Source organism: Klenkia terrae (assembly GCF_037083865.1).
Classification (GTDB): domain Bacteria; phylum Actinomycetota; class Actinomycetes; order Mycobacteriales; family Geodermatophilaceae; genus Klenkia; species Klenkia terrae.
Genome location: NZ_JBAPLV010000019.1, coordinates 56,634 through 99,487, shown reverse-complemented (window position 1 = coordinate 99,487; position 42,854 = coordinate 56,634). Strand labels below are relative to the sequence as shown.

Sequence of the window (42,854 nt, the reverse complement as noted above, 5' to 3'; positions counted from 1 at the left end):
CGACCACCCGCCTCACGCCTCCACGCCGGCGTCACCAACGTCATGACGAGCAACACCTAGAGCAGCGTCCCGGAGCAGGACGACGAGCAGTCGACCGTCCACACCGAGGCCGGGATGGAGCTGAAGAACGCCGTACCGACCAGGCGCTGCCCGCCCGGCCCGGTGACGATCACCGGCCCCGACGGGGTCGGCGAGGGGACGGCGACCGTCGGGGTTGCCGGCGCGGACGTGCTGGTCGGCGCCGCGGTGGTCGGCGCAGCCGTGCCCGCGACGTAGGTGAGTGCGCCGGTCAGCTGGGATCTCTTCCCGTCCGACGTGGACAGCAGCAGGGTGTAGCTGCCGGCCACCCGCGCAGGCGCGGTGAACACGACCTGCGTCGCGCTGGAGGAGACCACCGTCGCCGTCGTGGTGGAGCCGACGAGCACGGTCGGCCGGGACGGGAACGTGCCGACCACGGTGACCTGCGCGCCACCGGCCACGTCCACGTGGTCGGGGCTGACCGAGGTGACCAGGAAGTCCCCGACACCCGGGTAGACGGTGCCGCCGCTGGGCGGGGCGGTCCCCACCGCGGTCGGGGCCGCGGTCGTGGTCGGTCGGGGAGACGTGCTCGTCGGACCCGCGCCCGGGGTGCTGCTGGTCGGGCCAGCACCGGTGGTCGGCGTCGTGGTCGACGTCGGCCCGGCGCTGGTGGGTGCAGTGGCCGTCGGGACGGCCGGGCGGGTGGTGCTGGGTGCCGCCGTCGGGGCGGCGGTCGGACCTGCGGTCGATGTCGGTCCGGCAGCCGTGGTCGGTGCGGACCCGCTGCCCGGTGTGGTGGGCGCGGCCGGTGTGCTGCTCGGGCCGGCCGTGCCCGAGGGCGCGGGCGATCCGGTCGCGCCGGGTCCAGAGGTGGGGGAGCTGCCGCCGGGCGACGTCCCGGTCGGCGGCGCGGCCGTCGTGGGGGCCGGGCCGCCGGTCGTCGGGGCGCTGGTCGGGCTTGCGGTCGGGGTCGGGGTCGGTGCCGTCGCCACCGTGAGCGGGGCGGCCGAGGCGCGGCCGAACGGGTCACCGTCGAGCAGCAGCTGCACGGTGAGCACGTAGCGGCCCTCGAGCAGGGTCGTGGTCGGGGAGAGGACCAGGGCGCCCGACGCCGGGCCGCGGGCGCCCAGCGGGAATGCCGCCGTCCCGGTGTCGTCGGTGGCCACGGTCGAGCCGCCGACGGTCAGCGGCTGCCCGGCGACGGCGTAGACCTGGCCGTCCACCCGCATCCCCAGACCCAGCACGGCGGTGTAGTCGCCGGTCGGCAGGTTCGAGCTGGTGGTCAGGGCGGGGCGCACCGGGCCCGGTGCGCCGGTCATCGAGCTGTAGGTCCAGCGCACCTGGGTGGTGCCGAGCGCGGCCAGCCCGTTCGTCGTGAGCCGGCCACCGGAGACCGACCGGCCGACGAACCCCGGGATCGGGTCGACGTCGGCCAGCAGCGCCTGCTTGATGTCCTGCGCGGTGGCCGTGGGCATGAGGCTGCGGTACTGCGCGATGACGGCGGCCACCTCCGGGGCGGAGAACGACGTGCCCGACGCCAGCCGGTACCCGCCGTCGGGCCAGGGCAGGAAGACCAGCGTGCCCGGTGCCATGAGGTCCACCGAGGTCGCACCCCAGGCCGAGAACGCGGACAGCGTGTCGGCCGCGGTCGAGCTGCCCACCGACACGATCGCCGGGTCGGGGAGCGACGCCGGGTACATGGGCGTGGCGTCGCGGTCGACCGCGTCGTTGCCCGCCGCGGCCACGACCAGGACGTCGTTCGCCCCGGCGTAGGCCACCGCCGACTGCAGGGCCGGCAGCAGCGTGGGCCCGCCCCACGAGGCGTTGATGACCGTGGCGCCGTGGTCCACGGCGTACCGGATGGCCTGCGCGCCCAGGTTGACGTCCACCGTCGATCCGCTCCCGATGACCAGCGGCATGATGCTGGCCCCCGGGGCCACGCCGGCCGAGCCGATCCCGTTGCCTGCCCGCGCCGCGGCGACACCGCTGACCGCCACGCCGTGCGAGCCGCTCTCGGTCGCGTCGGTGATCGGCGCGTTGCGGGTGAAGTCCCAGCCGTTGCAGTCCCCGGCCAGTCCGTTGCCGTCGGTGTCGACCGATCCGCAGGCCTCCAGCGGGTTGCTCCACAGGGCACCGGACATGTCCGGGTGGTCGAGGTCGTAGCCGGAGTCGAGCACGGCCACCACCTCGCCGGTGCCGGTGGTCGCGGCCCACCCGGCGGTGGCGTCGACGTCGGCGTCCCGCGTCCCGGTCTGGTTGTAGAAGTTCGTGCCGGTGTTCTCCAGGTTGTAGCCGTAGTCCGACCAGTAGGGGTCGGTCGGGTCGGCCATCAGCTCGGCGGACACCGACGGCTCGACCGAGGTCACACCGGGGATCGCGGCCAGACCGGTCGGGTCGGCCGAGGTGGTGGCGACCAGCACCCCGCCGTCGAACAGCGGCTGGGCGTTCACCACACCGGGCGTGGCCTCGGCGGCGGGGACGAGCGCGACCGGGTCGGCAGTGCCCAGCACCCAGCGGCTGAGGCCGTCACCGGGTCCGTAGCCCTCGGCGACGGCCACCTCGGGGGCGGCCAGCGCGTCGACGGCGGCCGCGACGACGAAGCCGACCACCACGGTGGCCGCCATCCCGGCGGCCAGGATCCTGCGGTCGGCACCCCACGCACTGCCCACGACGGACGGCTCCCTCCGGCGTGCCCGGTGCACACCTCGGGGATCCATCGGCCGCCGGGCCGCGATCTGGAGGGGGTGTCACCCGTGCGGGGCGGTGTGCTCCTCCAGGAAGGCGAAGATCCGCGGCCAGGCCTGCTCGGCCGCCGACGCGGTGTACCGGGTGCCCGGCAGCGGCACGAAGCCCAGCAGCCGGTGGTCACCGGTCAGGAAGGAGTGCGCCGCCCCCGGGTAGGTGTGCACCTCGTTGGCCACCCCGGCGGCGGTCAACCGGGCCTGCAGCGCCGGGCCGGCGCCGGGCAGCGACCGGTCCCGCTCCCCGTAGCTGGCGATCACCGGCGGGCACCGCGTGAGGTCGACGTCGTCGGCCGGGGGCTGCCCGTAGTTGGCGCTGACCGCGGCGAGCCCGTCCGGCGCGAGCGTGCCCAGCAGCAGGGCGAACTGCCCACCCATGCAGAACCCGATCGCCGTCGTCCGGTCGGCCGCGACGTCGTCGCGCGCAGCGAGCCACCGCTGGACGGCGACCAGGTCGTCGATGACCGGGCCCGGGCGGCGGGCGACCATCTCCTTGGCGGTGCGCAGCAGGCAGGCCATCCGGCTCCCGGCGCTGACCAGGTCGGGGACGACGGCGACCCACCCCCGGTCGGCGAACATCGTGGCGACCGCGGTGATCTCCGGGGTCACGCCGAAGACCTCGTGGACCACGAGCACGCCGGGCCAGCCACCCGCCGGCGCCTCGCTGTCGGGCAGCACGACGGTGGCCCGCATCGAGCGGTCGCCGGGCAGCGGGACGGCGGCGTCGGTGGTGCTGGACATGAGAGTCCTCTCATCGGTGTCTCACGGGTGCCGCCCCAGCGTGCGGCACGCTGGGGCGGTGCGCACCCGGCCTGCCCTGCTCGTGGTCCTCGTGACCGCGCTGGGCGCGGTGCTGCTCGGGGTGGGCTGGCTGGCGCTGCAGCCCTCGGCCACCGGCATCGGGCGGGTCCCCGCCCCGATCTCCGTGCCGGCGCCGACCGCGGTGCCCTCGCCCACCGCCCCGGTCACCAGCTCGCCGACCGGGACTGCGGGGCCGACCGACGTCGTCCCCCCGCCGCCGCTGGACGATGACGACGATGACGACGACGACCCGGACGACGGTGTCGACGACGGTGAGGACTGACCGCGGCAGCCGGGGTCGGCGACGGTGGTCGCCCCGTGCTGCGCGCACCCGCATCATCGGCTGGGTCCTGCTGCTGGTCCTGCTGTCCCTCGCCGCGGTCACCTTCGTCACCTGGCGGCTGCTGGTCGCCCAGACCGACGCCCGGATGGCCGAGTCCCTGCGCGCCGAGGTGACCGAGTTCCGCGCCCTGGTCGACAACGGGCTGGACCCCGGCACCGGCCAGGGGTTCGCCTCCGTCGCCGACGTCCTGCAGGCGGTGATCACCTACAACCAGGCCCGGCCCAACGAGAAGTTCCTCGGCTACGTCGACGGCACCTACCGGTTCCAGAGCCGGATCGAGGCCCCGGTCCGCCTGGCCGAGGACCCGGCGTTCACCGCGCTGGTCAGCTCGGCGACCACCACGACCTCGGGCACCTACGCCTCCGGGGCCGGGGAGGTGCTGTACCTCGCGGTGCCGGTCAGCCTGGCCGACGACCCGGCCACCGGCGTGGTCGTGGCCGCCTTCTTCGCCGACGAGGAGCGGCAGCCCGCCGACGACACCGCGCGCCTCATGCTGCTGGTCGGCGGGTTGACCTCGCTGGCCGCCGCCGGGGGCGCGTGGGTCGTCGCCGGGCGGATCCTGCGCCCGGTGCGCGACGTCGCCGCGACCGCCCAGGGCATCACCGAGACCGACCTGTCCGGCCGGATCGAGGTGGCCGAGGGCCCCGGCGACGAGCTGGCCGACCTGGCCCGGTCGGTGAACGCGATGCTCGACCGGGTCGAGGGCGGGGTCGCCGCCCAGCGCCGGTTCCTGGACGACGCCGGCCACGAGCTGCGGACGCCGATCACCATCGTCCGCGGCCACCTCGAGGTGCTCGACCCGACCGACCCGGCCGACGTCCGGGAGACCGTCGCGCTGGTCGACGACGAGCTCGAGCGGATGAACCGCATCGTCTCCGACCTGCTGCTGCTGGCGCGGGCCGAGCAGCCGGCCTTCGTCCGCCCGCAGCCGGTCGACATCGCCGCCCTCACCGCCGAGGTGGTCTCCAAGGTGCGTCGGCTCGGCGACCGGGAGTGGGTGCTGGAGTCCGCGGCCGAGCTGGACGCCGTCCTGGACCCGCAGCGGGTGACCCAGGCCGTCGTCGCGCTGGCCGACAACGCCTGCCACGTGACCGAGCCCGGCGACCGGATCGGCATCGGCAGCCGTCGGACCGGCGACGAGCTGCGGTTCTGGGTCGCCGACACCGGCCCCGGGGTGTCCGACGCCGACCGCGAGCGGATCTTCGCCCGGTTCGGCCGGGGGTCGGCCGGCGCCCGGCGGACCGACGGCGCCGGGCTGGGCCTCGCCGTCGTCACCGCCATCGCGGCCGCGCACGGTGGGCGGGTGGCGCTGGACTCGGTGCCCGGCCAGGGCGCCACCTTCAGCCTGGTGCTGCCCGCCCGGCCGGCCCCGCCCGCCGACACCCCGGACGGCACGGTGGACGACGCCCTGGCCACCGCCGACGACCCACGAGCTGGAGGAGAGACCCCGTGAGCCGGATCCTGGTCGCCGAGGACGAACCGCGCATCGCCTCGTTCGTGGAGAAGGGCCTGAAGGCCAACGGGTTCACCGTCACCGTGGTCGGCGACGGGCTGTCCGCGCTGGACGCCGCCCGCAGCGGGGACCACGACCTGGTGGTGCTGGACATCGGGCTGCCGGTGCTGGACGGCTTCGCGGTGCTGCGCGCGCTGCGGTCGGAGGGCAGCGCCGTCCCGGTCGTCGTCCTCACCGCCCGGGACTCGGTCACCGACACCGTCGCCGGGCTCGAGGGCGGTGCCGACGACTACATGCCCAAGCCGTTCCGGTTCGAGGAGCTGCTCGCCCGGGTGCGGCTGCGGCTGGCCCCGGACCGGCAGGGCGGCGAGCTGACCGTGCTCACCGTCGGCGACCTCGCGCTGGACCTGCGCACCCGGCGGGCGCACGTCGGTGGTCGCACGGTGGACCTGTCGGCGCGGGAGTTCGCGCTGGCCGAGACCTTCCTGCGGCACCCTGGCCAGGTGCTGGCCCGCGAGCAGCTGCTGTCCCACGTGTGGGGCTACGACTTCGACCCGGGCAGCAACGTGGTCGACGTCTACGTCCGGTACCTGCGCAAGAAGCTGGGTGCTGCCCGCATCGAGACCGTCCGCGGGATGGGCTACCGGTTGGTCTGAGCCGGTCGCCCATCCCCACGGCTGGGTCAGGCGTCGGGGGTGTCGTCGGCGTCGTCCGGGGTGTCGTCGTCGGGGGTCGCGGTGTCCGGGGTGTTGTCGTCGGGCGTCGCGGTGTCCGGGGTCGCGGTGTCGGGGGTGACGTCGCCGGGGGTGTCGTCGGCGGGGACGTCGGAGACCGAGGTCGGCTGGGTGGCCGGCGCGTCGTCGTCGGCCACGGCGACGCCGGCACCGGCGATGCCCAGGCCGGTCAGGGCGACGCCGAAGGTGATGGTCTTCCAGGTGGCGGGGCGGTTCACGGGGGTCCTCCTCGATCGGTGGTCATGCTGACGGGGACCACTCTGCGCAGCCGCCGTGAGGCCACCGGGAGAGCTCGATGAGCCCTCTCTCACGCCCCGTCGAGCAGCTGCTCGACCAGCGCCAGCCGGGCCTCGGTCGCCCGCGGCCACCCCCGCTGCTGCACCCGGAACGGCCCGGTGGCCAGGCCCAGCACGACCGCCGTGACCCGCGGCGCCAGCTCCGCCGGCCCCCACGGCAGGGCCGCGGCGAGCTCGGCGCGGTACCCGTGCGCCCCGGCGACCGCCATGTGCCCCAGCAGGGTGGCCCAGTCGTCGATGCGGTGCCCGGCCCCGGCACCGTCGACGTCCAGCAGGCCGGTGACCTCGCCCCGGTCCACCAGCAGCTGGGCCTCGTAGAGGTCCCCGTGCACCGGCACCAGCGGGTGCGTGCCCGGGTCGGCGTCGGCGAGCCGACCGGCCACCCGGTCCCACCGGTGCCGCAGGTGCGGCAGCACCAGCGCCAGCACCGCCGCGTGCCCGCCGGCCCGCTCCAGCGGCCCGCGCACCCGGGGCAGCGCGAGGAGCTCGCCGGGCAGCCGGTCGAGCAGGGCGGTCAGCGTCGCCGCCGCCGGGCGGGCGGTCGGGTCGGCGAGCAGCGCGCGGGCCGGGGTGCCCGGCAGTGCCGGCAGGACCAAGACGCCGTCGTCGGTGGCGGTCAGCACCGGGGGAGCGGGCACCGCGCCGGCGAGCACCCGGTGCCGGGCCAGCAGGCCGGCGACCTCGGCCGGCCGGACCACCTTGAGGAACCAGCGCCGGTCCGGGGCGGTCACCTCGACCACGGCCCGGCGGCCGGGCCGGTACGCCCGCACCCGCAGGACGGCGTCGGCCGCGCCGAGCCACCGGCCCACCGCGGCGGTCGAGGTGGCCCTCGCCAGTGCCGGCAGGGCGGGGTCGTGCGGCCAGCGCCACAGGCCGACCCGGGTCTCGGCGCCGTCGACGTCGCCGGCCAGCACCGCGGCGCCGGGCGGGATCCGGCTGCCGGTGGTGGCGGCGAGGGTGTCCCGGGCGGGACGGCCGGCGACCTCGAGCGCCGCGGCGTACTGCACCGTCGCGCTGCCGTCGGTGCGTAGCGAGACCGACGTCGCCCGCAGCCCGCGCAGCGCCGCCCCGGTCGGTGCCAGGGCCGCCGTCCACAGGTCCACGGCCGCCTCGCCCAGCAGCAGCTGCAGCGTCCCCGGCCAGGCGGAGGTGAGGTCCGGGCCGGCGGCGGGGGCGAGCAGCGAGGAGGTCACCGGCCGACCCTGCGGCCCGTCGGTGGCACCGCGGTGAGCGCGGGATGAGGAGGTCCTCATCCCGCGCCGGCGGTCAGTGCCGCATCGCGGCCAGGAAGCCGGTCATCTCCGAGCTGAGCTGCTCGGCCAGCCGGGACAGCCCGGTCTGGTCGGTGACCCCGCCGAGGGAGTGCGAGCCGTCGACGGCGGCGGCGATCCCCTCCACCAGCCCGGTCATCGCCAGCACGGTGTCCCCGACCGAGCTCATCACCGCCGCGACGTCCCCGCAGGAGGCCTGGATGGCCGCGACCTGCTCGGTGACCTGCTCGGTGGCCCGGCCGGTCTGGTCGGCGAGGTCCTTGACCTCGCTGGCGACCACCGCGAAGCCGCGCCCGGCCTCGCCGGCCCGGGCGGCCTCGATGGTGGCGTTGAGCGCCAGCAGCCGGGTCTGCCCGGCCACCGTCTCGATCAGCGCGATGACCTGCTGGATCTCCTGGGACGAGCGGGTCAGCGAGTCGATGGTGGTGCGCGCGGCGCCCACCTCGGTGCTGGCGGCCCCGGCGGCCCCGGTCAGCCCGGCGGCGGTCGCCGACAGCTCGGTGGCCGCGGTCGCCACGCCCTCCGAGGTCGACAGCACCACGGACTCGAACTCGTCGGCCAGCTCCAGGCGGGCGACGGCGGCGGCGTCCACCCGGCCGGCGGAGTCGCGCATGGCGTCGCGGGCGGCGTTGATGGTGGCGGCGCTGCGCTTGAAGGAGCCGGGCAGGCCGGTGAGCAGGACCTTGCGGTGGAACCGGCCCTCGGACGCCGAGGTCAGGGAGGCGCTGGCCTCGCGGACGAAGGCGTCGGAGACGTCCAGGACCCGGTTGACGCCGTCGCCCAGGGCGACGAGGGCGGGGATGTCGGCGGACCCGGGCACCGGGCGGCTGCGGGCCTCGAGGTCACCGCGGGCGGCCGCGGCGCAGTCCTCGGTGAGCTGGGCGACGAAGGCGCGGTAGACGGCGAGCTCGGCGGCGTCGTCGCGGCCGCGGGAGGGGCGGTGCAGGGCCATGTCAGTTCTCCTGGGCGGCGATGATGGACCAGATCATGTCCTCGTAGCCGGCGGCCTTCTCGGCCACCAGCCGGTCCAGGAGCTGGGCGGAGGCGGTGACGGCGGCCTTGGCGGTGGAGTGCCGGCGCTCCTCGGCGAGCAGGGCCGCGTAGAGGGGGCGGATCTGGGCCAGGGCGCCGGGGGAGGGCCGGCGGCGGTTGGAGTGGTAGCCGACGATCGTGCCGCGCTCGTCGACCGAGGGCGTGACGTGGGCGAGCACCCAGTAGTGGGCGCCGTCGGCGGCCAGGTTGTTGATGTAGGCGAAGAGCTCGTGGCCGCGGCTGATGGTGTCCCAGAGCAGGTGGAACACCGCGCGGGGCATCTCGGGGTGCCGGATGAGGTTGTGCGGCTGCCCGATGACCTCGTCCAGGGAGTACGCGCCGACGCGCAGGAAGACGTCGTTGGCGTAGGTGATGACGCCGCGGCGGTCGGTCTTGGAGACGATGAGCTCGTCGGCCCCGAAGCTGCGCTCGACCCCGGTGGGTCGTACGGCGGTCCTGGCCCTGGCGGTCGCCTCGGTCGTGGTCATGCAGGCTCCGTCCGGTGGGGGTGTCGCCCCCTCATCGGACAGTTGTGTTCCGGCTTGAGCCGAAACCCGGGTCAGCCGCGGGGTTCGAGCACCACCGGGGACTCCACGCCGGCCGCCTCGACCGCGGGGGACCCGGTCGGCGTCGTGGACGTCTGCAGACCCGGCACCTCGTCGTCGACCTGGCGGTCGGCGCAGACCAGCCATCCGGTCACGAACAGCCCGGCCACCCCGGCGTAGACCAGCACGAACATGCCGGTGTAGCCGCCGGTCAGCCCGCGCAGCAGCCCGACCAGCACCGGGCCGGCCGCGGCGATCGCGTAGCCCCAGCCCTGCACCACGGTCGACAGCGCGTTCACCGTCTCCGGCGTGCGCGCCCGCAGGCCGAGCAGCGACAGCACCATCGCGAAGGTGCCCATCCCGATGCCGAGCATCGACATCCACAGCCAGGTCAGGGTCAGCGGCGACAGCAGCAGCCCGGTCCAGCCGACCAGGTAGCAGGCCATGAAGCCGACCAGCATCGGCCGCTGCCAGGACTGCCGCACCGCACCCGACGGCACCAGCGCGTTCAGCGGGATCACGATCAGCGCGTTCACCCCGACCAGCACGCCGGCGGCAGCCGCGGACATGCCCTCGTCGCGCAGGTACTGCGCCGTCCACCCGACGATCACGTAGGCCTGCATCGCCTGCAGGCCGAAGAACACGGCCAGCTGCCAGGCCAGCGAAGACCGCACCAGCAGGCGCAGCCGGACGCCGCGCGGTGCCCCGCCCACCGACGTCCGGCGCGGCACCAGCAACCACGGGACGACGGCCAGGACGGCGAACACCGCCCACACGCCCAGCGCCCACCGCCAGCCGTCGACCCCCACCGAGGCGGCGATCGGCGCGGTCGAGACGCTGGCCACCGCACCGCCGACGGCCATGGTGGTGCTGTAGGCGCCGACCAGCAGCCCGGTCCGGGTGGGGAACCAGTGCTTGACGATGCCCGGCAGCAGCACGTTGCCCAGCGCACCGCCGACCATGGTGGCCACGGTGCCCAGCAGGAACAGCCAGAACGACGGCGCCGCGGCCCGGCCGACCACGCCCAGCGCCATCACCAGCAGGGCGGCGGCCAGCACGTGCCCGTCGCGGAACCGGGCGGCCAGCGGGGGACCGGCGAACCCGATGACCGCGAAGCACAGCAGCGGCATCGTGGTGATCAGGCCGGCGGCGCCCGAGGAGATGCCGAGGCCGTCCTCGATCTCCTGCAGCACCGGCCCGACGCCGTTGACCGCCGTCCGCAGGTTGAACCCGGTCAGCACGATCGCCACGGCGACGAGCACCAGCCCCCGTCGGGAGGATCCGGCGGGGGCTGGTGCTGCGGTGCTCACGAGGGTCCAGTCTCCTCGACGCCCGCGGTGCGCGGGCGGCGGGTCAGCTGCGCGAGAAGGCGGCGTCGAACGCGGCCGACGGCGGGTCGAAGGCCAGCTTCCGGACGAACTCCAGGGCCTCGGGGGCACCGACCAGGCGGTCCATGCCGGCGTCCTCCCACTCCACGGAGATCGGGCCGTCGTAGCCGATGGTGTTCAGCATCCGGAAGCACGCCTCCCAGGGGACGTCGCCGTGCCCGGTGGAGACGAAGTCCCAGCCGCGGCGCGGGTCGGCCCAGGGCAGGTGCGAGCCCATCCGGCCGTTGCGGCCGTTGCCGACCTGCTTCTTCGCGTCCTTGCAGTCCACGTGGTAGATCCGGTCCTTGAAGTCCCAGAGGAACCCGACCGGGTCCAGGTCCTGCCACACGAAGTGGCTGGGGTCCCAGTTGAGGCCGAAGGCCTCCCGGTGGCCGATGGCCTCCATGGTGGCGACCGTCGTCCAGTAGTCGTAGGCGATCTCCGAGGGGTGCACCTCGTGGGCGAACCGGACGCCGGCGGCGTCGAACTCGTCGAGGATCGGGTTCCACCGGTCGGCGAAGTCGCGGTAGCCGGCCTCGACCATCGACTCGGGCACCGGCGGGAACATGGCCACGGTCTTCCAGATCGAGGACCCGGTGAACCCGACGACCGTCTTGACGCCGAGGGCCTGCGCCGCGCGGGCGGTGGCCTTCATCTCCTCGGCGGCCCGGCGGCGGACACCCTCGGGGTCGCCGTCGCCCCACACGCGGGGGTCGACCATGTTGGCGTGCCGCTCGTCGATCGGGTCGTCGCAGACGGCCTGGCCGTTGAGGTGGTTGCTGATCGCGAAGACCTGCAGGCCGTGCTGCTCCAGCAGGTCCTTCTTCGCGCGCAGGTAGCCGTCGTCCTCGGTGGCCCGGACGACGTCGAGGTGGTCGCCCCAGCAGGCGATCTCCAGGCCGTCGTAGCCCCACCCGGAGGCGAGCTCGCAGACCTCGGCGAAGGGCAGGTCGGCCCACTGGCCGGTGAACAGGGTGACGGGGCGGGGCATCAGGAACTCCTCGGGTCAAGGACGACGGGGGTCCAGGTGGACCGGTCGGCGGCGCTGCGCTGCACGGCGTCCAGCACATGCTGCACGGCCAGCCCGTCGGCGAAGGACGGCGTGGGCTGCTCGCCCGCGGCGAGTGCGCCGACCAGGTCGACCACCTGGTGGGTGAAGGCGTGCTCGTAGCCCAGCCCGTGGCCGGCCGGCCACCAGCCGGCGACGTAGGGGTGGTCGGGCTCGGTGACCACGATCCGGCGGAAGCCGGCGGTGGCCGCCGGGTCGGCGCCGTCGAAGAAGTGCAGGACGTTCATGTCCTCGAAGTCGAACGCCAGGCTGCCCAGGGAGCCGTTGATCTCCAAGCGGATGGCGTTCTTGCGGCCCAGGGCGAAGCGGGTGGCCTCGAAGGTGGCCAGCCCGCCGCCGGAGAAGCGGGCGAGGAACACGGCGGCGTCGTCGACGGTGACCGTGCCGGTGCCCTCTCCGGCGGTGCCCGACAGCGACCCGGCCGCGGCCGGCAACGGGCGCTCCTTCACGAACGTCTCCAGCGCCGCGCTGACCCCGGTGACGGTCTCGCCGGTGATGTGCTGGGTCAGGTCGACCACGTGCGCGCCGATGTCGCCCAGCGCCCCGGAGCCGGCCTTGTCGGCCTCCAGCCGCCACGACATCGGTGCCTCGGGGTCGGCGATCCAGTCCTGCAGGTAGGCGGCCCGGACGTGCCGGACCTGGCCGATCCGGCCCTCGGCCACGAGCTGGCGGGCCAGCGCGATGGCCGGGACCCGGCGGTAGGTGAACCCGACCATCGCCCGGACGCCGTGCGCGGCGGCGCGGTCGGCCGCGGCGGTCATGGCCTCGGCCTCGGCGACCGAGTTGGCCAGCGGCTTCTCGCACAGCACGTGCTTGCCGGCCTCGAGCGCGGCGATGGCGATCTCGGCGTGGGTGTCGCCGGGGGTGCAGATGTCGACCAGGTCGACGTCGTGCCGCTCGAGGACCGCGCGCCAGTCGGTGGCGGTCTCGGCCCAGCCGAGCTGCTCCGCCGCGGCGGCGGTCCGCTCGGCGTCGCGGCCGACCAGGACGGCGAGCTCGGGGCGCAGCGGGAGGTCGAAGAAGCGGGGCGCGGTGCGCCAGGCGTGCGAGTGGGCCTTGCCCATGAAGGCGTGCCCGATCATCGCGACGCGGAGGGGGGTGCTCATGCCGGTCCTTCCGTGGGGAGCCGGGGTGCGCGGGCGGGCCGCGCACCCCGGCGGGGGATCAGGACTCGAACGCGCTGTCGATGTACTGGTCGACGTTGTCCGCGGTCACGACCGGGGCCGACAGGGTGATCTGGCGGGGCACCTCGACGTCGATGAGGTCCGAGAGCGCCTTGCCCTGGGCGATCAGGCGGGCCAGCCGGACGCCGTCCGCGGCCTGGCTGGCCGGGTAGATGACGGTGGCCTGCAGGACCGAGTCGCCGGCCTGGATGCTGCGCATGGCGTTGGCCGAGCCGGCGCCGCCGACCATGAAGAACTCGTCGCGGCCGGCGTTGGTGATGGCGGCCAGGACGCCGATGCCCTGGTCGTCGTCGTGGTTCCAGATGGCGTCGATCTGCGGGGCGGCCTGCAGCAGGTTCGCCGTGACCTCCTCGCCGGACTCCACGGTGAACTCCGCGGCGACCCGGTTGTCGACGTCCAGGCCGCAGTCGGCGAGGGCGTCGGAGAAGCCCTGGCTGCGCTCCTGGGTCAGGGGCAGGGAGTCGATGCCGGCGACCTCGGCCACGACGGCGTCGGGCTTGTCCTCGAGCTGCGAGCAGATGTAGGCACCGGCGGAGACGCCCATGCCGTAGTTGTCGCCCAGGATCGTCACGCGGGCGGCGTCCGGGTCGTCGAACTCGCGGTCGACGTTGATGACCGGGATGCCGGCCTCCATGGCCTCCAGCGCGATCGGGGTGAGCGCGGCACCGTCGAAGGGCAGCAGCACGATCGCGTCGACGCCGTCGTTGATGAAGGTCTCGACCTGGGCGATCTGGGCGGACACGTCGTTGGTGCCCTCGGCGACGACCAGCTCGACGTCGTCGTAGCCGTCGGCCTCGGCCCGGGCGGCTGCGGTGATCTGGGCCATCCAGCCGTGGTCGGCGGCCGGGGCGGAGAAGCCGATGGTGACGGTGTCACCGGCGTCGTCGTTGGAGCTGGCGGCGTTGTTGCCGCCCCCGCCGGAGCTGGAGGCCTCGGGGGTGTTGCCGGTGCAGCCGGCGACCATGACACCGGCGCCGAGCAGGGCGACGGTGCTGGTCAGCAGGCGACGGTGCCGTGCGGACATGTGTTTCTCCTTGAGGGGGGTGGGTGGTGCCGTGGGAGGGGTCAGGAAGCGGGGACGCCGGGGCTGGCGCCGGCGGGGGCGCCCTCCGCAGCGGTGGGCGGCAGGGCCTTGGGCGAGCGGCGCTGCCGACGGCCGGCGGCGACCCGCTGCTGGAGCAGGACGGCGGCCACGATGATCACGCCCTTGGCCACGGCCTGGGCGGAGCTGGACAGGTTGTTCAGCGTGAAGACGTTGCTGAGCGTGGTGAAGATCAGCACGCCCAGGACGGTGCCGACGATCGTGCCGCGGCCACCGATCAGCAGCGTGCCGCCGATGACGACGGCGGCGATCGCGTCCAGCTCCAGCAGCGTGCCGTGGGTGGAGCTGCCGGTCGTCGTCCGGGCCATGAGCATGACCGCGGCCAGGCCGCAGGTCACCCCGGACAGCACGTAGAGGGCGACCGTGTGCCGCTGCACCCGGATGCCGGCCAGGCGGGCGGCCTCGGCGTTGCCGCCAACGGCGAAGGTGCGCCGGCCGAAGGTGGTGCGGTTGAGCAGCACCCAGCCGGCGAGGGCGACCAGGGCGAACATCCAGACCAGCGTCGGGACGCCGAGCGGGCTGCTGGAGAAGAACCGGAGGAAGTCCTGGTCCTGGACGATCTGGGTGCGCCGGTTGGCGATGATCTCGGCCAGGCCGCGGGCGGCGGCGAGCATGGCCAGGGTGGCGATGAAGGCCACCAGTTTCCCGTAGGCGATCACCACCCCGTTGACCAGCCCGGCGATCGCACCGACCAGGACGGCGGCGCCGGCCATGAGGATCCAGTGCGTGTCGGCGGCCAGCGCCTGGGTGGCCAGCGTGGTGGCCCAGATCGAGGCCAGCGCGACCAGGGCGCCGACGGACAGGTCGATCCCGCCGCCGATGATCACGAAGGTCATCCCGATGCTGACCACGCCGACGACGGCGGCCAGCCGGAGGATGGTCAGCACGTTGTCGGTGCTGGCGAACCGGTCGCCGGCGGTGATGATCCCGACGATGCACAGCAGGGCGAACGCGACGACCAGGCCGAGGTTGCGCCCGACCGGGCCGGCCAGGAGGCCGGCGCCCGACGACGTCGGGGTGCTGGGTGCCGGCGCGTCCGACGCGGTGGTCGTGCTGCCGGTGGTGGTCTGCTCGCTCATGCCACGTGCCCCTCGATGGTGTGGGTGGCCCCGGTGGGGAGCCCCTGCATGACCAGGTCCAGGACCCGGTGCTCGTCCAGTGCGGTGGCCGGCTCGTCGGCCAGCACGCGGCCGTCGGCCAGCACGAGGACCCGGTCGGCCAGACCGAGCACCTCGGGGATCTCGCTGCTGACCAGGACGACGGCCACGCCGCGGTCGGCCAGCGCGCGGATCAGCGCGTAGATCTCCGACCGGGCGCCGACGTCGACGCCGCGGGTGGGCTCGTCCAGCAGCAGCACCCGGCAGTCGCGCAGCAGCCAACGGGCCAGCACTACCTTCTGCTGGTTGCCGCCGGACAGCGTGCGGACCTCGCGGTCGACGTCGACCGGGCGCAGGTCCAGCGCGTCGGTCTGCTCGCGGGCGGCGGCCCGCTCGGCCCGGCCGGACAGGAAGCCGGCGCGGGCGAAGCGGGACAGGCTGGACACGGTGATGTTGCGGTAGATCGGCTCGCCGAGCAGCAGCGCCTGGCTCTTGCGCTCCTCCGGGGCCAGCCCGACCCCCGCGCCGACCGCCGCGGCCACGTCGCCGGGGCGCAGCCGCTTGCCGCCGACCCGGACCTGGCCGGTGCTGGGGCGCCGCGCGCCGTAGACGGCCTCCAGCACCTCGGAGCGGCCCGAGCCCACCAGCCCGGCCAGGCCCAGGATCTCCCCGGGCGCGACGGTGAAGGACACGTCGTCGACGTGGCCGGGCACGGTCAGGTGCTCGACCTCCAGCAGCGGCGCCGCGGTGGCCGCGGCGCGCTCGGTGCGCTGGGGGAAGACGTACTCGATGGTGCGGCCGGTCATCAGGGAGATGACCTCGCGGGTCGAGGTCTCCCGGGCGGGCAGGCCGGTGGCCACCGTCGCGCCGTCCTTGATGACGGTGATCCGGTCGCCGATCTGCCGGATCTCCTCCAGCCGGTGGGAGATGTAGACGACGGCCACCCCGTCGGCGGTGAGGTCGCGGACGACGGTGAACAGCCGCTCGACCTCCTCGTTGTCCAGCACCGCGGAGGGCTCGTCCATGACGATCAGCCGGGCGTCCTGGGACAGCGCGCGGGCCATGCTCACCATCTGCTGGCTGGCCGCCGAGAGCGTGCCGACCTCGGCGCCGGGCCGGATCTCGGGGTGGCCGAGCCGGGTGAGCAGCGCGGCCGTGGCCCGGTGGTCGGCGGCCGGTCGGCTGAGGCCGAACCGGGAGCGCTCCCGGCCGAGGAAGACGTTGTCGGCGACGGAGAGGCCGGCGACCAGGTCCAGCTCCTGGTAGATGGTCGCGATCCCGCGGCTCATCGCCGCCTGCGGGTCGGTGAGCCGGATCGGCTCGCCCTCCCACCGGATGGTCCCCTCGTCGGGCTGGTGCGCGCCGGCCAGCACCTTGATCAGCGTGGACTTCCCCGCGCCGTTCTGGCCGAGCAGGCAGTGCACCTCGCCCGCGCGGACGTCGAGGTCGACGCCGTCGAGGGCCCGTACCCCGGGGAAGGTCTTGACGATCCCCTGCATCTCGAGCAGCACGCCGCTCACTCCCACCGCCTCCACTTATGCTCAGCAATGAGCATTAGTCCGTTGCAGCGTCAACCTATGGTCTGGCTGAGCGTGTGTGACCCAGGTCCCGGTGAACCGTTACCGAAACGAGATGGGCTGCCGGTTTCGGCCGCCGGTCAGCTGGTGATGGCCTGCCGGACGGACTCGTCGTCCAGGTAGCCCTCGATGGCCATCAGTGCCGCGCCGACCCGCCCGGAGAGCTCCGGGGCGTCGCTGACCGAGATGTCCAGGGTGCGGGCGGCCAGCGGCATCGCGCGGGCGTAGACGGACTCCCGGATGCCCGACAGCAGCGGCAGGCCGGCCTGGGCCACCCCGCCGGTGACCACGATCCGGTGCGGGTTGAAGAAGTTGACCAGCGCGGCCAGCACGGTGCCGATCGTCCGGCCGGCGTCTCGCACCAGCTCCAGCGCCGGGCCGTCCCCGCGGACGGCGAGGGCGACGACGTCCCGGGTGCTGGCGACCGGCAGGCCGGCGTCGAGGGCGTCGCGCAGCAGCGAGGCCCCGCTGGCCAGCGCCTCCAGGCAGTTGGTGTTGCCGCAGCGGCACAGCACGCTGCGGCCGTCGGCTGCGTGGACGTGGATGTGCCCGATGTCCCCGGCGCTGCCCTGCGCGCCCCGGTAGACGCGCCCGGCCACGATCACGCCGCAGCCGACCCCGGTGCCGACCTTGACCACGAGGGCGTCCTGGTCGGAGCCCTCGACACCCAGCTCGCCCAGGGCCATCACGTTGACGTCGTTGTCGACGAAGACCGGGGCCGCCCAGCGGGCGAACGCCTCGGGGATCGGGTGGTCGTGCCAGCCCGGCATGATCGGCGGGTGCGAGGGCCGGCCGGTCGAGAACTCGACCGGGCCGGGCACCCCGACCCCGACCGCGCGCACGTCGGCGTCGCGCAGCCCGGCCTCGGCGAGCACCTGGCGGCCCAGCCGGCTCGCCTCGCCGAGCACGGCCGCGGGTCCCTCGGAGATGTCGATCGGGTGCCCGGCCGTCGCCAGCACGCGTGCCGACAGGTCGGTGACGGCGACGTCGACGCTGGTGACCCCGAGGTCCACCGCGAGCACGCAGCCGGCCTCGCTGTTGAACTGCAGCAGCGTCGGCGGCCGTCCGCCGGTGCTCCAGCCGCGGCCGCCCTCGGCCAGCAGGTTGGCGCCGATCAGCTGGTCGACCCGGCCGCTGATGGTGTTGCGGGAGGCGCCGGTCAGGGCCACCAGCTCGGCCCGGCTGCGCGCGCGACCCGTGCGCACGTGGTGCAGCAGCGCCGCCGGGGAGGCGGACACGGCCGGGGTCGCGGTCACGGCTGACATGGTGGCACGTCCGGCCCGCGGCGTGTCGCCGCAGGTCAGCGGCGTGCGCGCCGGCGGAGGTCAGGCCGCGGTGTCGGCCAACCGGTGCGGCACCGTGCGGGGCACCCGTCGCCAGACCGCCTTCTGCAGGGCCAGCGTGGCCAGTGCGGCGACCAGGATGCCGACCAGGTTGATGCCCAGCTGGGCCGCGGCCTCGCCGAGTTCCCGACCGCCGCCCAGCGCCAGCGACAGCGCGATGTCCCCGGCTGCCGGGACCGTGGTCACCGAGATGAAGACCCCGACCAGGGCGCCGGACTTGGCCGAGGTCAGCGACAGCACGCCGGCGATGCCGGCCAGCACCGCCACGACCAGGGACCAGCGGTCGGGCTGGGTGATGAAGCCGGTCGCCGGCCGGGCCGCGTCCAGCAGCTCGGGTCCGTACCAGCCCAGCGCCCGGCCCAGCACGGCCACCGCCGTGGTGACCGCGATCGCGACGGCGAAACCGACGACCAGGGCGATCACCGCCCGGCGGGCGATCGAGCGCCGGCCGTGCACGACCGCGACCGCCAGCGCGGCGATGGGGGCGAACTCGGGCCCCAGCACCATGGCGCCGATGACCAGGACGGCCGAGTCGTTGACGATGGCCACCGCGGCCAGCAGCGTGGCGATGGTCAGGAAGGCCACGTAGGCGACCGACAGCGAGGAGTCGGCGTCCGTCGTGCGGACGACCTGCTCCCAGACCACCGCGTCCGCGCCGTCCCCCGGCGCCCGGTCCTCGGCCTCCTGGGCCGGCCGGGAGACCGCGGCGTCGACGGACTCGATCGCGATGCCGCCGTCCCGGTCGATGCCCAGCTCGCGCAGCGCGGAGATGACGCCGTCGGCGGACTCCCGGGCGACGTCGACCAGGAACACGTCGCCGGGCGGGCTCACCGAGCAGCCGGGCAGCAGCGCCAGGTGGGCGGTGCCCGGGTCGTCGGCGAGCAGCGTGCGGACGGCCTCGGTCCGGTCGGCCGGGGAGGTGATCCGCAGGTGGAGCAGCACGGGTGATGTGTACCTTGCCGGGCTGCCCGTCGTCGTCAGCCCGTGCCGCTGACCTGGATCGTGACCGCGGCGACCTGGATGGTGGAGCCGTCGGCCGCGAGCCGTTGCAGGGCGAGCTCGTGCGCGCCGTCGCCGGCGGGGACGGCCAGGGCGAGGTCGGGGGACAGGCACTGGGCCAGCCGCAGCGCGGGGCCGGCCGGGGTCTCGGTGTAGTCCACCGTCGACCCGGCGTCGCCGCGGACCGGTTCGCCGTCGACGGTCAGCACGAAGTCGGTGTCATCGGGACCGGTGAGCCGGACGTACATGGTCTGGCCGCGGACGACCTGGCTGGAGGAGACCCCGATCGCCGGGGTGCTGCAGTTCGCCGTCAGCGGCACCTCGTCGGCGCCGCGGGAGCTGGTGAACGCCAGCACCGCCAGGGCGACCACCGCCACCGCCAGCCACGCCCAGTGGTTCCCGCGCCGGATGGTGGGCCGGTCACCGGCCAGCGCCCGCTCGTCGCCGATGTCGCGGGCGTAGTGGTTCGCCGAGCGCCGGTTGCCCGCCGCCAGCTCGGGGTCCTCGCGCCCCCGCACCCCGCCGAAGATGAAGCTCACGGCGTCCAGTGTCCCTGGTGACGGGATGGAACGGCCTGGCCCCAGGGGCCCGCGGCACGCGGAGCGTGTCGTGGGGTGGGGCCAGGTCCTTCGTCGGCTGCGGGGTGTTGCTGGGTGCGGTTACTCGGCGGGTGCGGCGCCCGGGCCGGACTGGCCCTGCTGGGTCTCGCCGTGCTCGGTGCCCTGCGGGGCGGTGCCCCGGTCCTCCGGGCCCTCGGAGCCCGGCGTCGGGCCCGACGCGGTGCCGGCTGCGGCGGCCCCGACCGGGGCCATCGCGCGGAGCAGGATCTGGCTGACGTCGAGGACCTCGACGTGCTCGGCCGCCTCGCCCTTCTCCTTCTTGGTGTTCACCGCGTCGCTGAGCATCGTGATGCAGAACGGGCAGGCGGTGGAGATGACGTCGGGCTCGAGCTCGAGCGCCTCCTCGGTGCGGTTCATGTTGATCCGCGTCCCGATCTTCTCCTCCATCCACATCCGCGCACCGCCGGCGCCGCAGCAGAACCCGCGGTCCTTGCAGCGGTGCATCTCCTGGGTGCGCAGGCCCTGGACGCTGTCCAGGATCTCCCGCGGCGGGGTGTAGACCTTGTTGTGCCGGCCCAGGAAGCACGGGTCGTGGTAGGTCACCTTGCGGTCGATCGGGGTGACCGGCACCAGCCGGCCCTCCTCCACGAGCTGGCCCAGCAGCTGGGTGTGGTGCACGACGTCGTAGTCGCCGCCCAGCTGCGGGTACTCCTTGTTGATCGAGTTGAAGCAGTGCGGGCAGGTCGCCACGATCTTGCGGCGGCCGGTCTCGCGGCCCTCGAAGACGGTGTTCAGCGTCTCGACGTTCTCCGCGGCCAGCTGCTGGAAGACGAACTCGTTGCCCATCCGGCGGGCCGGGTCACCGGTGCAGGTCTCGCCCGAGCCCAGCACGGCGAACTCGACGCCCGCGGTGTGCAGCAGCTCGGCGACGGCCTTGGTGACCTTCTTGGCCCGGTCGTCGATGGCCCCGGCGCAGCCGACCCAGAACAGGTACTCGACGTCGTCGTCGATCGCGCCCTCGACCTGGCGGACCGGGAAGGGCATGTCCTTCATCCACTCGTCACGGGTGGACGGGCTGACGCCCCACGGGTTGCCGCGGTTCTCCAGGTTGCGCAGCATCACGCCGGCCTCGGAGGGGAAGCTGGACTCGATCAGCGTCTGGTAGCGGCGCATGTCCATGATGTGGTCGACGTGCTCGATGTCGACCGGGCACTGCTCCACGCAGGCCCCGCAGCTGGTGCAGCTCCACAGCACGTCGGGGTCGATGACCCCGCCCTCCTCGAGGGTGCCGACCAGCGGGCGCTCGGCCTGGGCGTCGTTGGTGCCCTCGATGCGGGCGAAGCCGGAGTACCAGGTCTGCTCCGCCGACGGCGCCTCGGGCGTCATCACCGACTCGCCACCCGCGGAGTCGCCCTTGCCGTCACCCACCTCGCGGGCGCCGACCAGGTACGGCGCCTTCGCGTACAGGTGGTCCCGCAGGTCCATGATCACCATCTTCGGCGACAGGGGCTTGCCGGTGTTCCAGGCCGGGCACTGGCTCTGGCACCGCCCGCACTCGGTGCAGGTGGTGAAGTCCAGCATCCCCTTCCAGGTGAAGTCCTCTATCTTGCCGCGGCCGAAGGTCGCGTCCTCGTCCGGGTCCTCGAAGTCGATCGGCACGCCGCCCGAGGTCATCGGCTGCAGGGCGCCCAGCGCGACCCCGCCGTCGTCCTCGCGCTTGAAGTAGATGTTGAAGAAGGCGCTGAACCGGTGCCAGGCCACGCCCATCGTCAGGTTGCGCGCGATCACGATCAGCCAGACCAGGCTGACCACGATCTTCACGAACGCGATGACGCTGACCAGGTCGGGGCTGTCGGGGAACAGGTTCGACAGCGCCGAGCTGACCGGGTGCGACCAGCCGGGGGCGTCGTCCAGGCCCGAGGCGATCTTGGCGGCCCGGATCGACAGGATGCAGATGCCGATGACCAGGACGACGGCCTCGACGAAGTAGCCGCGGCCCTCGTTGGACCCGGTGAAGCGGCCGTTGCGGCCGGTGCGGCGCGGGTGGTCCTTCTGCCGGATGACGATCAGCACCAGGATGCCGATGACCGTGCCGGCGCCGATGACGTCGACGAAGAGGTTCCAGACGCCCCAGGTGCCGATCAGCGGCAGGTGGAAGCTGGGGGAGAAGACCTCGCCGAAGGCCTCGACCAGGGTGAGGAACAGGCCGTAGAAGCCCACCATCACGAACCAGTGCGCGGCGCCGATGGTCGACCACTTGAGCATCCGGGTGTGCCCCAGGGACTCCACGGCCAGGTTCTTCAACCGGGGGCCGACGGGGCCGAACCGGGTGCCGTCGGGCTGGCCGGTCTTGATGACGGCCAGCATCTTCCGCACCGCCTGGGTCGCCAGCACGACGGCGACGACGAGCAGCAGCACGCACAGCGTGCCCAGGACGATCTGCAACGGGCCCACGGAACTCCCTCTCCCCGAGCGTCGGGACGACGACGGTGACTGGCGCGGACGATAGCCCAGCGCACCGACAGGCTACTGGCGAGTAACCGACACCGGGGGCGCGCCCGTCCGCGGGTCGGCGTTGCCGCGCCCGGGCGGGCGTGACAACCTCTGGCGACCGCCCGACCTGCGTCGATCACCCGGCGCAGGGGGGTGGCGACAGGGAGGCGGCGCGTGCAGGGGCAGGTGCGGCGCCGCGTCTACCTCGCGATCTGCCTGCTCGGCCTGCTGGGCTGCGCCTGGCAGATCGCCCGCCCCGGGGGTCAGCAGCTCGAGCGGACGGTGTCCTTCCCGCTGCTGGCGCTGTTCCTGCTCGGCGCCGGGGCGCTGCTGGTGTGGTGGCCGTCCCGGGTGCGGTGGGTGGAGGTCGGCGGGTTCGTCGTCCTCGCGGTGGTCTGGCTGACCACGATGGCCCTGCAGCTGGCCGCGGCCCCCGACGACGCCGCCGCGTGGGCCTCGCTGTTCCCGGGTGTCTTCGCCAACCTGTGCCTGCTCGTGGTGCTGGCCCACCTGTGGTTCGACGTGCGCTGGGCGGTGGTCGCCTCGCTGGCCGGCCCGGCGATCGCGCTGGTCGTCGGCACGGTGCGGTTCCTGCCCGTCGAGCCCGGGATGCGGAACTACGCGCTGGACCTCGCCGGCGCGCTGGGCTACGTCGTGGTGCTGGCGATGCTGGCCTTCCTCATGGCCCGCAGCAAGGAGGCCCTGGCGCTGAGCCGGGCCGAGGCCGCCCGGCTGCGGGAGCTCGCGCACACCGACGTCCTGACCGGGCTGCCGAACCGGCGCAGCCTGATCGACGCGCTGCACACCGCGGTGCAGGACCGCCGCGCCGGCGGCAGCACCGCCGTCGTCCTGTTCGACCTGGACCACTTCAAGGCCGTCAACGACCGGTACGGCCACGACGTCGGCGACCTGGTGCTGCAGGAGGTGGCCGACGTCGTGCTGTCCTCGCTGCGCCCGGACGCCGTGTTCGGCCGCTGGGGCGGCGAGGAGTTCCTCGTCGTGGTCCCGCGGGCCGACCTGGAGGCCGGGGTGGCGGTCGCCGAGCGGCTGCGCCGGGACATCGCCGCCCGCGGCTTCCCGGGCGGGCTGGCCATGACGGCGAGCTTCGGGGTCAGCGTGCTCAGCGACGCCGACTCGGTCGACGCGGTGCTGCTGCGCGCCGACCGGCTGCTCTACGTGGCCAAGGAGGCCGGGCGGGACCTCGTGGTCACCCGCCTGCCGCGCCCCTGACCGCGCGGGTCGCCCAGCCGTGCCGCTGTGGCGCAGGTCTCCGGCGACCCCCGGGAACACCACCCCGGGGTCTGCCGTTACGGTGGGCAGGAAAGTTGAGCGGCCAGGGCGCAAGGCCCGGTGGTCGCGAGACGACCAGCCAGCACCAGACCTGACCACCGCACGAGAAGGGCCAACTCCCCCATGGCACGAGCTGTCGGCATCGACCTCGGCACCACGAACTCCGTCGTCACCGTCCTGGAGGGTGGCGAGCCCACGGTCATCGCCAACTCCGAGGGCTCCCGCACCACCCCGTCGGTCGTCGCCTTCGCCAAGAACGGCGAGGTGCTGGTCGGCCAGTCCGCGAAGAACCAGGCCGTCACCAACGTCGACCGCACCATCCGCTCGGTCAAGCGGCACATGGGCACCGACTGGAAGACCGCCGACATCGACGGCAAGAACTACACGCCGCAGGAGATCAGCGCGCGCGTGCTGCAGAAGCTCAAGCGCGACGCCGAGACCTACCTGGGCGAGCCGGTCACCGAGGCCGTCATCACCGTCCCGGCCTACTTCGAGGACGCCCAGCGCCAGGCCACCAAGGAGGCCGGCGAGATCGCCGGCCTGACCGTCCTGCGCGTGGTCAACGAGCCCACCGCGGCCGCGCTGGCCTACGGCCTGGACAAGGGCGAGACCGAGCAGACCATCCTGGTCTTCGACCTCGGCGGCGGCACGTTCGACGTCAGCCTGCTCGAGATCGGCGACGGCGTCATCGAGGTCAAGGCCACCGCCGGTGACAACCAGCTCGGTGGCGACGACTGGGACCAGGCCGTCATGGACCACCTGGTCAAGCAGTTCAACGCCGCCAACGGCATCGACCTGTCCAAGGACAAGCTGGCGATGCAGCGTCTGCGCGAGGCGGCCGAGAAGGCCAAGATCGAGCTGTCCGGCGCGCAGTCGTCGACGGTCAACCTGCCCTACATCACCGCCGGGGCCGACGGCCCGCTGCACCTGGACGTGACGATCACCCGCGCGGAGTTCCAGCGGATGACCCAGTCGCTGCTGGACCGCACCAAGGCGCCGTTCAACCAGGTGGTCCGCGACGCCGGCATCCCGGTGGCCTCGATCGACCACGTCGTGCTCGTCGGTGGCTCCACCCGGATGCCCGCCGTCTCCGACCTGGTGCGCGAGCTGACCGGCGGCAAGGAGCCCAACAAGGGCGTCAACCCCGACGAGGTCGTCGCCATCGGTGCCGCGCTGCAGGCCGGCGTGCTCCGCGGCGAGGTCAAGGACGTCCTGCTGCTCGACGTCACCCCGCTGTCCCTGGGCATCGAGACCAAGGGCGGGATCATGACCAAGCTCATCGAGCGCAACACCACGATCCCGACCAAGCGCTCGGAGATCTTCACGACGGCCGACGACAACCAGCCCAGCGTGCAGATCCAGGTGTTCCAGGGCGAGCGCGAGATGGCCGCCTACAACAAGAAGCTCGGCATGTTCGAGCTGACCGGTCTGCCCCCGGCGCCCCGCGGCGTCCCGCAGATCGAGGTGGCCTTCGACATCGACGCCAACGGCATCGTGCACGTCCACGCCAAGGACCTGGGCACGGGCAAGGAGCAGTCGATGACGATCACCGGCGGGTCGGCCCTGCCCAAGGACGACATCGCCCGGATGATGGCCGACGCCGAGGCGCACGCCGAGGAGGACAAGAAGCGCCGCGACGAGGCCGAGACCCGCAACCTGGCCGAGTCCCTGCAGTACCAGACCGAGAAGTTCCTGGCCGAGAACGGCGACAAGATCCCCGAGGACAAGAAGGACGAGCTGGGCTCCGCCCTGACCGACCTGCGCTCCGCCCTCGGTGGCTCGGACATCGCCGCGATCAAGACCGCGCAGGAGAACGTCGCGCGGATCTCCCAGGAGGTCGGCGGGGCCCTGTACGCCCAGCAGGCCGAGAACGCCGCCGGTGCCGAGGGTCAGCCCGGTGCCGACGCCGGTGCCCCCGGCGCCGCGGCCGGCAACGACGACGACGTCGTCGACGCCGAGATCGTGGACGAGGACACCGACAAGAAGTGAGCGACCGACCGCAGGACGAGGAGACCCCGCGCGTCGTGATCAACGACAAGCGTCGGATCGACCCGACCAGCGGCCAGGTCAGGGTGCCGACCGGCGGGTCCGTGGAGGACCCGTCGGCCGGCGCCCAGCCAGGGTCGACAGTCACCCCAGGGGAGCAGATGAGCGAGCAGACCGGTCCGGCCCCCGAGGTCGACCAGCCCGATGCCGTGACCGCCGAGGTCTTCGATGCAGCAGACGCACCTGCCGACGGGCCGGCCGACGAGGCCGCCCGCCAGCTGGCCGAGCGCACCGAGGACCTGCAGCGGGTGACGGCGGAGTACGCCAACTACCGGCGGCGGGTCGACCGCGACCGCGTCGCGGTGGTGGACCAGGCCGCCGAGCGGTTCGCCGGCCAGCTGATCCCGGTGGTCGACGACATCGAGCGGGCCCGCGAGCACGGTGACCTGACCGGTGCGTTCAAGGTCGTCGCCGACCGCGTGCTGGGGCTGCTCGACGGCCTGGGCGTGACCACGTTCGGGACGCCGGGCGACCCGTTCGACCCCGCCCTGCACGAGGCGGTGCTGCACGACTCGTCGGCCGACGTCGCCGTGCCCACCGCCACCACCGTGCTGCGGCCGGGCTTCCGGCGCGGCGACCGCGTGCTGCGCACCGCGATGGTCGGGGTCACCGACCCCGAGCAGCCCGCAGCGCCCGCGCCGGACGCGGCGGGGGAGACCCCCGCGGGCTGACCGGCACCACCGCGGCCGGGGCGACGGACCGTCGCCCCGGCCGCACCCGCACTCACCCGTCCGGTCACCGGACGCACACCGAGCAGGAGGGGGGCGCCCGATGAGCACCCGGGACTTCATCGAGAAGGACTACTACGCCGCACTGGGCGTCGCCAAGGACGCCGACGCGGCCGCCATCAAGAAGGCCTACCGCGCGCTGGCCCGGGACCTGCACCCGGACAAGAACCCGGACAACGCCGCGGCCGAGGCCAAGTTCAAGGAGGCCTCCGAGGCCTACGGCGTGCTCTCGGACCCGCAGAAGCGCACCGAGTACGACGAGGCCCGCCGGCTGTTCGGCAGCGGCGGGTTCCGGCCCGGCGGCGCCGGCGGCGGCTTCCCGTCCGCCGGCGGCTACCCCAGCGGCGGCGCCGGCCAGCCCTTCGACCTCGGTGACCTGTTCGGCGCCGCCGGTCAGGGCGGGGCCGGCACCCGCGCCGGCGGCGGCGGTCTGGGCGACCTGTTCGGCGGGCTCTTCGGCGGCGGCGCCGCCCCGGGCGGGACCCGGAGCCGGCAGCAGGCCGCGTCGGGCCCGGCCCGCGGCCAGGACGTCGAGACCGAGGCGACGCTGGCCTTCGACGAGGCCGTGCTCGGCGTGACCGTGCCGCTGCGCATGCAGAGCCCCGGCTCGTGCCCCACCTGCCACGGCAGCGGCGCGAAGCCCGGCACCGCACCGCACACCTGCCCGGTCTGCAACGGGGCCGGGGTCACCAGCCGCAGCCAGGGCGCCTTCGCGTTCTCCGAGCCGTGCCGCGAGTGCCGCGGCAGCGGCTCCGTCGTCGACGACCCCTGCGCCACCTGCAAGGGCAGCGGGATCACCGACCAGGTCCGCACCATCACCGTCCGCATCCCGGCCGGGGTGAAGGACGGCCAGCGCATCCGGCTGGCCGGCAAGGGAGCCCCCGGACGGCGGGGCGGCCCAGCGGGTGACCTCTTCGTCGTCGTGCACGTGACCGGCAGCGAGCTGTTCGGCCGCAGCGGCGACGACCTGACCCTCGACGTGCCGATCACCTTCGCCGAGGCGGCCCTGGGCACCACCCTCACCGTGCCGACGCTGGAGGGCACCGTCTCCCTCAAGGTCCCCGCCGGCACGTCGGGCGGACGCACCTTCCGGGTCCGCGGCCGCGGCGTGCAGGGCAAGTCCCGCGCCGGTGACCTGCTGGTCACCGTGTCGATCGCCGTGCCCGCCGCGCTCAGCCCGGAGGCGCGCACCGCCGTCGAGGCGCTGGCCGCCCAGCTCGACGAGGACCCGCGCCCGGCGGTCACCGCCGCCGTCCGTGCCGGAGGGGGTGCATGAGGTGACCGAACCCCGGTCCGTGGCCGAGGACGCCCCGGTCTTCGTCATCTCGGTGGCCGCCCAGCTGGCCGGGATGCACGCCCAGACGCTGCGCCAGTACGACCGCCTCGGCCTGGTCAGCCCCGGCCGCACCGCCGGCGGCGGACGCCGCTACAGCCCCCGCGACGTCGCGCTGCTCCGCGAGGTGCAGCGGCTGAGCCAGGAGGACGGCGTCAACCTGGCCGGCATCAAGCGGATCATCGAGCTGGAGTCCCAGGTCGAGGCGCTGCAGGACCGGGTGCGCGAGCTGCTGGCCGAGGTCGACGACGCCCAGCGCCGCGCGATGGCCGCCGAGTCGGCGTTCCGGCCCGACTTCGGCCACCCCGCGCCGGGGACCGCCCTGGTGGTGTGGCGCCCGCGCGGTCCGCGGAGCAGCCGGTGAGCGCCGCGGACCCGGCCGGGAACCCAGGGGGCCCCGCGCACGTGGAGCACGACGTGAGCACCGCGACGACCACCACCGACCCCGCCGCGCACGAGGCGCACGTCCAGCTCGAGCGCGAGATCGCCCTGCTGCTCCGCCGGGCGCGGGCGATCCAGGGCCGGCTGGCCAGCGAGCTGCACCGCGGTCTGGACGGCGCGGCCTACGGGTTGCTCGTGCTGCTCGACGACGCCGGGCCGCTGCGGGCCAGCGACGTCGTCGTCCGGCTCGGCCTGGACAAGTCCACCGTCAGCCGGCAGGTCGCCTCGCTGGTGGACGCCGGCCTGGTCGACCGGGTGGCCGACCCCGACGACGGCCGCGCCCAGGTGCTGTCCACCTCGCCCGAGGGCCACCGGCGGCTGTCGGAGATCCGCGACGCCCGGCGGGCCCGCTGGGAGGCCGACCTGGCCGACTGGGCGACCGACGACGTCGCCGCCCTCGGCGCGCTGCTCGGCCGGCTGAACCGGCTCGGCGAGGCCCGCGAGGCGCAGATCGGCGCCCCGACCACGACCTGACCCACCCGCACCGCCACGACCGCCACGACGGCCGCGTCCCCGCACCCGGGGGACGCGGCCGTCGTGCGTCGTGAGGCAGGTCTCCGGGCAATGAGGTTGCAGACAACAACCATCGGTGTGAACATGGTTGGAGCAAGCAAGCAACTTCCTGGAGGTCCCCCGTGCAGCTCGCGCAGCACACCGCCGACCGGCTCACCGCCGGGCTCAGCCAGCTCATCCGCGCCGGCCGGCACCTCTCGCACGCCGCGGCCCACGAGCTCTACGGCGACCTGCCCAGCTTCGGCTGGGCGGTCCTCGTGCCGCTCGAGCGCGACGGCGAGCAGCGCTGCAGCGCCCTGGCCGCCGGCCTCGGCGTCGACGGCTCGGTCGCCAGCCGCCAGGTCGCCGCGCTCGAGCGCGCCGGCTACGTCCAGCGCCGTCCCGACCCCCTCGACGGCCGGGCCAGCCTGATCGGTCTCAGCGAGGCCGGCGCCGCCGCGCTCGCCCGCACCCGTGAGGTCCGGGCCGACTGGGCCACCGCCGCGCTGGCCGACTGGACCGACGAGGAGGCCGACACGCTGTGCCGCCTCCTCGAGCGGCTCACCGCCGACCTCGCCGTCGGCCGCCCCGCCCGCACCCCCCGACCGGCGGCCGTCGGATGAGCACCGTCGCCGACCCCGCCACCCCGCACACCTCACCCGCAGGAGCTCCTCGCATGGCCAGCACCACCGCCGACCTGCCGTCGGCCGAGCAACAGGGTCGGATGACCCACCGGCAGATCCTGGAGGCCCTCTCGGGTCTCCTCCTCGCGCTCTTCGTGGCGTTCCTGTCCTCGACGGTGGTCTCGAACGCCCTGCCCACGATCATCACCGACCTGCGCGGCAGCCAGAGCCAGTACACCTGGGTGGTCACCGCGACCCTGCTGGCCAGCACCGCGTCCACCCCGATCTGGGGCAAGCTCGCCGACCTGATGAGCAAGAAGCTGCTCATCCAGATCGCGATCGTCGTGTTCGTCCTCGGGTCGATGCTGGCCGGGCTCGCCCAGTCGGTGCCCACCCTGATCGGCTGGCGCGTGCTGCAGGGCCTGGGCCTGGGTGGCCTGCAGGCGCTGGTGCAGATCGCGATGGCCGCGATGATCAGCCCCCGCGAGCGTGGTCGGTACTCCGGCCTGCTCGGCGGTGTGATGGCCGTGGCCACCGTCGGCGGCCCGCTGATCGGCGGTCTGCTGGTGGACACCAGCTGGTTGGGCTGGCGCTGGTGCTTCTTCGTCGGCGTCCCGTTCGCCGTCGTCGCCCTGGTGCTGCTGCAGCGCACGCTGCACCTGCCCACGATCAAGCGCGACGTGTCCATCGACTACCTGGGTGCGGCCTTCCTGACCGCTGGCGTCTCCCTGCTGCTGATCTGGGTCACGCTGGCCGGTGACACCTTCGCCTGGATGTCGGTCGAGACCCTGCTGATGGTCGGCGGCGGGCTGCTGGCCGTGGCCGCGTTCATCGTGACCGAGCTTCGGGCCAAGGAGCCGATCGTCCCGCTGCGGCTGTTCAAGGACCGCACCACGACCCTGGCCATCGTCGCCAGCGTCGCGGTCGGCGTCGCCCTGTTCGGCTCCACGGTCTTCCTCGGCCAGTACCTGCAGATCTCCCGCGGCTACTCGCCCACCGCGGCCGGCCTGCTCACCATCCCGATGGTCGGCGGCCTGCTGGTCTCCTCCACGGTGTCGGGCATCCTGATCAGCCGCTACGGCCGCTGGAAGGCCTACCTGGTCACCGGGTCAGTGCTCGTCGCCGCCGGGTTCGGGCTGCTGTCCACGATCGACCACACCACGAACATGGTGCTGCTCGGCGTCTTCCTCGCCGTGCTGGGCCTGGGCATCGGCATGACGATGCAGAACCTGGTGCTGGCCGTGCAGAACACCGTGGCCGCCACCGACCTCGGGGCCGCGAGCTCGGCGGTCGCGTTCTTCCGCAGCCTGGGCGGCACGATCGGCGTCTCGGTGCTGGGCGCGGTGCTCAGTGCCCGCGTCACCACCCTGATCACCGACGGCCTGCCCGCCGGTGCGGCGGCCCAGGCCGGGGGCGGGGACGTCGGCCTGGCCACCCTCAACGACGCGCCGCCGGCGATCCAGGACCTCATCCGGGTCTCCTACGGCGACGCCACCGGCCGGATCTTCCTCATCGCCGCGCTGCTGTCGGTGATCACCGTGCTCGCCGTGGTGTTCATCCACGAGGTGGCGCTGCGCACCGAGAGCGGCGACGAGCGGGTCGCCCAGCAGAGTGCACCGACGGACAGCACGTCCGCGGTGGACCAGCAGCTGGCCGGTCGGCACACCGCCGGTGGGGTCGACGGCCCGGCCGAGCCGGTGCGGGTGACCGCGATCGTCGGCACGGAGCTCGACGACCACCACGGCCGGCACGAGTCGGCGGGCCGCGAGCGGGTCGACACCCGCAGCTGATCCGCTGCACCACCACCGAGAAGCCCGTCCCCAGCCGGGGGCGGGCCTCTCGTGCGTCGCGGGGGTCGACGCCCGGGACGACGACGGCCCCGCCTCCCCAGGGGGAGACGGGGCCGTCGGGGTGGTGCGGGTGGATCAGGAGACGAGCGCGGCGTCCAGGGTGATGTCGACGCCGGTGAGGGCCTTGCTGACCGGGCAGCCGGCCTTGGCGTCCTGGGCGGCCTTCTCGAAGCCGGCCGCGTCCAGGCCGCTGACCTCGCCGCGGACGGTGAGCGCGATGCCGGTGAGCTTGAAGCCGCCGTTGGCGGAGTCCGGGCCGAGCGAGACGTCGGCGGAGACCTCGAGGGACTCCGGGGTGCCGCCGGCCTGGGCGATCAGGGCCGAGAGCTGCATGGCGAAGCAGGAGGAGTGCGCCGCGGCGATGAGCTCCTCGGGCGAGGTGGTGCCGCCGGCCTCGTCGGCCGCGCGCTTGGGGAAGGACACCTCGTAGGTGCCGACCTTCGAGCTGGACAGCTCGACCTGGCCGGAGCCCTCCTCGAGCGTGCCGTTCCAGGCGGTGCGTGCGGTGCGTGTCGGCATCGGTGCTCCTTCGTCGTCGAGGGCGACCGACGATCGGCCACCCTGTTCAATTGTGCACAACCGATCAGCTGTGCGCGGTGTTCCCGTCGGCGGTCACGCGGTCGGTCAGGGTGCGCAGCTCGGTCTTGAGGTGGTCGAACTCCGAGATCGTCATGCCCAGGGCGCCGATGATCTCGCCGGACACCTCCAGCGCCTGCGAGTGCAGCGCCTTCCCCTCGGGGGTGAGCAGGATGGAGACCGACCGCTCGTCGTCCACCCGGCGGTGCCGCGTGACCAGGCCGGCGGCGGTGAGCCGCTTCAGCAGGGGGGACAGGGTGCCCGAGTCCAGCGCCAACCGGCTGCCGAGCTGCCCCACGGTCTGTCCGTCGGACTCCCAGAGCAGCATCATGACCAGGTACTGCGGATAGGTCAGCCCCATCCGGTCGAGCATCGGCCGGTAGCGGGCCGTCACGGCACGCGAAGCTGCGTACAGCGCGAAGCAGAGTTGGTCGTCGAGTTCGACGCTGGGTGACGGCGTGTCCGACATCGCCCCAGCTTAAGGGGCGTTGGCCAACCATGTGACGCCCACCCGTTCCGGATGCCCGCACAGGGTTGAGTGGAACAGACTCAACCCGACGCTCGTTGCCCCCTTCGAGAGCCCCCGGACGAGAGGAACACGCACCGACCATGGACAAGCTGACCACCCGGTCGCAGGAGGCCATCGCTGCTGCCCAGCGGCTGGCGGTGGACCGCGGCCACGCCGGCCTGGAGCCGCTGCACCTGCTGCTGGCGCTGCTGGACCAGGCCGACGGCATCACCGGCCCGCTGCTGCAGGCCACCGGCGCCATCCCCGGCGAGGTCCGCGTCAAGGCCGACGCCGCGCTGCGCCGCCTGCCCAGCGTCTCGGGGTCCACGGTGGCCGCGCCGTCGCCGTCCCGGGACTTCTTGCGGGTGGTCAACGCGGCCGGCGAGCAGGCCACCGCCCTGGGCGACGAGTTCGTCTCCACCGAGCACCTGCTGGTCGGCCTGGCCGCCGTCGGTGGCGAGGCCGGGTCGGTGCTGGTCGGCGCCGGGGCCACCGACGACGCGCTGCTGGCCGCCTTCCGCACGGTCCGGGGCAACCGCAAGGTGACCTCGGCGGACCCCGAGGGCACGTTCCAGGCGCTGGAGAAGTACGCCGTCGACCTCACCGAGCGGGCGCGGGACGGGAAGATGGACCCGGTCATCGGCCGCGACGCGGAGATCCGCCGCGTGGTCCAGGTGCTCTCCCGGCGCACGAAGAACAACCCGGTGCTGATCGGCGAGCCCGGGGTCGGCAAGACCGCGATCGTCGAGGGCCTGGCCCAGCGGATGGTGGCCGGCGACGTCCCGGAGAGCCTCAAGGGCAAGCGGCTGATGAGCCTGGACCTGTCGGCCATGGTGGCCGGGGCCAAGTTCCGCGGTGACTTCGAGGAGCGGCTCAAGGCCGTGCTGACCGAGATCACCGAGTCCGACGGCGAGATCGTCACCTTCATCGACGAGCTGCACACGATCGTCGGCGCCGGCGCGAGCGGGGACTCCGCGATGGACGCCGGGAACATGATCAAGCCCATGCTGGCCCGCGGCGAGCTGCGGATGGTCGGTGCCACCACGCTGGACGAGTTCCGCGAGCACATCGAGAAGGACCCCGCCCTGGAGCGCCGCTTCCAGCAGGTGTTCGTCGGCGAGCCCACCGTCGAGGACACCATCGGGATCCTGCGCGGGCTCAAGGAGCGCTACGAGGTGCACCACGGCGTCCGGATCACCGACGCCGCGATCGTGTCCGCCGCGACCCTGTCCGACCGCTACGTCACCGCCCGCTTCCTGCCCGACAAGGCCATCGACCTGGTCGACGAGGCCGCCAGCCGGCTGCGCATGGAGATCGACAGCCGTCCGGTCGAGGTCGACGAGGTCGAGCGCGTGGTGCGCCGGCTGGAGATCGAGGAGATGGCGCTGGCCAAGGAGGAGGACGAGGGCTCCCGGGCCCGGCTGGTCGCCCTCCGCGAGGACCTCGCCGACCGCCGCGAGCTGCTGGACGAGCTCACCGCCCGCTGGCAGCAGGACAAGGGCGCCATCGACCGCATCCGCGAGACCAAGGAGCGGCTGGAGACGGTCCGCTCCGACGCCGAGCGCGCCGAGCGGGACGGCGACCTCGCCCGCGCGGCCGAGCTGCGCTACGGCCAGCTCCCCGCCCTGGAGAAGGCGCTGGTCGAGGCCTCGGCCGGCACCGGCGAGGCGTCGATGCTCAAGGAGGAGGTCGGCCCCGACGACATCGCCGAGGTGGTGCAGGCCTGGACCGGCATCCCGGCCGGCCGCCTGCTGGAGGGCGAGACGGCCAAGCTGCTGCGCATGGAGGACGTGCTCGCCGGGCGCGTCGTCGGCCAGCCCGACGCCGTCCGCGCGGTGTCCGACGCCGTCCGGCGGGCCCGCTCGGGCGTCGCCGACCCCGACCGGCCCACCGGGTCCTTCCTGTTCCTCGGCCCGACCGGGGTGGGCAAGACCGAGCTGGCGAAGGCGCTGGCGGAGTTCCTCTTCGACGACGAGCGCGCCATGGTCCGCATCGACATGAGCGAGTACTCCGAGAAGCACTCGGTGTCCCGGCTGGTCGGGGCGCCCCCCGGCTACGTCGGCTACGAGGCCGGTGGCCAGCTGACCGAGGCGGTGCGGCGCCGTCCGTACACGATCGTGCTGCTCGACGAGGTCGAGAAGGCGCACCCCGACGTGTTCGACGTCCTGCTGCAGGTGCTCGACGACGGCCGGCTGACCGACGGCCAGGGCCGCACGGTCGACTTCCGCAGCACGATCCTGGTGCTGACCTCGAACCTGGGCTCGCAGGTCATCGCCGACCAGTCGATCCCGGCCGACGCCAAGCGGCGCGCGGTGGACGAGGTGGTGCGGGCGCACTTCAAGCCCGAGTTCCTCAACCGGCTGGACGACGTCGTGGTCTTCCGGGCGCTGGGCACCGAGGAGCTCACCGGGATCGTGGACATCCAGGTCGCGGTGCTGGCCCGCCGGCTGGCCGCCCGCCGGCTGGTGCTGGAGGTCTCCGACGCCGCCCGCGAGTGGCTGGCGATGAACGGGTTCGACCCGGTCTACGGCGCCCGGCCGCTGCGCCGCCTGGTGCAGTCGGCCATCGGCGACCAGCTGGCCCGCGCCCTGCTGGCCGGGGACATCCGGGACGGCGACACCGTGGTCGTCGACGTCGCCGGGGACCTGGACGCCGGGCTGACCGTGCGGCGGTCCGGTGCGGCCACCCCCGAGGAGCCGATCGACCCCGCCTCGCGGGAGCTGACCGCCTGACCCCGCCGCGACGGGCCCGCCGACACGCCGTCGGCGGGCCCGTCGTGCACCCCGTCGTGCCGTCCCGGCTCGCCACCGTCTCGTTGGCCCGCCATGATCACTGCGCCCGGCGCGCGCCGGGTCCGGACGAGGAGGACGCATGACCGCAGGACAGGGACAGCCCGACGGCTCGTGGGGGCAGCCCCCGCAGGGTGGCCCCGGTCAGCCCCCGCAGGGGTACGGCCAGCAGCCGCCCCAGGGCTACGGCCAGCAGGGCCAGCAGCCCCCGCCGGGGTACGGCCAGCAGCCGCCGCAGGGCTACGGCCAGCAGGGCTACGGCCAGGGCGGTTACCCGTCGGCCCCGCAGGCCGGCTTCGGTGCCCCGGGCCAGGCGCCGCCGCGGCCCTCGACGGTGACCAACGGCGTCTACGCCTTCGTCGCGGCCACGGTCATCGGCCTCATCGGGTCGATCATCACCTTCGCCAACCTGGACACGATCCTGGACAACGCCTACCGGGACGCCGGGATCGACCCGAACTCGGTCGACGCGTCGCTCTCGGGCATCGGCACCGGGGCGGCCACGGCCGGCGCGGTCTTCGGCCTGATCATCTTCGCCGCCTACTGCGCGGTCATCTGGTTCGCCTACCAGGGCAAGAACTGGGCCCGGATCGTGCTCTTCGTGCTCGGCGGGATCAGCCTGCTGTCGGTGTTCAACGTCGCCGGCACCGGCGTCGCGCTGATCACCATCACCAGCATCCTCCAGCTGCTGCTCATCGCCGCCGGCATCTTCTTCCTGGCCCAGAAGGCCTCGAGCCAGTGGTACGCGGCCATGAAGGGCCGCTGAGCGCCCAGGCACAGGACCGCGGGGGTCGCAGGGCCCCCGCGGTCAGCCCGTCCGGCGGGCCGGCAGCCAGGCCCGGGTGGTGCGGGCCAGCAGGCTGCTGACCGCGGCCACGCAGAGCACGAGCACCAGCAGCGAGAGGATCGTCGTCCCGCCGGCGGTGAGCGTGGACAGCAGCGTGCGCAGGCCCAGGAACAGCGCGGCCCCGACCCCCAGCCACCGGCCCCACGGGCGGCCACGCAGCAGGGCCACCGCGCCGACCCCGGCGGCCAGGGCCAGCACCAGGTAGAGGAGCTGGCCGAGCACCAGCGACCGGGTGACCGCGGCGCGGTCGAGCTCGGGCTGCGCGGCGACGAAGCGGTCGACCACCGTGTCCTGGCCGAGCAGGGTCAGCGCCGCGCTGATGCCCAGCAGCAGGGCCAGCGCGAGCAGGGTGCCCACGGCGACGCGCACCGACGGGGGAGCAGGCGTCCGGTCGGTCACCGCTCCACCCTGGCACGAGCCAGCACACTGGTGACGTGAACCCCCCGGCGACCCAGCACGAACCCCGGGTCGTGGCCCCCACCCGCGCAGCTGCCGCCCTCGCCGGGGTGCTCTCGGCCGCGGTGGCCCTCGGCGTCGGCGAGTTCGCGGCCGGGCTGCTCGGCGCGGAGAGCCCGGTGGTGGCCGTGGCCGACGCCGCGGTCGCCGCGACGCCGGAAGGGCTCAAGCAGTTCGCGATCGCCTCGTTCGGCACGGCCGACAAGGCGGTGCTGGTGGCCGGCGTGCTGGTCGTCGTCGGGCTGTGGGCGGCCGCGACGGGCCTGGCCGGGCGGCTCCGGCGGTGGGCCGGGATCGCCGGCGTCGTGGTGTTCGGCCTGCTCGGCGCGCTGGCGGCGGCCACCGCGCCGGCCGGGTCACCGCTGGACGTGGCCCCCCCGCTGCTGGCGGCCGCGGCCGGCGCCGTCGTCCTGCCGGCGCTGCTCACCCGGTTCGGCGCCGCCGGGCGTGCGCCGGCGGCCGGCCGCCGCGGCTTCGTCCTGGCCACCGGGGCAGCGCTCGGGACGGCGGTGGTCGCCGGCGGTGGTGGCCTGGTGCTCCAGCGCCGCCTCGCGGTGGCCGACGCCCGGGCCGACCTCGTGCTGCCCCGGGCCACCGACCCCGCCCCCCGCCTGCCCGACGGCGCGGACCTGGTGGGCGCCGTCGACGGCCTGACACCGCTCATCACCGACGCGGCCGACTTCTACCGGGTGGACACCGCCATCCAGGTGCCGCAGCTGGACCCCAGCCGGTGGTCGCTGACCCTGTCGGGCATGTTCGACCGGCCCGGCTCGATCACCCTGGCCGAGCTGTTCGACCGCCCGGACGTCGTCGAGCGGGACATCACGCTGACCTGCGTGTCCAACGAGGTCGGCGGCACGCTGGCCGGCACCGCGCGGTGGCTGGGCGTCCCGCTGGGGCCGCTGCTGCAGGAGTTCGGCATCCGGTCCGGTGCCGACCAGCTGCTGTGCCGCTCCAGCGACGGCATGACGATCGGGACGCCGACCCGCGCCGCGCTGGACATCGCGGACGCGATGCTGGCCTTCGGCATGAACGGCGAGCCGCTCCCGGTCGAGCACGGGTTCCCGGTGCGCATGGTCGTCCCGGGGCTCTACGGCTACGTGTCGGCGTGCAAGTGGCTGACCGGCATCGAGGCCACCACGTTCGACGCCCAGGACGCCTACTGGGTGCAGCGCGGGTGGGCGGCCGAGGGGCCGATCAAGATCGCCTCGCGGATCGACACCCCGGTCCGCGACGTCGACGCCGGCCAGGTGGTCGTGGCCGGGGTGGCCTGGGCCCAGGGCACCGGCATCGAGCTGGTCGAGGTGCGGGTGGACGACGGCCGCTGGCGCGAGGCCGAGCTGTCCCCGGAGGTCGGCCCCGACCTGTGGCGGCAGTGGTACCTGCCGGTGGACCTGGACCGCGGCACGCACCAGGTGTCGGTGCGGGCCACGGACGCCGACGGCCGCCGGCAGCCCGAGGAGCAAGCCCCGCCGTTCCCGGACGGCGCGACGGGCTGGCACACCGTCGAGGTGCAGGCCGGCTGATGCCGGACACTGGTCGCCAGTCCCCGACCGCTAGGAGCCCCCGACCATGACCAGCACCCGCCGCGCCCGCGGCGCCCTGATCGCGGCCACCGTCGTCCTCGTGGTCGGTGGTTGCTCCTCCGACGCCGGCACGGACGACGCGGCCGGCAGCTCGACGGCCACCACGACGTCCGCGCCGGCCACGGCCACCGGCCCGATCGGCGCCGGCTGCGCGCAGCTGCAGGTCGACCCGGCCGCCGCGGCCACGCTGCCGGCCGGCACCGCCCTGGCCGCCGTCCCGCTGCTGAGCACGCTGGCCTCGGTGGTCGGCACGGCGAACCTGACCGCGGCGCTGGACGCGCAGACCGAGATCACCGTGCTGGCGCCGGCCAACGCGGCCTTCGACGCCGTCCCGGCCGACCAGCTCAACGCCCTCGTCGCCGACCTGCCGCGGCTGACCTCGCTGCTCCAGCACCACGTCATCAGCGGCCGGCTGAGCCCGGACGAGCTGGTGGGGGAGCACACCACCCTGCTCGGCGACACCGTCACGGTGACCGGGTCCGCCGACGCCCCGGTGGTCTCCGCGGACCAGACCGTGCTCGGCGCGGTCGACGCGACCGTGGTGTGCGGCAACGTGCAGATCGCGAACGCCACCGTCTACGTCGTCGACCAGGTGCTCAGCCCCGAGGCGTGATCAGTTGCGCCGGGCGATGGCCCCGGACAGCACGGTGGCGAACGCCGTCCACGCGGCGTAGGGCGCCAGGGCGGCCGCGGCCGGTCGGCTGACCCGGTCCGCCCGGCGCACCAGGTCCACGGTGGACGCGGTGAGCGCGGCGGACTCGAGCGTGGCCAGCCACGGCCGGTGCGCGCGGAAGAACAGCGGCGTCCACGCCGTGTTCAGGGCCAGGTTGGCCGCGTAGGCGCGGGCGAAGTCGTGCCGCTGCTGGGCGTCGGACCTGGCCAGCACCTCGCCGCCGGCCCAGGCGATCCCGGTGTACAGGGCGCTCCACACGATGCCGAAGGCCTGCGGCGGCGGGTAGAACGACGGCGTGGACAGGCCGCGGAACCAGCGGCTGCCCGGGTCGGTCGCCAGCCCGCCCACCAGCGCCGAGCCAGCGGCCAGGACGGCCGCACCGATCCGGTCCGAGGAGGTCGTCATGCCCGGATGGTCGTCCTCAGTAGGGTCGGCCGCATGACGGCGACCACCCCGCACCCCGACCGGACGCGCCTGCAGGAGCTGATCACCGAGCTCGCGGTGGTGCACGGCAAGGTCACGCTGTCCTCCGGGCGCGAGGCCGACTACTACGTCGACCTGCGCCGCCTGACGCTGCACCACGAGGGCGCACCGCTGGTCGGACGGGTGATGCGCCAGCTGACCGCGGACCTCCGCTACGACGTCGTCGGCGGGCTCACGCTGGGCGCCGACCCGGTGGCCACGGCGATGCTGCACGCGGCCGCCGAGGGCCAGGGCTTCCTGGACGCCTGCGTGGTGCGCAAGCAGGGCAAGGCGCACGGGCTGCAGCGGCGGATCGAGGGCCCGGACGTCGCCGGGCGCGCGGTGCTGGTCGTGGAGGACGTCTCGACCACCGGCGGCAGCCCGCTGACCGCGGCGGAGGCGTTGACCGAGGCCGGCGCGGAGGTGGTGGCGGTCGCGGTGATCGTCGACCGCGGTGCCCGCGCGGCGGTCGAGGCCGCCGGCTACGAGTACCGCGCCGCCTTCGACCTCTCGGACCTGGGCCTGGCCTAGGCCGCCGAGCCGGCTCGCCGGTTGCGGACGACCTCGATCACGACCGGGACCAGCGACAGCGCGACGATGCCCAGGATGAACAGCTCGACGTGCTCCCGGACGACGGTGACCTGGCCCAGCCAGTAGCCCAGCAGCGTCACGCCGCCGGCCCACAGCACGCCGCCGATCACCGACCACACCGCGTAGCGGCGGAAGTCCATGAGCGACGCGCCGGCCATGACGGTCGCGAAGGTCCGGATGATCGGCACGAAGCGGGCCAGCAGGATCGTCCGGCTGCCGTTGCGGTCGAAGAAGGCCTGCGACTTGTGCACGTACTCGGCCTTGAACAGCCGGCTGTCCGGGCGGCTGAACACCGCCGGCCCGAGCCGCCGGCCGATCCAGTAGCCGACCAGGTTGCCGGCGATCGCGGCCAGCGGCAGCGCGACCAGCAGCACCCACAGCGGCACGGTGAACACCCCGCCGGCGACCAGCAGCCCGGCGGTGAACAGCAGCGAGTCCCCGGGCAGGAAGAACCCGACGAGCAGCCCGCACTCGGCGAACAGGATCACCACCAGCCCGATGAGGCCGAAGGTGTTGACCAGGTGCTCGGGGTCCAGGAAGGAGCTCACGGGGCGGGACCGTACGTGCGCCGGCTGTGGGTTCCCTGGACGACGGCGGGCGTGTCGGTGCCAGGTCGTACGGTGAGGAGGTGACCGCCACCACAGCGACGACGACGTCGCCGACCGCGCCCACCCCGGCGTGGCTGGCCGAGCTCACCGCGGCCCTGGGCGCCGGCAGCGTGCTGACCGACCCCGACGTGACCGCCTCCTACGCCCGCGACCAGGCGATGCTGGCGCTGTCCGGTGTCCCGGCCGCGGTCGTGCTGCCGCGCACCACCGCCGAGGTGTCGGCGGTGATGACGATCGCCTCCGCGCACGGCGTGCCCGTCGTGCCGCGGGGCGCGGGCTCCGGGCTGGCCGGTGCCGCGAACGCGGTCGACGGTGCGATCACCCTGGTGATGACCCGGATGGACGCCGTCCTCGAGGTGTCGACCGCCGACCGGCTGGCCGTCGTCCAGCCCGGGGTGGTGAACAAGGCGCTGCGCGACGAGGTGGCCCGGCACGGGCTGTTCTACCCACCGGACCCCAGCTCCTACGACTGGTGCACGATCGGCGGCAACCTGGCCAACAACTCCGGTGGCCTGTGCTGCGTGAAGTACGGCGTGACCACCGACTACGTGCTGGGCCTGGAGGTCGTGCTCGCCGACGGCCGGGTGCTGCGCACCGGCCGGCGCACGGTCAAGGGCGTGGCCGGCTACGACCTGGCCAAGCTGTTCGTCGGCTCCGAGGGCACCCTGGGCGTGATCACCGAGGCCACGCTGTCGCTGCGCCCGGCCCCGCAGACCCCGGTCACCCTGGTCGCCACCTTCTCCACCACCGCGCAGACCGGGCAGGTGGTGGAGGCCGCCGTCAGCTGTGGGGTGGTGCCGAGCCTGTTCGAGGTCATGGACCGCACCTGCATCCGCGCGGTCGACGACATGATGAAGGCCGGGCTGGACCGCGACGCGCACGCGCTGCTGGTCGCCCAGTCCGACGCCGGCGGCGAGGCCGCGCTGGCCGAGATGGAGGTCCTGGCCCAGCTCTGCCGCGACGCCGGCTGCGACCTGGTGCACGTCACCGACGACGCGGCCGAGGGCGACCTGCTGCTGGCCGCGCGCCGGATGGCGCTGCCCGCGCTGGAGCAGCTGGGCACGACGCTGATCGACGACGTCGCCGTCCCGCGGTCGCGGATCGCCGCGTTCCTCGACGGCTGCGACGCGATCGCCCGGGCCCGCGACCTGGTCATCGGGGTGGTCGGGCACGCCGGCGACGGCAACATGCACCCGACGATGTGCTTCGACCCCACCGACGACGACCACCGCGCCCGGGCCTTCGCCGCCTTCGACGACGTGCTGGAGCTGGGCCTGTCGCTGGGCGGCACGATCACCGGCGAGCACGGGGTGGGCAGCCTGAAGACCGCCTGGCTGGAGCGCGAGATCGGCCCGGTCGGGCTGGACGTGCACCGGTCGGTCAAGCGCGCGCTGGACCCGGACGGACTGCTCAACCCGGGCAAGATGTTCAGCGCGGGCTGAACCGGGGCACCTGGGCACGGTGTCGAGACAACGGCTGGTGGTCATCGGGGGAGATGCGGGCGGGATGTCCGCGGCGGCGCAGGCGCGCCGGCTGGACGAGGACCGGGAGATCGTGGTCCTCGAGCAGGGCCACGACACCTCCTTCTCGGCCTGCGGCATCCCCTACTGGGTCGGCGGGCTGGTCGGTTCCCGGGAGGACCTGGTGGCCCGCACCCCGGCCGAGCACCGGGAGCGCGGGCTCGTCGTCCACACCGCGACCCGGGCGGCCGGCATCGACCTGGACGCCGGCCGGGTGACCAGCGACGACGGCCGCACCTTCGACTACGACACCCTCCTGGTGGCCACCGGCGGGCGGCCCACCCGGCCGCCGATCGAGGGCCTCGACGCCCCCGGGGTGTTCGGCGTGCACCGGCTGGACGACGGCGAGGCCCTGCGCGCGTGGATCGCCGACCTGCCCGCGGGCGCCCCGGCGGTCGTGCTGGGCGGTGGCTACATCGGCCTGGAGATGGCCGAGATGCTTCAGGTCCGCGGGCTGGACGTCACCGTCGTGCTGGCCGACCCGCTGCCGATGGGGCTGCTGGACGCCGACATGGGCGAGCGGGTCTGCACCGCCATGCGTGCCCAGGGGATGACGGTGCAGACCGACCAGGCGGTGCGCGAGGTGCTGCGCGACGCGGACGGCACGGCGTGCGGGGTGCGCACCGACGTGGGGTCCTACGACGCGCGGGTCGTCGTCCTCGGGCTGGGCATGGGGCCCGAGTCGCGGCTGGCCGCCGAGGCCGGCCTCGGCATCGGCGTGACCGGCGGGATCGACGTCGACGCCTCGATGCGCAGCCGCACCCACCACAACGTCTTCGCCGCCGGCGACTGCGTGCAGACCTACCACCGGCTCACCGGGGAGCCCGCGCACGTCGCGCTGGGCACCCACGCCAACAAGCAGGGCCGGGTCGCCGGGTCGGTCATCGCCGGCCGGCCGGCCCGGTTCGCCGGCGTGCTGGGGACCGCGCTCACGAAGGTGGGCGACCTGGAGATCGGCCGGACCGGGCTGTGCACCTCCCAGGCCGAGGCCGCCGGCTTCGCCTTCCGGTACGACACGGTCGAGGCGACGACCCGGGCCGGGTACTACCCGGGGGCCGAGGACATCGCGGTGAAGCTGATCGCCGAGCAGGGCTCCGGCCGGCTGCTGGGCGCGCAGGTGCTCGGCGGGTCGGGTGCGGGCAAGCGGATCGACGTGTTCGCCACCGCGATCTGGTCGGGGATGACCGCCGACGAGCTCGCCGGGGCCGACATCTCCTACGCCCCGCCGTTCTCCCCGACCTACGACGCGGTGTCGGTGGCCGCCCGGGTGGTCAGCCGGCCCGAGCGGGGCTGACGCCCCGCCGGGGTGCCGACCGGGCCAGCAGGACGGCGCTGCCGAGGCCCGCGAGGGCGAGCACCACCGCCACCCAGGTGCCCGGCTCGACCGTCGCGGTGCCCCCGACGAGCTGG

40 protein-coding genes (1 of these 40 only partly in view) are annotated in these 42,854 nt (G+C 74.2%); 18 read left to right on the top strand and 22 right to left on the bottom strand.

The window, feature by feature from the left end; translation table 11 throughout:
* Positions 1-56: 56 nt before the first annotated feature.
* A complete protein-coding gene (locus tag UXQ13_RS16865) occupies positions 57-2,687 on the bottom strand; it encodes a S8 family serine peptidase (protein WP_225233238.1) in 2,631 nt (876 codons plus the stop codon).
* Positions 2,688-2,765: 78 nt separating this feature from the next.
* Positions 2,766-3,500, bottom strand: coding sequence for a dienelactone hydrolase family protein (locus UXQ13_RS16860; RefSeq protein ID WP_225233237.1), 735 nt, complete (start codon positions 3,498-3,500; stop codon positions 2,766-2,768).
* 58 nt (positions 3,501-3,558) lie between these two features.
* Between UXQ13_RS16860 and UXQ13_RS16855 the strand changes: the two genes are divergently transcribed.
* Genes UXQ13_RS16855 through UXQ13_RS16845 form a run of 3 tightly spaced genes read left to right on the top strand, consistent with a single transcriptional unit; the run spans position 3,559 to position 6,012 of the window.
* Complete coding sequence (locus UXQ13_RS16855; RefSeq protein WP_225233236.1) at positions 3,559-3,843, top strand: hypothetical protein; 285 nt, start codon at positions 3,559-3,561, stop codon at positions 3,841-3,843.
* Positions 3,797-5,356 (top strand): sensor histidine kinase, encoded by a 1,560-nt coding sequence (locus UXQ13_RS16850; protein ID WP_225233235.1) that lies wholly within the window; start codon positions 3,797-3,799, stop codon positions 5,354-5,356. The genes UXQ13_RS16855 and UXQ13_RS16850 overlap by 47 nt, the downstream gene beginning before the upstream one ends.
* Positions 5,353-6,012, top strand: coding sequence for a response regulator transcription factor (locus tag UXQ13_RS16845; protein ID WP_336392574.1), 660 nt, complete (start codon positions 5,353-5,355; stop codon positions 6,010-6,012). The genes UXQ13_RS16850 and UXQ13_RS16845 overlap by 4 nt, the downstream gene beginning before the upstream one ends.
* Before the next feature lie 26 nt (positions 6,013-6,038).
* Here UXQ13_RS16845 and UXQ13_RS16840 read toward each other — a convergent pair whose 3' ends face one another.
* From UXQ13_RS16840 to UXQ13_RS16775, 14 genes are all read right to left on the bottom strand, one after another.
* Positions 6,039-6,308, bottom strand: coding sequence for a hypothetical protein (locus UXQ13_RS16840; RefSeq protein WP_336392573.1), 270 nt, complete (start codon positions 6,306-6,308; stop codon positions 6,039-6,041).
* Between the two features lie 89 nt (positions 6,309-6,397).
* Positions 6,398-7,579 (bottom strand): aminoglycoside phosphotransferase family protein, encoded by a 1,182-nt coding sequence (locus UXQ13_RS16835; RefSeq protein ID WP_336392572.1) that lies wholly within the window; start codon positions 7,577-7,579, stop codon positions 6,398-6,400.
* Between the two features lie 73 nt (positions 7,580-7,652).
* Entirely contained in the window at positions 7,653-8,270 is a 618-nt protein-coding gene (locus UXQ13_RS23700) for a methyl-accepting chemotaxis protein (protein WP_225236031.1), read from the bottom strand.
* Between the two features lie 340 nt (positions 8,271-8,610).
* Complete coding sequence (locus tag UXQ13_RS16825; protein WP_225233231.1) at positions 8,611-9,177, bottom strand: PAS domain-containing protein; 567 nt, start codon at positions 9,175-9,177, stop codon at positions 8,611-8,613.
* 71 nt (positions 9,178-9,248) lie between these two features.
* On the bottom strand, positions 9,249-10,544 hold the full coding sequence (locus UXQ13_RS16820; protein WP_336392571.1) for an MFS transporter: 1,296 nt from the start codon (positions 10,542-10,544) through the stop codon (positions 9,249-9,251).
* A 43-nt stretch (positions 10,545-10,587) separates the two neighbouring features.
* Positions 10,588-11,592 (bottom strand): sugar phosphate isomerase/epimerase family protein, encoded by a 1,005-nt coding sequence (locus UXQ13_RS16815; protein ID WP_225233229.1) that lies wholly within the window; start codon positions 11,590-11,592, stop codon positions 10,588-10,590.
* Positions 11,592-12,776 carry a Gfo/Idh/MocA family protein gene (locus tag UXQ13_RS16810; protein ID WP_225233228.1) on the bottom strand — a complete coding sequence of 395 codons (1,185 nt, stop codon included), beginning with the start codon at positions 12,774-12,776 and terminating at the stop codon, positions 11,592-11,594. Before UXQ13_RS16810 ends, UXQ13_RS16815 begins: the two co-directional genes overlap by 1 nt.
* Positions 12,777-12,834: 58 nt before the next feature.
* Positions 12,835-13,878 carry a substrate-binding domain-containing protein gene (locus UXQ13_RS16805; protein ID WP_225233227.1) on the bottom strand — a complete coding sequence of 348 codons (1,044 nt, stop codon included), beginning with the start codon at positions 13,876-13,878 and terminating at the stop codon, positions 12,835-12,837.
* Positions 13,879-13,919: 41 nt separating this feature from the next.
* Positions 13,920-15,035, bottom strand: coding sequence for an ABC transporter permease (locus tag UXQ13_RS16800; RefSeq protein WP_336392570.1), 1,116 nt, complete (start codon positions 15,033-15,035; stop codon positions 13,920-13,922).
* The gene (locus UXQ13_RS16795; protein ID WP_225233225.1) at positions 15,032-16,573 is read right to left on the bottom strand and encodes a sugar ABC transporter ATP-binding protein; all 1,542 of its coding nucleotides are present in this window, start codon (positions 16,571-16,573) and stop codon (positions 15,032-15,034) included. Before UXQ13_RS16795 ends, UXQ13_RS16800 begins: the two co-directional genes overlap by 4 nt.
* 137 nt (positions 16,574-16,710) lie before the next feature.
* Positions 16,711-17,886 (bottom strand): ROK family protein, encoded by a 1,176-nt coding sequence (locus UXQ13_RS16790; RefSeq protein ID WP_225233224.1) that lies wholly within the window; start codon positions 17,884-17,886, stop codon positions 16,711-16,713.
* Between the two features lie 69 nt (positions 17,887-17,955).
* Positions 17,956-18,915 (bottom strand): DUF389 domain-containing protein, encoded by a 960-nt coding sequence (locus tag UXQ13_RS16785; RefSeq protein WP_225233223.1) that lies wholly within the window; start codon positions 18,913-18,915, stop codon positions 17,956-17,958.
* Positions 18,916-18,950: 35 nt separating this feature from the next.
* Positions 18,951-19,511, bottom strand: a complete 561-nt coding sequence (locus tag UXQ13_RS16780) for a hypothetical protein (RefSeq protein ID WP_225233222.1) — start codon at positions 19,509-19,511, stop codon at positions 18,951-18,953.
* A 120-nt stretch (positions 19,512-19,631) separates the two neighbouring features.
* The gene (locus UXQ13_RS16775) at positions 19,632-21,986 is read right to left on the bottom strand and encodes a (Fe-S)-binding protein (RefSeq protein ID WP_225233221.1); all 2,355 of its coding nucleotides are present in this window, start codon (positions 21,984-21,986) and stop codon (positions 19,632-19,634) included.
* Between the two features lie 213 nt (positions 21,987-22,199).
* Between UXQ13_RS16775 and UXQ13_RS16770 the strand changes: the two genes are divergently transcribed.
* From UXQ13_RS16770 to UXQ13_RS16735, 8 genes are all read left to right on the top strand, one after another.
* Positions 22,200-23,255, top strand: coding sequence for a GGDEF domain-containing protein (locus UXQ13_RS16770; protein WP_225233220.1), 1,056 nt, complete (start codon positions 22,200-22,202; stop codon positions 23,253-23,255).
* 183 nt (positions 23,256-23,438) lie between these two features.
* Positions 23,439-25,304: a molecular chaperone DnaK gene (gene dnaK / locus UXQ13_RS16765; protein WP_225233219.1), complete on the top strand. Its 1,866-nt coding sequence runs from the start codon at positions 23,439-23,441 to the stop codon at positions 25,302-25,304.
* Complete coding sequence (gene grpE / locus UXQ13_RS16760) at positions 25,301-26,032, top strand: nucleotide exchange factor GrpE (protein WP_225233218.1); 732 nt, start codon at positions 25,301-25,303, stop codon at positions 26,030-26,032. The genes dnaK and grpE overlap by 4 nt, the downstream gene beginning before the upstream one ends.
* A 100-nt stretch (positions 26,033-26,132) precedes the next feature.
* Positions 26,133-27,365 carry a molecular chaperone DnaJ gene (gene dnaJ, locus UXQ13_RS16755; protein ID WP_225233217.1) on the top strand — a complete coding sequence of 411 codons (1,233 nt, stop codon included), beginning with the start codon at positions 26,133-26,135 and terminating at the stop codon, positions 27,363-27,365.
* Position 27,366: 1 nt separating this feature from the next.
* Positions 27,367-27,786 carry a heat shock protein transcriptional repressor HspR gene (locus tag UXQ13_RS16750; protein WP_225233216.1) on the top strand — a complete coding sequence of 140 codons (420 nt, stop codon included), beginning with the start codon at positions 27,367-27,369 and terminating at the stop codon, positions 27,784-27,786.
* A 53-nt stretch (positions 27,787-27,839) separates the two neighbouring features.
* Positions 27,840-28,337: a MarR family winged helix-turn-helix transcriptional regulator gene (locus UXQ13_RS16745; RefSeq protein WP_225233215.1), complete on the top strand. Its 498-nt coding sequence runs from the start codon at positions 27,840-27,842 to the stop codon at positions 28,335-28,337.
* A gap of 161 nt (positions 28,338-28,498) precedes the next feature.
* Entirely contained in the window at positions 28,499-28,978 is a 480-nt protein-coding gene (locus tag UXQ13_RS16740) for a MarR family winged helix-turn-helix transcriptional regulator (RefSeq protein ID WP_336392569.1), read from the top strand.
* Between the two features lie 53 nt (positions 28,979-29,031).
* Positions 29,032-30,768 (top strand): MDR family MFS transporter, encoded by a 1,737-nt coding sequence (locus UXQ13_RS16735; RefSeq protein WP_225233214.1) that lies wholly within the window; start codon positions 29,032-29,034, stop codon positions 30,766-30,768.
* Between the two features lie 135 nt (positions 30,769-30,903).
* On the opposite strand, the gene UXQ13_RS16730 is transcribed toward UXQ13_RS16735, so the two are convergent.
* Both UXQ13_RS16730 and UXQ13_RS16725 read right to left on the bottom strand, forming a co-directional pair.
* On the bottom strand, positions 30,904-31,347 hold the full coding sequence (locus UXQ13_RS16730) for an OsmC family protein (RefSeq protein WP_225233213.1): 444 nt from the start codon (positions 31,345-31,347) through the stop codon (positions 30,904-30,906).
* Positions 31,348-31,411: 64 nt separating this feature from the next.
* Entirely contained in the window at positions 31,412-31,798 is a 387-nt protein-coding gene (locus tag UXQ13_RS16725; RefSeq protein WP_318249971.1) for a MarR family winged helix-turn-helix transcriptional regulator, read from the bottom strand.
* Positions 31,799-32,013: 215 nt separating this feature from the next.
* Between UXQ13_RS16725 and clpB the strand changes: the two genes are divergently transcribed.
* Together clpB and UXQ13_RS16715 are read left to right on the top strand one after the other, a co-directional pair.
* Complete coding sequence (gene clpB / locus UXQ13_RS16720; protein WP_225233211.1) at positions 32,014-34,644, top strand: ATP-dependent chaperone ClpB; 2,631 nt, start codon at positions 32,014-32,016, stop codon at positions 34,642-34,644.
* Between the two features lie 139 nt (positions 34,645-34,783).
* Positions 34,784-35,467 (top strand): hypothetical protein, encoded by a 684-nt coding sequence (locus UXQ13_RS16715; protein WP_225233210.1) that lies wholly within the window; start codon positions 34,784-34,786, stop codon positions 35,465-35,467.
* 42 nt (positions 35,468-35,509) lie between these two features.
* On the opposite strand, the gene UXQ13_RS16710 is transcribed toward UXQ13_RS16715, so the two are convergent.
* Positions 35,510-35,947, bottom strand: coding sequence for a hypothetical protein (locus UXQ13_RS16710; RefSeq protein WP_225233209.1), 438 nt, complete (start codon positions 35,945-35,947; stop codon positions 35,510-35,512).
* 35 nt (positions 35,948-35,982) lie between these two features.
* On the opposite strand from UXQ13_RS16710, the gene UXQ13_RS16705 reads away from it, so the two are divergent.
* Together UXQ13_RS16705 and UXQ13_RS16700 are read left to right on the top strand one after the other, a co-directional pair.
* Positions 35,983-37,530, top strand: coding sequence for a molybdopterin-dependent oxidoreductase (locus UXQ13_RS16705; RefSeq protein WP_225233208.1), 1,548 nt, complete (start codon positions 35,983-35,985; stop codon positions 37,528-37,530).
* Between the two features lie 46 nt (positions 37,531-37,576).
* Positions 37,577-38,203: a fasciclin domain-containing protein gene (locus tag UXQ13_RS16700; RefSeq protein ID WP_225233207.1), complete on the top strand. Its 627-nt coding sequence runs from the start codon at positions 37,577-37,579 to the stop codon at positions 38,201-38,203.
* Here the strand turns inward: UXQ13_RS16700 and UXQ13_RS16695 are convergent, their stop codons facing one another.
* On the bottom strand, positions 38,204-38,668 hold the full coding sequence (locus UXQ13_RS16695; RefSeq protein WP_225233206.1) for a TspO/MBR family protein: 465 nt from the start codon (positions 38,666-38,668) through the stop codon (positions 38,204-38,206).
* 33 nt (positions 38,669-38,701) lie between these two features.
* Here UXQ13_RS16695 and pyrE point away from each other — a divergent pair, with 33 nt between their 5' ends.
* Positions 38,702-39,256: an orotate phosphoribosyltransferase gene (pyrE, locus tag UXQ13_RS16690; RefSeq protein WP_225233205.1), complete on the top strand. Its 555-nt coding sequence runs from the start codon at positions 38,702-38,704 to the stop codon at positions 39,254-39,256.
* Here pyrE and UXQ13_RS16685 read toward each other — a convergent pair.
* Positions 39,253-39,864: a VTT domain-containing protein gene (locus tag UXQ13_RS16685; RefSeq protein ID WP_318249970.1), complete on the bottom strand. Its 612-nt coding sequence runs from the start codon at positions 39,862-39,864 to the stop codon at positions 39,253-39,255. The two genes, pyrE and UXQ13_RS16685, sit on opposite strands and share 4 nt — an antisense overlap.
* A gap of 80 nt (positions 39,865-39,944) precedes the next feature.
* On the opposite strand from UXQ13_RS16685, the gene UXQ13_RS16680 reads away from it, so the two are divergent.
* Entirely contained in the window at positions 39,945-41,366 is a 1,422-nt protein-coding gene (locus UXQ13_RS16680; protein ID WP_225233204.1) for an FAD-binding oxidoreductase, read from the top strand.
* 19 nt (positions 41,367-41,385) lie between these two features.
* On the top strand, positions 41,386-42,738 hold the full coding sequence (locus UXQ13_RS16675; protein WP_225233203.1) for an FAD-dependent oxidoreductase: 1,353 nt from the start codon (positions 41,386-41,388) through the stop codon (positions 42,736-42,738).
* Here UXQ13_RS16675 and UXQ13_RS16670 read toward each other — a convergent pair.
* Positions 42,716-42,854 carry the final stretch of a hypothetical protein gene (locus UXQ13_RS16670; RefSeq protein ID WP_225233202.1) on the bottom strand. 533 nt of this gene lie beyond the right edge of the window, so only the last 139 of its 672 coding nucleotides appear in the window; the start codon falls outside the window, past its right edge — the gene reads right to left on this strand; its stop codon occupies positions 42,716-42,718. The genes UXQ13_RS16675 and UXQ13_RS16670 overlap by 23 nt on opposite strands.

Bases quoted from the DNA above. Each gene is read 5' to 3' on its own strand.
- UXQ13_RS16860 (WP_225233237.1), bottom strand. From the start codon at position 3,500: ATGTCCAGCACCACCGACGCCGCCGTCCCGCTGCCCGGCGACCGCTCG.
- UXQ13_RS16850 (WP_225233235.1), top strand. From the start codon at position 3,797: ATGACGACGACGACCCGGACGACGGTGTCGACGACGGTGAGGACTGAC.
- UXQ13_RS23700 (WP_225236031.1), bottom strand. From the start codon at position 8,270: ATGCGCGACTCCGCCGGCCGGGTGGACGCCGCCGCCGTCGCCCGCCTG.
- UXQ13_RS16825 (WP_225233231.1), bottom strand. From the start codon at position 9,177: ATGACCACGACCGAGGCGACCGCCAGGGCCAGGACCGCCGTACGACCC.
- UXQ13_RS16815 (WP_225233229.1), bottom strand. From the start codon at position 11,592: ATGCCCCGCCCCGTCACCCTGTTCACCGGCCAGTGGGCCGACCTGCCC.
- UXQ13_RS16810 (WP_225233228.1), bottom strand. From the start codon at position 12,776: ATGAGCACCCCCCTCCGCGTCGCGATGATCGGGCACGCCTTCATGGGC.
- UXQ13_RS16805 (WP_225233227.1), bottom strand. From the start codon at position 13,878: ATGTCCGCACGGCACCGTCGCCTGCTGACCAGCACCGTCGCCCTGCTC.
- UXQ13_RS16800 (WP_336392570.1), bottom strand. From the start codon at position 15,035: ATGAGCGAGCAGACCACCACCGGCAGCACGACCACCGCGTCGGACGCG.
- dnaK (WP_225233219.1), top strand. From the start codon at position 23,439: ATGGCACGAGCTGTCGGCATCGACCTCGGCACCACGAACTCCGTCGTC.
- dnaJ (WP_225233217.1), top strand. From the start codon at position 26,133: ATGAGCACCCGGGACTTCATCGAGAAGGACTACTACGCCGCACTGGGC.
- UXQ13_RS16735 (WP_225233214.1), top strand. From the start codon at position 29,032: ATGGCCAGCACCACCGCCGACCTGCCGTCGGCCGAGCAACAGGGTCGG.
- UXQ13_RS16730 (WP_225233213.1), bottom strand. From the start codon at position 31,347: ATGCCGACACGCACCGCACGCACCGCCTGGAACGGCACGCTCGAGGAG.
- clpB (WP_225233211.1), top strand. From the start codon at position 32,014: ATGGACAAGCTGACCACCCGGTCGCAGGAGGCCATCGCTGCTGCCCAG.
- UXQ13_RS16715 (WP_225233210.1), top strand. From the start codon at position 34,784: ATGACCGCAGGACAGGGACAGCCCGACGGCTCGTGGGGGCAGCCCCCG.
- UXQ13_RS16700 (WP_225233207.1), top strand. From the start codon at position 37,577: ATGACCAGCACCCGCCGCGCCCGCGGCGCCCTGATCGCGGCCACCGTC.
- UXQ13_RS16695 (WP_225233206.1), bottom strand. From the start codon at position 38,668: ATGACGACCTCCTCGGACCGGATCGGTGCGGCCGTCCTGGCCGCTGGC.
- pyrE (WP_225233205.1), top strand. From the start codon at position 38,702: ATGACGGCGACCACCCCGCACCCCGACCGGACGCGCCTGCAGGAGCTG.